Consider the following 55,427-nt stretch of genomic DNA (forward strand, 5'->3'; position numbering starts at 1 on the left):
GCTCGCTGAGCTCCCAGGGTTCGAATCCGTCCCCCACCACCAGCAGCGTCGTGCCTGCCGTGACCCGGGAGGCCGTGCCGGCGCCCAGGGCGGCGACCAGCTCCTTGGCCTCGGCGCGCGGGATCGAGAGATTCCCGGTGAAGGCCAGCTGCTGGGCGAAGAGCGGATGCGACGGGTCGGCCACGGACGACGGCGGAAGGTTCTTGCCCTCGTCCTGCCAGCGCATGAGATCCGGCATGTGCCGCGGCTCCGGCGCGGGAAGTCGGGCGTCGAAGAGGTGGGCCATGGTGCGCACCTGGCGGGTCGCCCGCGACTCCCTGGTCCGCGGAGCCTGCCAGGACTCCATGGTGCGCGGCGCGATCCCGCTCTCCTGGAACAGCCGCTGGGTGGGTCCCACGGCGCGTCGGGCGGCGATGTCGCAGACCACGGCGGCCGAGGCGCGAGCATCATCGAGGGCGTAGTGGTGCTGGGTGAGGTTGTAGCCGGCCTCAGCGGCAGCCTTGGGCAGCGCATGCGAGGGAAGCTGATAGTTCGCTCGCGAGAGCCGCACCGAGCACAGGCAGCTCAGCCCCGGGGAGTCGAGCCCGCTGACCTCCAGCGCGGATTCGAAGACCTCGATGTCGAAGCCGGCGTTGTGCGCCACGAGCACGTCGTCGCCGATGAAGCGGTGGATCTCCGCGAAGAGCTCCCCGAAGCGCGGCGCCTGCGCCACCGCCTCAGCGGTGATCCCATGGATGGCGACGTTGTGCGGATCGAACCGGTCGAAGCCCTCCGGGGGCCGCATCGCCGAGTAGTAGGTGTCGACCTCTTCGCCGTCGCGGACCTTGACCAGCCCGATGGCGCAGGGTGAGCCGCGGAACCCGTTGGCGGTCTCGAAGTCCACGACCGTGAAGTTCAGGCCCTTCACGTCGCCAGCGCCTCCACGACGTGCCCACGCAGGGCCGCGAACGCCTGGCCGCGGTGGGAGATCGCGTTCTTCTCCTGCATCGAGAGCTCCGCGGTGCTGCGGGTCTCCCCCACCGGCTGCAGGATCGGGTCGTAGCCGAAGCCGCCGAGCCCCTGCGGCTCGCGCAGCAGCGTGCCCTGGAGGCGTCCGGTGGTGGTGGCCTCGTGGATCGATCGGCCATCGGCGTCGGGGATCACCAGGGAGGCCACGCAGACGAAGGCCGCACCCCGGTGCGCCGGGGCGATGTCGGCGAGCTGTTCCAGCAGCAGCGACAGATTCGCCTCGTCGGAGGCTCGAGCGCCGGCCCAGCGGGCGGAGAAGATGCCCGGCGCCCCGCCCAGGACGTCCACGGCGAGCCCGGAGTCATCGGCCACGGCGGGCAGTCCGGTCTCAGCGGCCACCGCGCGTGCCTTGATCAGCGAGTTCTCCTCGAAGGTGAGGCCCGTCTCCGGGACCTCGGCGCACCCCGCCGTCGCCGCGTCGATCACCGCGGTCTCGAGATCGAGGTCGCGCAGCTCCGGGCTGGAGCCGAGCAGGGCCCGGAATTCGCGGAGCTTGCCCGGATTGCGGGTGGCCAGAACGATCTTCGGGGTCACTGGGCCAGCGCCTCCCGCTGCAGCTGAGCCAGCGTGTTGGTCCCGCCCAGCGCGAGATCGAGCAGGCGGTCCAGCTCCGCGCGGTTGAACGGGGATCCCTCGGCGGTGCCCTGGATCTCCACGAAGTCCCCGGCGCCGGTGACCACGACGTTCATATCGGTCCCGGCGGTCGAGTCCTCCGAGTAGGGCAGATCCAGCACAGCTTCGCCGTTCGGGAGCACCCCGACCGAGATCGCCGCGACGGAGTCCTTGAGCACTTCGGCGCGCTTGGCCACATGGCCCTGCCGGCGCGCCCATTCCACCGCGTCGGCCAGCGCCACGAAGGCGCCGGTGATCGCGGCGGTGCGGGTGCCGCCGTCGGCCTGGAGCACGTCGCAGTCCAGGGTGATCATGTTCTCGCCCAGGGCCTTGGTGTCCACGACCGCCCGCAGCGAGCGGCCGATGAGCCGGGAGATCTCGTGGGTGCGCCCGCCGATCTTCCCCTTCACGGATTCGCGTCCGGAGCGGGTGTTCGTGGCGCGGGGCAGCATCGCGTACTCGGCGGTGACCCAGCCTTCGCCCCGGCCCTTGAGCCAGCGCGGCACGTTGGATTCGAAGGAGGCCGTGCACAGCACCCGGGTGCCGCCGAACTCGATCAGCGCCGATCCTTCGGCGTGGGCGTTCCAGTTCCGAGTGATGGTGACCGGGCGCAGCTCATCGGCTGCGCGTCCGTCGGTCCGCAGGGTGGTGGTGGTCACTGCTCACTCTCTCCGTGGTGGTTGGTCGTGCTGGCGCCGATCTCATAGGTGACACCGGCGACGGCGACCGCGAGGTCGCCTGCGTACTGTTCTCGCGCCTTGGCGAGCAGGACCCGCTGGGAGGTCCAGACCGGGATGTGGGTCAGCAGCAGCCGTCCCACCCCCGCGGATCGCGCCATGACCCCGGCGCGGTGGCCGTTGAGGTGCACGCCCTCGATGTGGTCGTCGCGACCGTCCTCGAACGCGGCCTCGCAGAGGAAGACGTCGGCGTCCTGGGCGGCTTCGATGAGCCCGTCGCAGGCGTCGGTGTCCCCGGAATAGGTCAGCGTGTGCGGCTTGCCGTCGGCCGAGGCCTCGGCGGCGATGTCGATGCGCAGCGCGTAGGCCTCCTCGATCGGGTGGCGCACCGGCACCGGGGTGATCGTGAACGGTCCGATGGTCTCGGACTGCCGAGGCTGCCAGGTCTTGAAGTCGAAGTCCGGGTGCATCCCGGGGTTGGGGTCCATCCCGTAGGCGCTGGCGATCCGTTGGTCGGCGGTGGAGGGTCCGTAGACGGGCACGTGCTGGCCGGGCCAGCCGCCGGGCCGCCAGCGGATGGCCACGTGGAGTCCGCAGAGGTCCATGTAGTGGTCCGGGTGCAGGTGGGAGAGGCACACGGCGTCGATGTCCTCCAGCGCGAGATGCTGTTGCAGCTTGCCCAGGGCGCCATTGCCCAGATCCACGACGACGCGCCAGGTCCGGCCCTGGTATCGGGCGGTCAGCAGGTAGCACGACGCCGGGGACTCCGGGCCGGGGAAGGACCCGCTGCACCCGATGATGGTGAGTTTCATATGGTGCGTTGCTCCCCTTCAGTCATCCTGCGCTCCGGCCAGCATAGCGGGAGAGATGCGTCGGATCACGCCGGTGGGATAGGTCTCCCGCACATGATCCACCTGACGCACCGCGACCACCTCGGGGCCGAGGAAGCGCCGGGCGAGCTGCGCGAACGCCTCGGCGTCACCGGTGGAGAGGAAGGTATGACCCGCCGGTTCCAGGGTCCCGGGAAGGTCGACGGCGTGCGGGCGCTGGAGGTCCTGGCGGGTCAGCGCGCGGTAGAGATCCTTGGCGGTCTCCTCGGCAGAGGACACGAGCGTGACCTCCTCACCCATCACGAAGGAGATCACGCCGGTGAGCAGTGGGTAGTGCGTGCAGCCGAGCACGAGGGTGTCCACGCCGGCTGCCTTCAGCGGCGCCAGATACTCCTCGGCGGCGCCGAGCAGCTCCGCACCGGTGGTGACTCCGCGTTCGACGAACTCGACGAACCGGGGACAGGCGGCGGTGGTGATCTGCAGGGCGGGCGCGGCGGCGAAGGTGTCCTCGTAGGCGCCCGAGCTCACGGTCGCCGAGGTGCCGATGACCCCGATGCGACCGTTGCGGGTGGCCGAGACGGCGCGGCGCACCGCGGGCTGGATGACTTCGATCACCGGGATGCCGTGGCGATCGGTATAGCGTTCGCGGGCGTCGCGCAGCACGGCGGCGGAGGCGGAGTTGCACGCGATGACCAGGGCCTTGACGCCGGAGTCGACGAGTTCGTCCATCACCCCCAGGGCGTGGGCGCGGACCCGGGCGATGGGCAGCGGCCCATAGGGTCCGTGGGCCGTGTCACCGAGATAGGTGATCAGCTCTCCGGGCAGCTGGTCCAGGACGGCGCGGGCCACGGTGAGCCCGCCGACCCCGGAGTCGAAGATCCCGACCGGAGCGGCGGCGTTCATCGAGACGATGTCCCGGCACCGCCACTCGACTCGGGACCTGCATCGCGGGGACCTGAATCACCAGGCCCTGCATCGCCAGACGCCGTGTCGGCATCCGTGCCGTGCGAATCAGGGCCGTTCGAATCAGCGCCCTCGGCGGCGGTGCCGTGCTCCGGGAGGAACTCGGTCATCGCGCTGAACAGGGTCTCTTGGAGCCAGGTCATGAAGGTGTAGATCTCCGCCATGAAGGAGTCGGTGTCCTTCGCGCTCGCGCCGACGGCGAGCTTGTGCACCCGTTCGGCGTCCTCGGCGGTGTTCAGCTGGAGCCGGCTCGCCAGGGTCAGCCGCAGATCATTCAGCGCCCTGCCGAAGACCGGGGCGAGCTCCTCATCCATGGTGACCGGGGTGCTCTCGAGCAGCATCCGCGCGGTGCGCAGGTCCGCGATCTTCGCGCCGCGCAGCGAGTTCTCACTGAGCCGACGGAAATGGCCGGCCTCCTCCGGGTCGGTGGAGGCGTCGGGCAGCAGCCGACGCAGCACGTCATCTTCGGGCGGCTCCAGGGGCTCCTCTCCGCCGAGTCCGGCGAGCTCCGCGCGGAAGTGCGCGAACGCCGGATCCTCGGCCGCGTTCCTCGACCCGGCGTCGTTCGACGCTGCGTCGTCTTCACGGCTCTCGAGGAGCTCGATCACGTCGGCGCAGAGCGAGCTGAGCAGCCGACGCTCATGCTGCTCCAGATCGGCGCGGTATCCCCTGGTGGTGGCGCGGAAAGCTGTCGCCACGGGTTACTCGGCCTCTTCCAGGGTCGCCTGCAGGCCGTACTGGTGCATGGCCGTCACGTCCTGCTCGGCCTTCTCCCGCGGGCCGTGGGCGACCACGGCGCGGCCCTGCTCATGGACCTGCATCATCAGCTGCTCGGCCCGGGCCTTGGAATGACCGAAGTAGCTGCGGAAGACCCAGCTCACGTAGGTCATCAGATTGACCGGGTCATTCCAGACGACCACCTGATAGGGGCGGGCCGCGGAGAGGAGCTGGGAGAACTCGGAATCGAGGTCAGTCCCCTCACGGCTGAGCGTGGATCCTTCGGCTGAACTCATGCTCGGTATTCTACGCTGGGGCTGTGACTCCTCAATCTGCCTCTGCCCAGGCCCACGCTGCGCGCGCCACCTCCCCCGCCGCTGCCGCCTCCTCCGCCGAATCGGCCGCGCATGCGCCGTCGCCCTCCACCGCGCTGCTGACCGATCAATATGAGCTCACGATGGTCCAGGCGGCTCTGGCCTCCGGGGCCGCCGGGCGGCGCTGCGTCTTCGAGGTCTTCACCCGCCATCTTCCCGCCGGGCGGCGCTACGGCGTGGTGGCCGGCACCGGTCGCCTGCTTGAGGGCCTTGCCGCATTCCGCTTCGGCGCAGCCGAGATCGGCTGGCTGCGCTCTCGCGGCATCGTCGACGAGCCCACGCTGGAGTTTCTCGCCGACTACCGCTTCTCCGGTGACATCCACGGCTACGCGGAGGGAGAGATCTTCATGCCCGACTCTCCTGTGCTGCGGGTAGAGGCGAGCTTCGCCGAGGCCTGTCTGCTGGAGACCTATGTGCTCTCGGTGCTCAACCACGACTCCGCCATCGCCTCCGCGGCCTCGCGGATGACCGTGGCCGCCGGCGACCGGCCCTGCGTGGAGATGGGGTCTCGCCGCACCCAGGAGTTCAGCGCCGTGGCCTCGGCCCGGGCCGCCGCCGTCGCCGGCTTCACCGCCACCTCAAACCTGGAAGCGGGACGCCGCTGGGGACTGCCCACCCTGGGCACCGCGGCCCACGCCTTCACGCTGCTCCACGATTCGGAGGAAGAGGCGTTCCAAGCGCAGGTCAGAGCCTTCGGGCCGGGCACCACCCTGCTGGTGGACACCTACGACGTGGAGACGGCCGTGCGCCGAGCCGCCGCGATCGCCGGACCGGAGCTCGGCGCGGTCCGGCTCGACTCCGGGGACCTGGTGGAGCAGGCCGGCGAGGTGCGCGCGCTGCTGGATTCGCTGGGCAACACCGGCACCAGGATCATCGTCTCCTCGGACCTCGATGAGCACGCCATCGCTCGGCTGCAGTCGGCCCCGGTGGACTCCTACGGCGTGGGCACGAAGCTGGTCACCGGCAGCGGCTCCCCGACTGCGGCGATGGTCTACAAGCTGGTCCAGCGCACCGACGACGACGGCGCCACCGTCGCCGTGGCGAAGAACGCCCCGGGCAAGTCCAGCGTCGGCGGGGTGAAGCATCCGCTGCGCAGCCTGGATGGGTCCGGGCGGGCCATGGCGGAGCTGATCGGAGTCGGGGCCGCCCCGCAGACCAACGGCCAGCGCACCCGCGAGCTGATGGTGCCGCTGGTCCGGGGAGGCGTGGTCGCGGAGGAGCATGTCGGGGAGGTCGGCGTGGCCAATGCCCGCCGCCGTCATGCGGCCTCGCTCGCCGAGCTTCCTCCGGCGGCCAAGCGGCTGCAGGACGGCGACCCGGTGCTGCCCACGATCTTCAGCTGATCTCCCGCTCGGACTCAGCGAATCGGCCCGCCCGGTCCGCCGCCTCGTCTGCTCCGCGGTCCTCTTCCTGGCCCGCTCAGCCGTCCTCGGCCTGGTCGACTCGGTAGGCCGCGTGCACTGCCGCGTGGTCTTCGGCGTGGGTGTTCACGGCGGCGTCGTCGAGGATGCAGATCACCTCGGCGTCCTCCGGGCCGACCGCGCTGAGACCGTGCGGACGCAGCGTGTCGAACTCGGCGGCCTCCCCCGCCTGGAGCAGGATCTCCTCCTCGCCGAGCTGCAGCCGCAGGCGGCCGGAGAGCACATAGAGCCACTCGTATCCGTCGTGGCTGCCGAGTTCGGTGATCGGCGGGCGCGGCACATATCTGATCTTGTAGGTGTGCACCGGTGAGCTCTCCGGGGAGAGCGGCTGCACCAGCATGCCGTTGCGCTCCCAGGCGTCGCGCTGCACCCGCGGATCCGGGCTCGAGGACACGAGCAGCTCGTCCACGGTGATGCCCAGGCAGCGGGTGATCGGCAGCAGCAGCTCCAGGCTCGCCTGACGCTTCCCCGACTCCAGCCGGGACAGCGTGCTCGGCGAGATCCCGGCGCCGCGGGCGAGTCGATCCAGCGTCCATCCCCGGGCGGTGCGCGCGGATCGCAGGCGCAGCCCCAGCTGGGCGAGTTCTTCCATAGGAGACAGTCTGCCGACTTCTTGCCATTTCAGCAAGACGTCTTTCACGGCGGCATCCAGCGGCGCATGCTGGAGCCATGAACTCCACAGCAGAAGCAGAACCCTTCGACGCGATCATCATCGGCGGAGGCGCCGCCGGACTCAGCGCCGCCCAGTCGCTGGGCCGCGCGCTGCGCCGGACGCTGATCCTCGATGCCGGTGAACCCCGCAACCGCTTCGCCGCGCAGATGCACAACATCCTGGGCCACGACGGCGCCTCTCCCGCCGAGCTGCTGGCCGCCGGGCGGGCCGAGGCGCAGCGCTACGGCGTCGAGCACCTCACCGCGGGGGTGCACCGGGTCAGCGACTCCACCCGTGCCGACTCCACCGACAAGACCGGACCGCGCGAACTCGTCGTGACCCTGGACTCCGGGGTCCAGCTCTTCACCCGCACGGTCATCGCCGCCTCAGGTGTGACCGACGTGCTGCCGCCCATTCCGGGGCTGGCCGAGAACTGGGGCTCCAGCGTGCTGCACTGTCCGTACTGCCACGGCTGGGAGGTCCGCGGACGGCGTCTGGCGGTGCTCGCCACCAGTCCGATGCAGCTGCACCAGGCGCAGCTGCTGCGCCAGTGGAGCGACCGGCTGACCTACTTCCATGCCGGCGCCGGCGAGCTGACCGCGGAGACGGCCGCACGGCTGCGCGCACGCGGGGTGGTCCTCGAGCCGACCCCGGTCACGGAGGTGCTCGGCGACGGCACCCACGTGACCGGCGTCGTCCTTCAGGACTCGCGCACCGTCGAGGTCGACGCCATCTTCACCGGCGGCAGCCTCGCCCCGCGCGACGGGTACCTGCGCGATCTCCGGCTTGAGCGCGAGGACACCGTGGTGGGCAGCTTCTTGAAGGTCGACGCCGCGGGTCAGACCTCGCACGAGCGGATCTGGGCGGCGGGAAACATCGCGTCTCCGATGGCGACCGTGCCGGTCTCCACGGGGATGGGGAGCTTCGCCGGAGCGGCCGCCAACGGCGCGCTGGTCATGGAGGAGTTCGACCTCGCCGAGGCCGGTAAGAACCAGTAACGTGGTGGGTGTGCGGCTGCGATGCCCTCGCGCCGCACACCCATACCCGGAGCTTTCCGACCAGGAGGACGTAGTGGCCCAGGCGCTGATCATTGTGGATGTGCAGCAGGACTTCTGTGAGGGCGGGGCGCTGGCGGTCGCCGGCGGCGCGCAGGTCGCCAGCGAGATCAGTGAGTTCCTCGAGGACAGCTACGCCGAGTTCGACGCGATCCTCACCACGCAGGACTGGCACATCGACCCCGGTCCACACTTCTCCGCCACCCCGGATTTCAAGGTGAGCTGGCCGGAGCACTGCGTGGCCGGCACCCCCGGGGCCGAGCTGCACCCGAATCTCGACACCGAGCATGTGGATGCACGCTTCCTCAAGGGGCTGTACTCCGACGGCTACTCCGGCTTCGAAGGTCTCGAGGGTGACCCGGAGAAGGTCGGCAGCCTCGAGGGCGAGAACGGCACCAAGGTCGGGCCGGCCGCGGCGATCACCGAGGGCTCGGCGGACCTGCACACCTGGCTGCGCGCCCAGGACATCGACGCCGTGACCATCGTCGGCATCGCCACCGATCACTGCGTGCGGGCCACCGTGCTGGATGCGGTGGAGAACGACTTCCGGGTCCGGGTGATCCGCGAGCTCACGGTCGGGGTCAGCGAGGACTCCGTGGCGGAGGCCTACGAGGAGTTCGACGCCGCCGAGGTCGAGGTCCTCAGCCTCGAAGATCTCTGAGCCGCAGGGCTGAATGCCCCGGCCCGGCGCATCCAGCCCTGCGCACTGAGCTCTGCGCCTTGGGCTCAGACCGCGAGGCTCTCCGCGGCTCAGGCTACTTGCGCCCGACGAACCACATCTGGATCGTCTTCAGCCGCTCCTCGAGCTGGGTCTGCGTGGCCTGACCCACCGCCGGGCCACCGCAGACGTCGCGGAGCTTGGTGTGGATGCTGCCCTGGTGCATCCCGGTCTTCGCCGCATAGGCCGAGACCGACTTGTTCAGCGTGGCCCGCAGCGTCTTGAGCTGCCGGTGGTCGATCACCGGCTCCGCCGGCGCGGCCGAGGCCGGCTTGCGGCGCAGCTGGTCTGCCTGGTGCTGACGCAGCAGCGTGGAGACCTGCTCCGGCTCGAGCAGCCCGGGGATGCCGAGGAAGTCCAGCTCCTCCTCGGAGCCCATGGCGCCGCCGAGGCCGAACTCCGCGCCGTCGAAGAGGACCTTGTCGAAGGAGGCGTTGGAATGCAGCGCGGCGAACTCGCCGCGCTCGAGCTGATCCGAGCCGCGCTCCTCCTTGTTGGCCGCATCGAGCAGCTCGTCGTCGAGGCCCTCCTCGGCGTTCTCGATCGCCGAGCGCGGGACGTCCAGGGCGTGGTCGCGCTCCTGCTCCATCTCATTGGCCAGCGTGGTCAGCACCGGGACCGAGGGCAGGAAGACCGAGGCGACCTCGGCCTTCTTGCGCAGCCGCACGAAACGACCCACGGCCTGGGCGAAGAACAGCGGGGTCGAGGTGGAGGTGGCATAGACGCCCACGCAGAGCCGCGGCACGTCCACGCCCTCTGAGACCATCCGGACCGCGACCATCCACAGCCTCGAGGGGTCGTCAGAGAACTTCTCGATCTGGTTCGACGCGCCCTTGTCGTCGGAGAGCACGACGGTGGTCTTCTGTCCGGTGAGCTCGTCGAGCTGGGCGGCGTAGGCGCGCGCGGTCTCATGGTCGGTCGCGATGACCAGTCCGCCGGCGTCGTCGATCTTGTCGCGCACCTTGAGCAGCCGCTGGTGCGCTGCCCGCAGCACCGAGGGGATCCACTCCCCCTCCGGGTTCAGCGCGGTGCGCCAGGCGTGGTTGGTGATGTCCTTGGTGGCGGCGGCCCCGAGCTGGGCCTCCATCTCCTCGCCGGCGGAGGTCCGCCAGCGCATATTGCCGGAGTAGGCCATGAAGACCACTGGACGCACCACGCGGTCCTTCAGCGCCGGACCATAGTTGTAGGCGTAGTCGGCCTTGGACCGGCGCACCCCGGCGCCGTCCTCCACGTACTCCACGAAGGGGATCGGCGAGGTGTCGGAGCGGAACGGGGTCCCGGTCAGCGCAAGCCGACGCACGGCGGGGTCGAAGGCCTCACGCACACCGTCGCCCCAGGACAGCGCGTCACCGGCGTGGTGGATCTCGTCGAAGATCACCAGGGTGCGCGCGGCCTCGGTCTTGTTCCGGTGCAGCGCAGGCTTGTTCGCGACCTGCGCATAGGTCACCACAACTCCGATGTACTGGCGCCCGTGGCGGCCGTCGGAGTTCTTGAAGTTCGGGTCCAGGGCGAGACCCACCCGACCTGCCGCGTCGGCCCACTGGCGCTTCAGGTGCTCGGTCGGGGCGACCACGTAGATCCGGTTGACCTCCCCGGACTCCACCAGCAGCTTCGCCACACGCAGCGCGAAGGTGGTCTTGCCCGCGCCGGGGGTCGCCACGGCGAGGAAGTCCTTCGGCCGCTTCTGGATGTAGAGGTCCAGGGCCTCCTGCTGCCACTGGCGCAGCGTGCCTGCGGTGCCGTGGGCGGCGCGGTGCGGATAGACCGGGGGTAGGGATCGGCCGACATCGGTGCCGACGTCGAAAAGCGTCTCAGACTGCTCCACTGTGTTCTGGGCTCAGCGCAGGTTCAGCTGCGGCCGAAGCCGAAGAAGCCGCGCTTGCCGCCGGAGTCTCCGCCGGACTTGCCGTCGCCGTCGCCGCCCATCATCTCTTCATAGATCTCTTTGCACTCCGGGCAGACCGGGAACTTCTTGGGGTCCCGTGATGGGATCCAGACCTTGCCGCACAGAGCCACCACGGCGCCGCCCTCGAGGGCGGACTCCATGATGCGGTTCTTGTTCACGTAGTGGGCGAATCGCTCGTGATCTCCGGGCTCGGAGAGCTGCTCCTGGTGCTCGCGCTCGATGGTCGCCGCTCCGCCGGGCGCCGGCGCGGCGGCCGGATCAGCGGTGTGCAGATGTGCCGGCCCACCCTGGAGGGGGGTCTGCGTGCCGAAGCGGGCGTCAGCGGGCTGGAGTCCATTCTCGATGACCATCATGGGCCCTAGTCTAGCGAGCCTCGGCGAGGACATCATCCCCGTGTGGGCAACGTGTCTGGACCTGGGGAGTGCCCGGCCGAGGACTCGTCGGCTCGTTCTCAGTACTGGCTCACCGTCTGGAAGAGCTCCGGCTGGCTGCGTTCGAAGACCCGGGCCCCCAGCGTGACTCCGATCCAGACCAGACCGAGCCCCTTGAGCACCGCGGCGATCCCGAGCGCCCAGCCCAGCCAGGAGTCACCGCTGATCAGCCAGACGATGACCAAGATCACCTCCGGCAGCATCAGCGCCACGGTGGCGACCAGCATGCCGAGCTGGACGATCATCAGGCGTCCCGTGGAGCCGGATGGCTGGCTCAGCGGCCCGTCCCCCGGCTTGGGGACGGGGTAGGTGAAGCGTGCCGAGACCAGGCAGGAGAATCCTGCCGTGCTCAGCAGCAGACCCACGCTCGCGCCCACCAGGGCGGCAGTGGTGGCCGGTCCGGTGAACATCACCGCGGGGATCAGAGCGCTGAGCAGCGTGATGGGCAGCCCGAAGCTCAGCAGTCCGACCAGGCGACCGACCCGGTCAGCCGTGCCGGAGACGCCGCTGGTGATGTGCAGCGCGAAGGCTGAATGGTCATAGGAGATGTCCGCGGAGATCGCGAAGCCCAGCATCCAGCCGAAGACGGGCCCCAGGGCGAGCAGGACCCACGGCGCATCCAGCTGGGAGTACATGACCACCGCAAGGACCACGAACGCCGGCAGGAGCACCAGGGTGCCGCCGTAGCGGCTGTCCTTGAGCCAGTAGGTGCTGGCCCGCGCGGCCACCGCGCCCCAGGGCGTGGCCGGGAAGCGGGCGAACAGCCCCAGCCCCTGGTCGCTCTTGGAGCCCGAGGAGCTCTGCACGGTGGGCCGCTCGGTGATCTTCACCAGCGCGGCCCGGATGACGACGACGGCGAGGGCAGCCGTGGCTGCCAGGATCGCCAGCCGGATCATGAACATGCCCCAGTCACCGGCCGCGGCATCAGCCGGCAGCGCGGCCCCGGCGCCCAGCGGGGTGAGCGCGAGGATGTCGACCACCGTGGGCACGGCGTCGGCCAGGGAGGAGAAGGCACTCTCAAGACCGATCATGATCGGGTAGAGCAGAACCATCAGGCCCAGCGCCAGGATGGCCAGGAAGTCCCGGGACCGGCGACCGCTGAGCCAGGCGCTGATCGACGTGGTCACCGCCTGGGAGACCAGGCTGAACGTGATCAGCAGCAGGGGCAGCGTGGTCACCGCCGTCGCCGCGGCAGCAGCGTCCCAGCGCCAGTGCAGCACCTGTCCGATCAGCCAGATCACTGTGAGCACCGCCCCGATCGAGATCAGCCCGGTCAGCGCCAGGCCGAGGATGAGTCCGCGACGCGGGATGCCGTAGGTGATGAACTGGCGCGGGTTCATCGCCGTGTCCGCCCCGGAGACGAACACCGGGATGATCAGCCAGAGCAGGAAGATCGCCGAACCCATCAGGACGCTGGCGGTGCGGACGAACTCTGCGTCGATCACCGCGGCGCCTCCCTCCATGACCTGCAGGGAGAAGATCATCCCGACGATGCCCAGTCCGTAGAGACCGGCGAAGATCGTGCCCAGGATGTGCCAGACCGACTGGTTGAAGCCGTTGAAGGTGAGGTCCCGCTTGAGCCGGATCAGAGTTGCAACCATGCGAGCTCCTGATCTCCACCCTCGAGTCCTACCAGCTCGACGAAGCGAGTCTCGAGGTCAGACCCGCCCCGGACCTCCTCGAGCGTGCCGGAGGCCAGCAGCCGCCCTTCCGCGATGATCCCGACATGGGAGCACATCCGCTGGACCAGATCCATCACGTGGCTGGAGAGGATCACAGTGCCTCCGGAGCCGACATAGGACTCCAGCAGGCCGCGGATGGTGCGCGCCGAGACCGGGTCCACGGCCTCGAAGGGCTCGTCGAGCACCAGAAGCTCGGGAGCATGGACCATCGCCGAGGCCAGCGCGATCTTCTTGGTCATTCCCGCGGAATAGTCCTGGACCAGCTTCCCCTTCGCCTCCTCGAGGCCGAGCACCCGGAGCAGGTCAGCAGTGCGGGACTCGACGGTCTCCCGGTCCATCCCACGCAGCAGCCCGGCGTAGGTGACCAGCTGAGCGCCGGTGAGCTTGTTGAAGAGCAGGACGCCGTCGGCGAGCACGCCCATGGAGCGCTTGGCCTCGCTCGGCTGGGCCCAGACGTCGATGCCCACCACCTCGGCAGTGCCGGCGTCTGGTCGCATGAGACCGGTGGCCATCGACAGCGTGGTGGTCTTGCCGGCACCGTTGGGGCCGACGAACCCGTAGAAGGAGCCGCGCGGCACCTCCAGGTCGAGGTCCTGCACGGCGGGGGTCTGTCCGAATCGCTTGGTCAGGCCGCGAAGCCTCAGGGCCGGCGGCATCAGGGCGGTCGGATTCACGCTGACTGGATCCATGCCCCGAGACTATCGAGTCCAGCTCAGCGGCGCGTCACCCCTGAGAAGGACATGCGCCGAGACCCAGGAAGGATCGGCGGCGGATCCTCTGGGGGCTGGTCTCCTCGAGACGCCCTGGAGAGGCCGGGCCTCCTAGAAGAGCGCGCGAGCCAGCTGCTTGCGTGAGGCGGAGACCCGGGGATCGGTGTCCCCGGTGATCGAGTAGAGCTCGACCAGGTGGGCGCGGGCGGTCTCACGGTCATCGCCGAAATGCGTCTGGATGAAGCGGACCAGGCGGGAGAAGCCGTCTTCCACGTGGCCTCCGAGCACATCGAGGTCCGCGACGGCGATCTGCGCGCCGACGTCGTCGGGGTTCTCCGCCGCTGCCTGTCGGGCGGCGGCGAGATCGGCGCCGGTGGTCCGCTGGAGCAGACCCACCTGGGCCAGCCCGATCTTGGCATCCTCGTCGTCCGGCTTCTCCTTGATGGCCTGCTCATAGGCCTTCGCGGCGGCGGCGTAGTCGCTGTTCTCCAGCGCATCCAGCGCCTCCTGGTGCAGCGGCGGAAGCTCCGGCTCGGCGGCGGGCCCCTGGCCCTCCACGACTCGGGTGGACTGCGCGGGCAGCTTCTGCGTCATGCCGTTCTGCGTGGCCATCTGCACCATCTGCGTCACGAGCTGGGAGAGCTGGTCGGCGGGCACCGCCGCGTCGAACTCGCCGACCGGGCGTCCACCGATGAAGGCCGTGGCGACCGGGACCTGATCGGCACTCTGGGCCAGCTCGGGATGCGCGGAGGCGTCGATCTCGGCGAGCAGCAGGCGGCCCTGCTGCGCGTCGACGAGGTCCTCCAGGGTGGACTTCATGGTCGCCGAGGCGGCATCGGCGCCGTGGATGAGCACGATCACCGGGGCCTGCGCGGAGAGCTCCACGACCTGCTGCAGCTGCTGCGGCTGCACCGCGATGGCCCAGCTGTTGGGTGCTCCCGCTGCTGCTGGCGCACTGGGACGCTGGGCTGCCGGGGCTGAAGGAGCCTGGCCGGCCGGTGCGGATGCGCCGGGCGCAGCGGCGAAGCCGGAGAGGTCCACCGCTCCCCTGGCGTCGACCCGTCGGGACTGGGGTTCCTGGGCGGAATCTGTCACTGCAGCGCTCCTTGCACGTCGGCGTCCGTTGTGGCGGTTCTGCGGATCGATCTCCGGGGAGCGGAGATCAGTCGAGTATGTTGACCTCGTTCACAATATCGTGGACTCCGAGCACGACGACCTTCTCGTCGTCCTCCGCCGGAATGTGCAGGATCATCGATTCCCGGTTGACGATGTCCACGTCCTCGGTGGTCGACTCGGTGCCGGCCAGCTCAGCGGTCACTCCGGAGAGGTTGATCGAGGCGCCGTCCTCGGGGCGAAGCTGTGTGGTGGAGTCGAAGCTTCCCACCGCGATCACCGAGCCGTCGGGAAGGCGCATCGCCGTGCTGCCCTCTCCGATGATGGGACGGGTGTAGGAGATGCTGAGGTCCTGGGCGCTCTCGCTGAGCTCTTCCTGATACGCCTGGAGGTCCTCGATGTAGGCGTTGTCCTCAACGTTCATCCCGAAGTAGTACTCCCGGTTGTTCAGGAAGACCGCGACGCGCTCCATGGCGTGGTTGGCGGCGAAGCGTGCGTCCTCGTTGTCGGGGTCGACCGGCCCCACGCCGCCGTCCTCGGCGGCGATGGCCGGGAACTCAGTCCCCGGGACCATCAGGACGGCCTGGGTGAGCTCATAGTTCTCTCGCGGGGACTCCTGCTCGATGACCAGCACCTGCGGGATCTCGGCGTCGGTGTCCTGGGTGATGACGACAGCCTGGCGAGGGAACTCGCTGTCCGAGGTGACGGCCGCGCTGAGGATCTCGGTACCGATGGCATCCGGGGTGACATCCTCATCGATCTCGTGATTGCGGTAGGTGAGCTCACGGACCTGCTCGGCGTTTCCGGAGACCCGCGGGGAGAGCAGCTCTGCATCGAACTCGGCGTCCGCGGCCGCAGTGGTCTCGGCGATGTCCTCGATGATTCCCTGCAGCTGGGATTCCAGCAGCACCGAGTAGCCGGCGTCCTCATCCTGCTCAGCCTCGACCTCCTCAGCCTCCACGTCTTCGGTCTGCGCGGAGTCGTCCTCGGCAGGGTCCTCAGCGGGGTTCTCGGCGTCGGCCATGAGCACGGCCGGGCTCAGCGCCAGCGCGAGCGCCGCGGCGCTCGCCACCGAGCGGCTGCGCCAGGTGCGACCCTGCTCGGGACCGTCCTCCTCGGGGCGCACCGGGTCGATGATCCCGGTGGCGTCGGGGTCATGCGGATCCTGGGTGCTCTCGGTGCTGGAGATCGAACCGAGGGTCCCGGTCAGCTCTTCCTCGGCGGGATCGATGTGCTGCGGATCCTCACGGTCGTGCTGGGGATCCTGCTGGTCAGCGTGCTCGGGCTGCCCGTCGGTCTGGGTCATCTCGTCCTCGGCGGTGGTGTGGCTGGTTTCGGTCGCAGCGGCGGTTCCGGCGGCAGCGGCGGTTCCCGTCGTGGCGGCAGCTCCGGTCGCAGCAGCAGGAGCGGCAGCGGAGTCGGTGGCGGCAGTGGTCGAGCCGGACGCGGCGTCGACCGACCCGCGGCCGCGCGGCGTCGTCGCGGCGCTGGCGCCGCTGTCCTGAACGTCGCCCTCATGGGTCACGACGCCGCGGCGGCGTGCGACCAGCGCGCGGTAGAGCAGGAAGATGGCCACCAGGATCAGCAGCGAGCCGAGCACGATCAGGATAGTGCCGAGCAGGCTGTCCTCTTCCTCCGGCAGCTCCACGGTGACCGCGCTGGGGGCGGGCTCCTCGCCGTCGCGGAAGATCAGCAGGCTCCACTCGCCGCTGTCGTCGGGGGCGCTCCAGCGGTAGCGCAGATCGCCCTCGGTGGTCTCACTGACCGCCCAGAGGTCGGAGTCGCTGGGGTCGGGCACGGTGGCCTCGCCCTCGGTGAACTGCGTCTCGATCGTGGCCGGGGCGTCGTCTTCGCCCTCCTGCACCGCTCCGATGGTGACGTGCGCGGCGTCGCCCACCCAGGCTTCGATGTCCTGGGTCCGTGCCAGGGCGAGGGTGTATTCGCCCTCAGCGGAGATGATGAACTCGTCGCGCTCAGCGTCCGGATCGACGATCTCATCGCTGATCACGGTCAGCGGCGCGTCCTGCACCTCCTGGCTCTGGGCGGTCGGGATCTCGTCGGAGGCCCAGACGGTGAGCAGCCCGACTCCGATTCCTGCCATGAGCAGACCCAGGATGAAGGCGATGATGGAAGCGGGAAAACGCACGTGTGGGATGTCCTTGATCGGGGGAGGCGATGGTTCAGCCCTCTAGACTACCGAAGATAACAATAAGATCACAGTCTGGGTGTCCGCTGGAAGAATCTCCGGGTGCGAATGGTGTCCGGCCGACGGCGCGTGGCTAAGCTGACCTCGTGACAGAGTCCGAGCAGCATCCGCAGCAGCAGGGCCCGCACGTCGGGCCCGGCGTCGACGAGCAGCGCGCACCTGTCTCCGCCCGCCGGCGACGGTTCCGCTCCGGACCGACTCCCGGACGCCTGCGAGCCTTTCGCAGCGGCGTCCGCAGCGGGGTTCGCGGCATCAGGACGGCCCGGGCGCGCCGATCCGCGGCGGCGCTGCCGGAGTATGACGAGTACGGGCTGCCGCCGGTCTCCGCCGAGCGCATCGAGAAGGCCGCCTCCTACGCCAGCCGCCCCGTCTACACCGGATTCATGCTGGCCCTGGGCGTCGGACTCGCGCTGCTGGTGTTCTACGTGGCCCAGGCGAACACGCAGCTGCTGGTCTGGATCGCGGCAGCCCTGTTCATCGCCATCGGCCTCGACCCCGTGGTGCGCAGCCTCGAGCGGGCCGGGCTCCCCCGGCCGGCCGGGGTGGCCGCCACGATCACCGCCTTCCTCGGCATCGTGGCGACGTTCATCGCAGCCCTGGCCCCGATGGTCACCGAGCAGACCTCCACCTTCGTCCGCTCACTGCCGGTGCTGGTCAATGACATCTCCAGCTCCGAGTGGTTCCAGAGCATCGAGTCCGACTTCGAGATCCAGGAGATCATCGACACCGAGGTCAACCGGTTCATCTCGGATCCGACGAACATCACCAACGCCCTCGGCGGGCTCTTCGGCGTCGGCACAGCCATCCTGACCACCGGACTGGGCGCGCTGGTGGTCTTCGTGCTCGCCATCTACTTCCTGTCCTCGCTGCCGGTGATGACCGCATGGGCCTACCGGCTGGCCCCCCGCTCGAACCGGGACCGGGTCCAGCATCTCGGAGACCGGATCCTCGACGGGATCGGGCACTATGTGATCGGCCAGGCCTGTGTCGCGGTGCTCAACGGGCTCGTGGCCTTCATCGCGATCAGCATCGCCGGCGTGCCCTTCGGAGTGCTCTTCGCCGTCGTGGCCGGAGTGCTGGCGTTCATCCCGCTGGTCGGACCGGTGACCGGAGGCACGATCGTCACCCTGGTGGCGCTGACCGTGGACTGGCAGACCGCGGTGACCTTCGCCGCCATCTACTTCGTGTATCTGCAGGTCGAGGCGTATCTGGTCTCCCCGCGCATCATGGCGCGCGCGGTGCGGATCCCGGCCGCCGTCGTCGTCATCTCGGTGATCGCCGGCGGCACCCTGCTCGGAGTCCTCGGCGCCCTCATGGCGATCCCGACGGCCGCCGCAGTGATGCTGCTGACCCGAGAAGTGCTGATCCGCCGGCAGGACGCGCGCTAGCCGCCTCCGGCTGCCGAGCGCGACCCGCTCCGCGGACATCGGTGACCTCAGATCTCTCGGCCGGCGTGCAGTCAGCCCATCCGCCAGCAGTGGGTGTGCCAGTGCCGGCGCTCTGCGGCCGCGTGCTCGTCGCCGAAGATCGAGTCTGCGCGCCAGGCCACCACGTGCGCGGTCCCCGCGGGCACCGGGAGATGACATCCCGGGCAGGTGTAGATCTTCTGCGCCGCTGAGGCGGAGATATGCCGCACGTGGTACTCCCCGTCCCGGCGTCGCACCGTCCCGGTGGAGAACGCGCCCTGGCCGAAGACGCCGGTGGACAGCGGCCGGTGCTCGCGCTGCCACTTCGACGCGCGCCTTCCGGGTCCCTTCGCTGACTTGGCCATGGGTCCATTGTTCCAGGTCTCTGCTTCACGCGTCGCCGCCGGTGCGGCGCTCACCCCGGGAGCGGGTAGGATCAGGCACCGTGCGATTGGTAATTGCGACCTGTTCAGTGTCCTACTCCGGCCGGCTCAATGCCCACCTGGCCCAGGCCACGCGTCTGCTCATGGTGAAGGCCGACGGCGGCGTGCTCATCCACTCCGACGGCGGCTCCTATAAGCCGCTCAACTGGATGTCCCCGCCGGCGACGATGCGGGTCACCGCGCCCGACGCGCAGCAGCGCGAGGCCGGAATCACCGAGGTCTGGACCGTCTCGGCCACCAAGAGCGACGAAACGCTGCGAATCCTGATCAGCGAGGTCCACGAGGACGTCTCCCATGACCTCGGCGTGGACCCGGGCCTGGTCAAGGATGGCGTGGAGTCCGATCTCCAGCGGCTGCTCGCGGAGCAGATCGAACTGCTGGGCGCCGGGCACCGGCTGATCCGCCGAGAGCACCCGACCCCGATCGGCCCGGTGGACATCCTGGCCCGCGGCCCTCAGGGAAGTGTGGCCGTAGAGCTCAAGCGTCGCGGCGACATCGACGGCGTCGAACAGCTCACCCGCTACCTCGAGCTGCTCAACCGCGACCCGCTGCTCGCCCCGGTGCAGGGGGTCTTCGCCGCCCAGCAGATCAAGCCCCAGGCACGCACCCTCGCCGAAGATCGCGGCATCCGCTGCCTGGTGCTGGACTATGACGCGATGCGCGGCGTCGACGACGCCGACTCTCGCCTGTTCTAGCCGGCAGGCTCTGCCGCCCGGAACCTCGCCAGGCTCACGCCGCCCGGCAGCGGCTCAAGACCCACCGGGTGGAAGGCGCGTGGCCGCGCCTCTGAGCGGAACAGCGGGATGCCGGCGCCCAGCACCAATGGATTGATCTTCAGCTGGATCTCGTCGATCTCCCCGATGAGCTGACCGGCCAGCTCAGCGCCGCCGCAGAGCCAGATGTCCCGGCCGGATCCGGCCTTGAGCGCACGCACCTTCCCGCCGAGATCACCGTCGATCACCTCGAGACCCGGCGCCTCCGGCAGCGCCCGATGCGCCGCCACGATCTGTCGCAGATGCGGGTACGCCCCGCCGACCAGCCCGGCGTCCACCGCAGGCTGGTGCGTGCGCCGCCCCATCAGCACGGTGTCGAAGCGCCGAGGTGGGCCCGTCACGCCCAGAGCCTCCCGGGCGTGCACCGGACAGGTCTCGGGGTACCGATCGGGACAATCTACCGCACCGCAGAAGTCCCACAGCCGGTGTGGGTGTACAGACAGGCGGGCCCCCGGTCTCCGTGAGGAGTCCGGGGGCCCGCCTGGTGGTGGTGCAGTCGATCAATCGATGGAGGAGTTCAGCCCTGAAGCTCGGCCTCGTCCGCGACGATGGTCACCTGATCGGAGTCCACCGAGAAGAAGCCACCGCTGACCTTCGCCTTCACAGGAGCGCCCTCGACGGGGTTGATGACCAGCTCACCTTCGGCCAGCAGCGAGAGCACCGGAGTGTGGCCCGGCAGGATGCCGATGTCACCTTCCACCGTGCGCCCGCGCACCGACTTCGCGGCACCGGACCAGACGGCGTGGTCGCTGGCGACCACCTGGACGTCGAGTTCGGCCATGATCAGGACCTCTTCTTGATCTCGGCGTAGAGACGCTCGACGTCATCGAGGCCGCCGACGTTGTAGAACGCCTGCTCCGGGATGTGGTCGAGATCGCCGTTGGCGATGGCGTTGAAGCCTTCGATGGTGTCCTTGATCGCCACAGTGGAACCGTCGACGCCGGTGAACTGCTTGGCGGTGTAGGTGTTCTGTGACAGGAACTGCTCGATGCGACGGGCGCGGGAGACCACGATCTTGTCTTCCTCGCCGAGCTCATCGATGCCCAGGATCGCGATGATGTCCTGGAGCTCCTTGTTCTTCTGCAGGATCTGCTTGACTCGCGTCGCGGTGTCGTAGTGCTCCTGACCCACGTACTGCGGGTCAAGGATGCGCGAGGTCGAGCTCAGCGGATCCACGGCCGGGTACAGACCACGCGAGGCGATCGCACGGGAGAGCTCCGTGGTCGCATCCAGGTGGGCGAACACGTTCGCCGGCGCCGGGTCGGTGTAGTCATCGGCCGGGACGTAGACGGCCTGCATCGAGGTGATCGAGTGGCCGCGGGTCGAGGTGATGCGCTCCTGGAGCACACCCATCTCGTCCGCAAGGTTCGGCTGGTAGCCCACAGCAGAGGGCATGCGCCCCAGCAGCGTGGAGACCTCGGAGCCGGCCTGGGAGAAGCGGAAGATGTTGTCGATGAAGAGCAGCACATCCTGGTTCTGCACATCGCGGAAGTATTCCGCCATGGTCAGCGCGCTCAGTGCCACGCGGAGACGCGTGCCTGGCGGCTCGTCCATCTGGCCGAACACCAGGGCGGTGTCTTTGAGGACGTTGGCCTCTTCCATCTCGACCCAGAGGTCGTTGCCCTCACGGGTGCGCTCACCGACACCGGCGAACACCGAGGTGCCGCCGAAGTTGCGGGCCACACGGGTGATCATCTCCTGGATCAGCACCGTCTTGCCCACGCCGGCGCCGCCGAACAGGCCGATCTTGCCGCCCTGGATGTAGGGGGTCAGCAGGTCGATCACCTTGATGCCGGTCTCCAGCATCTCGGTGGAGCCTTCGAGCGCGGCGAAGTTCGGGGCCGGGCGGTGGATCGGCCAGCGATCCTGCACGTCGAGCTCCGAGATCGGCATGTCCAGGGTCTCGCCCAGGACGTTGAAGATGTGTCCCTTCACGGACTCACCCACCGGCACCGAGATCGCAGATCCGGTGTCGTGCACGGGAGTGCCGCGCACCAGGCCGTCAGTGGCCTGCAGGGAGATCGCACGGATGAGGTTGTCGCCCAGGTGGGCGGCGACCTCGAAGGTGATCTTGCGGGTCGCGCCGCCGAGGGTGACCTCGGAGTTGAGCGCGTTGTACATGGATGGGATGGAGTCGGCGGGGAACTCAATGTCCACGACCGGACCGATCACCCGGGCGATGCGACCTGTCGCACCCGGCTGACCGGCTCCTCCGGAGCTCTGCTCTGCAGTAGTGGCAGTCATCTCTCTCACTTCACTTGATCTTGGATGATGTCAAAACGTCTGTTGTTGGCCTGCGGGAGTACCCGTGGGCTAGCTCGCGGCCAGAGCGTCGGCACCCGCGATGAGCTCGCTGAGCTCCTGGGTGATCTCGGCCTGGCGAGCGTTGTTGCGCAACAGGGTGTACTTCTTGATGAGGTCGTCCGCGTTGTCGGCAGCAGACTTCATCGCCCGCTGGCGAGCTGCGAGCTCCGACGCCGAGGCTTCCAGCATCGCCGCGAAGATCTTGGACTCGATGTACCGCGGAAGCAGCGCATCGAGGACCTCTTCGGCGGCGGGCTCGAAGTCGTACAGCGCCGTGGGCTCGTGCTTGGCGTCCGCATCCTTCTCCACGAAGGCCAGCGGCAACAGACGTCGCACCACCGGCTCCTGCTTCACCATGGACTGGAACTCGGTGTAGACGAGATACAGCTCATCCACACCGCCCTCTTCGGTGGGCTGCAGGAAGCGATCGACCAGCGTGCGGCCGATCTCCTGAGCGCGGTCCACCTCGGGGGCGTCGGTGTTGCCCGTCCATACCTGGTCGTACTCCCGCTCGCGGAAGTCGTAGAACGCCTGTGCCTTGCGTCCATAGAGGTAGGGGCGGATCTCCTTGCCGTCCTCCCGAAGACGCTTGGTCAGGGCTTCGCCCCGCTTGAGCACGTTCGTGGAGTAGGCGCCGGCGAGTCCGCGGTCGCTGGTGAGGATCAGCACTGCCGCGCGGGTGGGGTTCTCCACCTTCGTGGTCAGCACGTGATCGATGTCGTTCTGCGAGGCCACGGCGGAGACCGCTCGTGTGATGGCATCTGCGTATGGCGAGGCTGCCCGCGCACGGCTGCGTGCTTTGCCGATGCGAGACGTCGCGATCAGCTCCATCGCCTTGAAGATCTTCTTCATCGACGAGGTCGATGCGATCTTCTGGCGGTAGACCCGAATCTGGGCTCCCATGCTTGTCCTTCCCTGATGTCGTCCAGCAAGTGATTCTGCTCAGCGGAGGGGTGACCCTCAGCTGCGTGCGGGAATCTCTTCCTGGCTGATCTCGTCGGCGGACATCGCGTCGGTCTGCTCGTTGCCCACGATGGACTCGGCACCCTCGGCGTGGAATTCCTTCTTGAACGCGACCATGGCTTCCTTGAGCGCGCTGACCGTGTCGTCCTCGAGCTTGCCGGAGGAGGCGATGTTGGTCAGCACGTTGGTCTTGCGACGCAGGTAGTCCAGCCAGTCCGTCTCGAAGCGCTTGATGTCAGCGGTCTCGACATCGTCCAGGTGACCCTGGGAGCCGGTCCAGATCGATGCGACCTGGTCCTCGATCGGGTACGGGGTGTACTGGGCCTGCTTGAGCAGCTCGGTCTGTCGCTCGCCGCGCACCAGCTGCTGGCGGGTGGCGGGGTCGAGGTCCGAGGCGAACATCGCGAAGGCCTGCATGTCGCGGTACTGCGCCAGGTCGAGCTTCAGCGTGCCGGAGACCTTCTTCATGGCCTTGAGCTGGGCGGCACCACCGACGCGGGACACCGAGATGCCCACGTCGACTGCCGGACGCTGGTTGGCGTTGAACAGGTCCGACTGCAGGAAGATCTGACCGTCGGTGATCGAGATGACGTTGGTCGGGATGTACGCCGAGACGTCGTTGGCCTTGGTCTCCACCAGCGGAAGTCCGGTCATCGAACCGGCGCCCAGCTCGTCGGAGAGCTTGGCACAACGCTCGAGCAGACGGGAGTGGAGGTAGAACACGTCGCCGGGGTAGGCTTCGCGGCCCGGTGGGCGACGCAGCAGCAGCGACACGGCGCGGTAGGCCTCAGCCTGCTTGGAGAGGTCATCGAACACGATCAGCACGTGCTTGCCGCCGTACATCCAGTGCTGGCCGATGGCCGAGCCGGCGAACGGCGCCAGGTACTTATAGCCTGCCGGGTCCGATGCCGGGGAGGCCACGATGGTGGTGTACTCCAGCGCGCCGCGCTCTTCCAGGGTCTGGCGAACGGCTGCGATGGTGGAGGCCTTCTGGCCCACAGCAACGTAGACGCAGCGGACCTGCTTGGTGACGTCGCCGGACTCCCAGTTCGCCTTCTGGTTCAGGATGGCGTCGATCGCGATCGCGGTCTTGCCGGTCTGGCGGTCACCGATGATCAGCTGGCGCTGGCCGCGGCCGATCGGGATCATGGCGTCGATGGCCTTGATGCCGGTCTGGAGCGGCTCGTGCACGGATTTGCGCTGCACCACCGAGGGAGCCTGAAGCTCCATCGGACGGCGACCCTCCGGGGTGATCGCACCCTTGTCGTCGATGGGCGTGCCCAGCGGGTCGACCACGCGACCCAGGAATTCGTCTCCGACGGGGACCGAGAGGACCTCGCCGGTGCGGGTGACCTCCTGGCCTTCCTGGATGCTGGAGAACTCGCCGAGGATCACGACGCCGATCTCTCGGGTGTCCAAGTTCTGGGCCAGGCCCAGGGTGCCGTCTTCGAAGCGAAGAAGTTCGTTTGCCATGGTCGAGGGAAGTCCCTCGACACGAGCGATGCCGTCAGCCGCGGAGATCACGCGTCCGACCTCGACGCGCTCTGCGCTGCCGGGATCGTAGGATGCGGCGAAATCGTTCAAGGCGTTGCGGACGTCGTCGGCGTTGATGGTCAAGTCGGCCATCTGCAGTCCCTGCTCTCCTCAGTCATGGCCGCAGTGTGCGGCCGGGTGGTTCAAAGATTCACGTATGTGTTGAGCCAGTCTGAAGAAGACTAGCTGGCCAGTCTCCGGTTCAGATCATTGAGCTTGGTGACCATCGTGGAGTCGACCACCTCATCACCGACCTGGACGCGGATGCCGCCGACCACAGCAGGGTCGACGACGACGTCGAGCTTCAGCTCTCGACCGAAGTACCGGTCAAGGCTTGCCCCGAGCCGCTGCACAGAGCTGGGGTCCAGCTCCTTGGCGACGGTGACCAGTGCGATCCAGCGCTGCTGGCGTGCCGCGATCTGCTCGATGAAGCGCTCGATCAGCTGCGCGGGCCGAAGCCCTCGCGGCGAGGTCACAGCGCGATCGATGAGCAGTCGCGCCTCGGCGCCGGCCTCCGGTGAGAGCTGCGCGGCGAGCTTCTGCTTCGCCTCAGGCGTCGCCTGGGCGTCGGTCAGCGCGCGCTGCACCTCGTGTGAGGAGGCCACGGTCCGCCGGAAGTCCAGCAGCGCCGACTCCAGCTTCTCGAGTCCGGCCAGGCCTTCGCGCTCGGCCTGTACGACCACCACGACGACGGCGAGGGTCTCCACGGCGTCGCCGAGGTCGCGCTCCTTGCTCCAGCGTCGGGAGACCAGGGCATCGAGGATTTCCATCGTCGTTGCCTTGACCTTGCCGCCGAAGAGGCTGCGCACCATCGCGACCCGGTCGCCCGCTTCGCGGGAGGGGTCGGTGAGGCTGCGTCGCAGTCCTGCCGAGGAATCGAGCACATCCAGCACGGCGAAGAGCTCACGAGCGACTTCGAGGTCGGCCTGGGCCAACGTCGGCGCGAGCTCCTTCTGCACGGATGCGAGGGATTCGGTGGTCACCGCTGCCATTACTGTGCTGCTCCTGTCTGGCCAGCCTGGGCTGCCTGATCAGCGTCGAGATCCGCGAGGAAGCGATCGACCACTCGCTGGGAGCGGCTGTCGTCCTCGAGCGCCTCGCCGACGATCCGGCTCGCAAGCTGCGTGGCCAGCGTGCCGACCTCAGCCTGGAGCGAGTATGCAGCTGATGCCCGTTCTGCGGCGATCTGCTGCTGGGCCTGCTCGGTGATGCGGGCCGCCTCAGCGGCGGCCTTCTCCTTGTGCTCGGCGACGATCTGCGCACCTTCGGCGCGAGCTTCCTCGCGCATCCGGCTCGCCTCGGCACGAGCATCGCCGAGGTTCTGCTCGTACTCAGCCTTCATCGCTGCGGCTTCGGCCTTGGCCTTCTCCGCCTCGTTGAGGCCGCCTTCGATGGCCTCGACGCGGGCCTGATAGGCCTTCTCGAAGGCCGGTGCGATCCATTTCTTGACCACGTAGAGCAGCACCACGAAGCCAAGAGCCACGACCAGGAATTCCCAGAAGTTGGGAAGCAATGGGTTGGCGTCGCCTTCTGCTGCCTGGATCAGAGATGCACTGATCATGTGTTCACCCTTTTTTCAGTAGTCTGACGATCTCAGAGGACCCGGAATACCCGTGTCCGTCCCAGAAGAATCGGACCAGCGTCAGAGCACGAAGGCGAAGACGATGGCGAGGATGAAGACCGCCTCTGCCAGCGCGAAGCCGAGGATGGCGATGGGCTGAAGCACGCGCTGCGCCTCAGGCTGGCGGGCCACACCGTTGAGGTAGGCCGAGAAGATCATGCCGATGGCCAGTGCAGCGCCGAAGCCTGCGAGACCCATACCGACCATGTTCAGAGTGCCGTCCATATGTGTTGCTCACTTTCTGTACGAGTCCGTCGTGCGTACCACGCGGACGGTTCAATGTCAGGCCTCCCGGCGTCTGCCGGTCCGCCGCTGCGCCTCGGTGGCCATCTCAGGTCATCCGAACCGCATAGAGGAAAATCAGTGGGCGTCAGCCTCGATGGAGCCCTGGATGTAGATGGCCGTCAGGAGCGCGAAGACGAAGGCCTGGAGGACCATCATCACCAGCTCCAGGAAGTAGAGCGGGATGGAGCCGACCAGGATCAGCGCGCCGAGGCCGTAGCCGTCGAGGCCGCCCTGCTGGGCGACGAGGAACTCGACGCCGGAGCCGGCGAGCATCACGATGATGTGCCCGGCGAGCATCACGGCCATGAGTCGCAGCGAGTGCGTCAGCGGGCGGATGATGAAGTTGGAGAGGAATTCCAGGACCACCAGCAGCGGCAGCAGCCACTTCGGCACACCCGAGGGCACCGTCATGAGCTTCATGAACTTGGGGCCGTGGGTCTTGAAGCCCAGCGTGATCCAGGTGATCCAGATGATCGCGGCCAGCGCGTAGGCGGGGCCGGCGTGGGAGAAGGTGGGGAGCTGAAGTCCCGGGATCGCGCCGAAGATGTTGTTGACCAGCACGAAGAAGAAGACCGCGAACAGCAGCGGGATCCACTTGCGGAAGTGCTTCTCGCCCAGGATGTCGCGCCCCAGGGTGTGCCGGACGAAGCCGTAGCCGGCCTCGGCGGCGAACTGGGCCCGGGACGGGACGAGGGACTGCTTCCGGATCGCCCACATGAAGAACCATGAGATGACGATGACCGAGAGGATGACCATCAGCATGTTCTTGCCGAAGCCAGTCCCCCACTCCGCCATCCAGGGAAAGATCTCCGGAAGATGCGTCTCAGAAATCGTGGGCGGCTGGAATCCACCTTCATTGGTGGCCATGGGCGCAAGCGAATGCAACGCTGGTCCTCTCTGCGGTGTCCGTCAGTGGGTTCAAACCCCGGGCATCGGAAGCCGGATCAACTCCGTCTCGCCTTGAATATGGGCCGCCAGTCTATAAAGAGACTCCCGAATGACGGTCCACGGGCAACTCCCCCGCGCAGTGTTGGAGAACACAGATCACGCGTGGGGAATCACCGAAAGCCTACCAGAACAACGACCTGCGACTCTGCCGGGCCACACCGGAGGGACACTCTGGACCCATGTGCCGAGCGGTTCCGCCGGTGTCAGCGCTCGAGTCTGTGCCGCAGGGCGCGCTGGGCCGCGGCCCGGTTCACCCGCAGCGCCCGACGACGCAGCCAGGGTCCCAGCGTCAGCACCAGCGCGGCGCCCAGGGTCAGCACCATGCCCAGGGTCACCAGCCACCAGGGCAGGAAGTTGAACGAGACCGCTCCGAAGGCGAACAGCGCGGACCAGAGGTAGAGCAGCAGCACCGCCTGCGGGTGGGAGTAGCCGCCGTCGACCAGCTTGTGGTGCAGGTGACCGCGGTCCGGGCTGAACGGCGAGGCCCCGCGCGCGGTGCGCCGGGCCACGGCCAGCGCCAGGTCAAGCAGTGGGAGCAGGGTCACGGCCAGCGGCAGCAGGATGGGCATGTACGCCGGGATGTTACGGAATCTGAAGCCCTCGGCGAGCTGGCCGACGTCGGCGGTCACCGCCAGCGCCCCGGCGGCCATGACCAGGCCCAGCAGCATGGCCCCGGTGTCGCCCATGATGATCTTCGAGGGGTAGAAGTTGTGCGGCAGGAAGCCCAGGCAGGAGCCGACCAGCACCGCCATCAGCAGCGTCACCAGATTCGAGGCGTCGAAGGCGTTGATCGAGAGGGTCAGCAGGTAGCTGTAGATGAAGAAGGCGGCGCCGCCGAGCGCCGCGACGCCGGCGGCGAGGCCGTCGAGCCCGTCGATGAAGTTGAAGGCGTTGATGGTCAGCACCACGACGAACACGGTGAGCATCGCCTGCACCAGCGGTCCGCCCACCCCGAGCCAGCCCACCGGCATCACCTCGAGCTGGATCCCGTGGAGCACCAGGATGGCCGCGGCGCCCACCTGGCCGCCGAGCTTGACCATCCAGGGGATGTCCCAGGCGTCGTCGGCCATGCCGACCAGCAGGATCACCACCATCGCGGCGAAGACCCCGCGCACCGGGGTGAGATCGGCGAAGATGCCACCCAGGTAGGGAATCGTGGAGGCCGCGGCCAGGCCCACGACCATGCCGAGGAACATCGCCACCCCGCCCCAGCGGGGCTTGATCTGGTGGTGCACATCGCGGTCCCGGATCGGGGTGTAGATGCGCAGCTTCAGCGCGATGGCACGCACCGTCGGAGTGAGCAGATAGGTCACCACCATCGAGACGGCGAGGACGGCCAGGAAATAGATCATGAGTGGGAGTCGGGGGCCTCTGTCTCGGGCTTCACGGACTTGGGTGCATCGGCCTCGGGCTCCACGCCGGCGACGACGGCCTGCAGCTCGGCCAGCGGCAGCGCGCCGGAGCGCACCACCCGGGGCGGCGTCACCGTGGCGTCGATGATGGTCGAGGCGGTGCTGGAGCTGCGGTCCCCGTCATCGAGGTAGACCGAGACGGACTCGGCGAGCATCTGCTGCGCCTCGGTGACGTTGGTCGCCGCCGGCATCCCGGTGCGGTTCGCCGAGGACACCGCCAGCGGACCGGTGGCGGTGAGCAGATCCAGCGCGAGCTCGTCGGCCGGCATGCGCAGCGCCACGGTGCCGTGGGTCTCACCCAGATCCCAGCGCAGCGAGGGCTGGGCCTCGAGGATCAGCGTCAACGGTCCCGGCCAGAAGGCTTGGGCCAGTGCCCGCGCGTCCGCAGAGACGTCGATGGCCAGGGCGTCCATGACCTCGGGGCGTCCGATCAGCACCGGCGGGGGCATGGCCCGGCTGCGACCCTTGGCCGCGAGCAGCACCGCCACGGCCTGCGGGGAGAACGCGTCGGCGCCGATGCCGTAGACGGTGTCGGTGGGGAGCACCACGGCTTCCCCGCGGGAGAGCGCGTCCTGCGCCTGGGAGATGCCCTCGGCGCGGGAGGCGGGGTTCGTGCAGTCGACTATCTGGCTCACGCGCGCCATTCTTCCACGCCCGCGACGGGTTCAGCGTCAGCGACGGCACTGGTGGCGCGGTCCCGACCGGTGAGGTCCTGGTGTGTGCTGACCTGCGACAGGGAGGTGTCGGCGCGGCAGTGCGCGGCCAGCGCCGCGGCCTGGACCTCGGCGTGCTCGAGGATGAACCAGCCGCCCGGCACCAGCAGCCGCTTCGCGGTCTCGATGACCGCATGGGGCATGGTGAGTCCGTCTGCTCCCCCGCCGTAGAGCGCAATCTCAGGATCATGCACCCGCACCTCTTCCTCACGCGGAACCATGCCGGCGGGGATATAGGGCGGGTTGGAGACGACGACGTCGAAGCTGGACTCCCAGCCCTCGGGCACCTCGCGCAGGTCCTGCTGGTGCAGGGTGACCCCGAGCGGGGCGAGGTTGAGCTCGGCCCAGGCCACGGCCTGGGCGGAGAGCTCCACCGCGTGGACCTCGGCGCGCGGATGCTCTGCGGCGATGGCCGCGGCCAGGGCGCCGGAGCCGGTCCCGAGATCCACCACGCGGGGTCGCCAGGAGGCCGGACGCTGCGCGGCCATCGACGCGAGCTGGTCCAGCGCCACCTGGACGACCTGCTCGGTCTCTGGGCGTGGGATGAAGACCCCGGGGCCTACGCGCAGCTCGAGGTGCCGGAAGGGCGCCAGGCCGGTGAGGTGCTGCAGCGGAATCCGGTCCGCGCGTTCGGCCACCAGGTCGGTGAAGCGTTCCGCGTCGGCGTCGGTGACGGCGCTGCCGCTCAGGGCCATGGCGGCGAGGCGTCCGCGCGAGACGCCTAGCACGTGCGCGGCGAGGATCTCGGCGTCGACCCGGGGGCTGGGGACGCCGGCGGCGCGCAGCCGGGCCGCGGCGTCCTGGATCAGCTGATCGGCTGGCATCTGGCTCAGCCCTGGGTGTCGTTCAGCGCCGCGAGCCGCTCCTGCTCGTCGAGCTCGACGCAGGACTGGATCACGGCTTCCAGGTCACCGTTGATCACGGTGTCGAGGTTGTAGGCCTTGTACCCGCTGCGGTGATCGACGATCCGGTTCTCCGGGTAGTTGTACGTGCGGATGCGTTCGGAGCGGTCCATGGTGCGGACCTGGGACTTGCGCACCTGGGCGTTGTCGGCGTCGATCTGTTCCTGCTGGTGGGCCAGGATCCGGGAGCGCAGCACGCGCATCGCGGCTTCCTTGTTCTGCAGCTGTGACTTCTCGTTCTGCATGGCCACCACGATTCCTGTGGGCAGGTGGGTGATCCGCACCGCGGAGTCGGTGGTGTTCACGCTCTGCCCCCCGGGCCCGGAGGAGCGGTAGACGTCGATCTTGAGATCGTTCTGGCTCAGCTCGAGCTCCTCGGGCTCGTCGACCTCGGGCAGCACCAGCACGCCGGCGGCCGAGGTGTGGATGCGGCCTTGGGACTCGGTCTCGGGCACCCGCTGGACGCGGTGCACCCCGCCTTCGAACTTCAGGTAGGCGTAGACGCCCTGGGCCGCGTCGTTGGTGGAGGACTTGATCGCCATCTGGACGTCCTTGTAGCCGCCGAGGTCCGAGGGGGTCGAGGAGATGACCTCGGTCTTCCAGCCCTTGGACTCTGCGTAGCGGGTGTACATGCGCAGCAGGTCTCCGGCGAAGAGCGCCGCCTCATCACCGCCGGCGCCGCCCTTGACCTCGATGATGACGTTGCGGACGTCGTTCTCGTCGCGCGGGATCAGCATCCGCAGCAGCTTCGCGGCGGCCTCCTCGCGCTGCGCGGTGAGCGCGGGAATCTCGGCGGCGAACTCGGAGTCCTCCTGCGCGAGCTCCTCGGTGGTGGCGAGGTCCTCGCTGAGCTGCTTCCAGGTCTTGTGCGCCTCGGCCACCCCGTTGAGCTGGGCGTAGCGGCGTCCGAGCCGGCGCGCCAGGGACTGGTCGGCGTGGACCGCGGGGTCGGCGAGCTGTTCCTGCAGTTCGGCGTGCTCCGCGAGCAGCGTCGACACCGAGTCGAACATCCGGGCGTTGATCTCTTCGCTCATGACTGGATTCTCTCTTGTTTCCGTGGCTGACGCGGGAACGCAGCACCCGCAGACCGGGCTGGTACAGGCGAAGCCCGGGGTGAGCGGTGCTCTCCCCGGGCTTCAGCTGGTGAGGTGGCTAGTTGCCTTTGTCTCCGAGCGCGGTCTTCGACGCCAGCATCAGGAATTCGACGTTGGACTGGGTCGCCTTGAGCTTGTTGATCAGCAGCTCCAGGCCCTGCTCCTGCTCGAGTCCGGAGAGCACGCGGCGCAGCTTCCACATGATCTTGACCTCGTCCGCCGAGAGGAGGTTCTCCTCGCGACGGGTGGAGGACTCGTTCACGTTCACGGCCGGGAAGATGCGCTTGTCCGCGAGGCGGCGGGACAGACGCAGCTCCATGTTGCCGGTGCCCTTGAACTCCTCGAAGATGACCTCGTCCATCTTGGACCCGGTCTCCACCAGCGCGGTGGCGAGGATGGTCAGCGAGCCGCCGTTCTCGATGTTGCGCGCCGCACCGAAGAACCGCTTCGGCGGGTAGAGCGCATTGGCGTCCACGCCGCCGGAGAGGATCCGGCCGGAGGCAGGCGCCGCGGTGTTGTAGGCACGTCCCAGTCGGGTCATGGAGTCCAGCAGCACGACGACGTCCTTGCCCAGCTCCACCAGACGCTTCGCGCGCTCGATGGCCAGCTCGGCAACGGTGGTGTGGTCGTCTGCCGGGCGGTCGAAGGTCGACGCGATGACTTCGCCGTCGACCGTGCGCTGCATGTCGGTGACTTCCTCGGGCCGCTCGTCGACCAGGACCATCATGAGGTGGACCTCAGGATTGTTGGCCTTGATGGACTTCGCCAGGGCCTGCAGGATGATGGTCTTGCCTGCCTTGGGCGGGGAGACGATCAGGCCGCGCTGGCCCTTGCCGATCGGCGCGATCAGGTCGATCACCCGGGGTGCGATGTCCTTCGGGTCACCCTCGAGGCGGAGCCGGTCCTGCGGGTACAGCGGGACCAGCTTGCTGAACTCCACGCGCTCGGCGTTGGCCTCGGGCGGGCGGCCGTTGACGGCGTCGAGCTTCACCAGCGCGTTGAACTTCGCACGCTTCTGCGGGTTCTCGCCCTCGCGGGGAGCGCGGATGTGGCCGTGGACGGCGTCGCCCTTGCGCAGGTTGTGCCGCTTGACCTGGGCGAGGGAGACGTAGACGTCGTTGGGTCCGGAGAGGTAGCCCGAGGTGCGCACGAAGGCGTAGTTGTCGAGCACGTCCAGGATGCCTGCCACCGGCACCAGGACGTCGTCCTCGGTGACCTCGGTGTCGTCGACCTCAGGATCGCGGCCGCGGCGGCGGTTGTTGCGGTCGCCCCGGTCGTTGCGGTCATTGCGGTCGTTGCGATCGCCCCGATCGTTGCGGTCATTGCGATCGTTGCGGTTGCGGCTGCGCCGGTTGCGGCGCTCCTCGTCACGACCACCCTCGTTGCGGGTGCCGTCGTTGCGCTCGTTGCGGCTGCCGTCGTTGCGGGCGCCGTCCCGGCCGCCCTCACTGCGGTCGTTGCGGCCGCCCTCACTGCGGTCGTTGCGGCTGCCGTCATTGCGATCGTTGCGGCTGCCGTCGTTGCGCTCGGTACGGTTGTTGTCGCGGTTTCCGCGGCCACCGTCACGGCCGTTGTTGTCGCGACCATTGTTGTCACGGCCGTTGTCGCCGCGGCTGCGCCGGTTGCGGCCTTCGCCGTCATTGCGCTGGCCGTTGTCCTGAGCCTGGTCCTGAGACTGCTCGTCGGAGCCGGACTGCGAGTTCGACTGCTGCGCGTCGGACTGCTGGGTGTTCGACTGCTGAGCCTCGGCCTGAGCGGCGTTCTGCTGCGTGGCGGCGTTCTCATCGCGGTTGCGGCTGCGACGGTTGCGGTTGCGTCCGCGGGGCTGCGAATCGCCGCCGTCGTCGTTGCCGTTGCTGCTGTCGTTGGCCTGCTGATCGTTGCGGCCGTTGTCGCGAGTGTCCTCGCGGCTGTTCTCGCCACGCGCGCCCTCGCTGCTCGGGGCGTTCTCGGCAGTCTCGGCGCTGGCGCCGTTCTGCTCTGCGGCTGCCTCGGTCGCCTTGGGCTCGGCCTTGGACCGGCGGCGGTTCGGGCGCTTGGCGGCGGGCTCCTGAGCGCCGGCTGCCTGGTTGTCATTGCCGCTCTTGGCGGTGTCGTTCTCGCGGCCGGCACCGGAGGACTGGTCCTGCGGCTTGTCGGCGACGGCGCCGCCGCGCTGGTGCGAGGAGATGGCCTCCACCAGGGCGGATTTACGCATCCGGGAGCTTCCGGTGATGCCCAGCTGGGAGGCAAGCGCCTGCAGCTGGGCGAGCTTCAGACCGGCAAGCCCGGAGCTCTTGGCCTCGGGTGCAGCGGACTCGGCCTTCTCGGCGCTCTGAGTCGCAGTGGTCTCAGCGGTGGTTTCTGTCACGAAGGTTCCTTCCCCCTCGTCAGGCAGGCCCGGCGGATGCGCCGTCCTGCGATGTCTTCAACGGAGCGTCAGAAGTCCGTTGGCTGATGTCAGTTTCTTTCGCGCATACAGCGTTGGAGAGTCTCCATGCACGGTCCGTCTCCCCGGCGGGGAGTGGGATCATCGCGGGACTCTGCTGAATCACTCGATCGAGGAGTCTGCAGCGTCCAGCGCGTTCAGGAAAGAAGCGCAACTCGCGCGAAAGAACATTACGGTGATCTCTTCAGGGCCAGCTCAGTGGCCTTGGGGAGGGAGCGTGCGGGGCACGCCATCAACGCTGATGTGCCTCCACTGTAACACCAGTGCCTGCGATCGGCAGGATTGCGGGCGTGAACACGTGGCCCCGCGCATCGGGTCCGCCGAGTGCCGAGATGTGCTGCGCCGCGGCGCTGGCCTGGGCGTCGGAGTCGGTGAGCACGAGCACCGAGGGGCCTGCACCGGAGATCACGGCGGCGAACCCGGCCGCACGCAGTCCATCCACCAGGGCCATCGACCCGGGGAATGCGGGTCGGCGCTGCTCCTGGTGCAGCGCGTCCTCGGTGGCTTCGAGCAGCAGCTCGGGCGCACTGGTCAGTGCATGGACCAGCAGCGCGGCGCGGGCGGAGTTCCGTGCGGCGACGGCGTGGTCCACCTGGGCCGGCAGCAGGTCTCGAGCCACCTGGGTGGACTGCTCGAAGTTCGGCACCGCCACCACCGTGCGCAGCTGCGGGTGCGGGATCAGCGGTGCGGTCCTGAACGCACCGGCCAGCGACTCCTGGGCGGATCCGTTCGTGGCCTCGGCCGCCGATGCTGCGGGGCCGGTCTCCTGCCAGGAGATCGCCACTCCCCCGCGCAGCGCGGGCACGTAGTTGTCCGGGTGGCCCTCGATCCGGGACCCGATCTGCAGCTGCTCGTCGGGGCTGAGCCCCTCGGGCAGCAGCGCGTGGGCGGTCATCACCGCGGAGGCCACGGCGGCGGCGGAGGACCCGAGTCCGCGGCTGTGCGGAATGTTGTTCACCGCGCGCACCTCCAGGTCCGGGAGGCTGAAGCCCTTCGCGTTGAGGATCTTCTCGACCAGGGTGACCACCAGGTGGGAAGCATCGCGGGGCAGCGTGGCCGACCCTTCGCCCTGAACCGTGATCTCGACCTGCGCGGTGGCCGCTCGCCGGGGAGCGGCGTGGACGGTGATCTCATCGAAGAGGCTCAGCGCCAGGCCCATGGTGTCGTAGCCGGGACCCAGATTCGCCGAGGTGGCCGGGACTCGGAGGTGGAAGGCCACCGGAGCCGAGAGGGGTTCGCGCAGCGCGAGATCGGCGCGTCCCGCGGCGGTCGGCGGCGTCGCGGCCGAAGGGGCCAGCGCCTGGTCCGGGGCGAGTCCCTGGCCGAGCTTGTGCATGCTGGGCTGACCGCTCATCAGGATCAGAGCCCCAGCTGCCGGGCCACGGTCTCGACGTCCTGCGGGACCATGGTCGGGGTGACGTCGGAGCCGTCGGCGTTCTTCAGCGCCCAGTCGGGGTCCTTCAGGCCGTGCCCGGTCACCGTGATGACGATGGTCTTGTCCGCCGGGACCTCGCCGGCGGAGTGCTTCTTGATCAGTCCGGCGACGCCGGCGGCCGAGGCGGGCTCCACGAACACACCCTCTCGGGAGGAGAGCCAGCGGTGCGCGTCGAGGATCTCCTCGTCGGTCACGGCCTCGATGACGCCTGCCGACTCGTCCCGGGCGGCTTCGGCCTTCTCCCAGGAGGCGGGGTTGCCGATCCGGATGGCCGTCGCGACGGTCTCGGGCTCGGTCACCGGGTGGCCCATGACGATGGGGGCTGCGCCGGCGGCCTGGAACCCCCACATGATCGGGGTGTGGCTGGCCATCGCGGGGAGCTCCTCGCCGCTGGCGCCCGCGTAGGGGTTGGTCCAGGGCTGGGAGTACTCCTTGTAGCCCTTCCAGTACGCGGTGATGTTGCCGGCGTTGCCGACCGGGAGCAGGTGATAGTCCGGGGCGTCGCCGAGGGCGTCCACAACCTCGAAGGCCCCGGTCTTCTGCCCCTCGATGCGGGCCGGGTTCACGGAGTTGACCAGGAACACCGGGTAGTTCTCGGAGAGCTTCCGGGCGATGTCGAGGCAGCCGTCGAAGTTTCCGTCGACCTGGATCAGCTCTGCTCCGTGGGCGACCGCCTGGGAGAGCTTGCCCATCGCGATCTTGCCGGCCGGGACCAGGACCGCGCAGGTCAGTCCGGCTTGGGTGGCGTAGGCGGCGGCCGAGGCGGAGGTGTTGCCGGTGGAGGCGCAGACCACAGCCTTGGCGCCCTCCGCCACTGCGGCGGTGATCGCCATGGTCATGCCGCGGTCCTTGAAGGACCCGGTGGGGTTCATCCCTTCCACCTTGAGGTAGACCGTGCCGGAGACCAGCTGGGAGAGCGCCGGGGCGTAGACCAGCGGGGTGCCGCCCTCTCCCAGGGTGATGACCTCGGTGGTCTCCTCCACGGGGAGTCGGTCTGCATATTCACGGATGACTCCGCGCCATTGGTGCGCCACGGGTGGGTGCTCCTTCATCGTCGTGCTGGTGGGATCTGCTCTGGTGGGGCTGGGCCCGGGACTGCTGTTCGGGCTGCTGCCCGAGGTTACTGCTCGACCTCGACGCGCAGCACCGAGTTCACGGACTTGACCACGTCGAGGGCCCGCAGCGTGGAGACCGTGTCGGAGAGGTCCTTCTCCTTGGCCAGGTGGGTGACGATCTGCACGACGGCGCCGCGTTCGCGTGCCGCCTCGGTGTCCACCTCGCCGTCGGTCGAGACGCTGCCGGGCTGGCGCATGGATTCGATGGAGACGTGGTGATCTGCCAGCACGCGGGCGACTTCGGCGATGACGCCCTCGCGGTCGGCGACCTCCATATCAATGTAGTACTGCGTGCGGGCGTCATCCACCGGCAGCGCGCGCACGGTCTGGGAGTCGCCGTTGGTGTCGGTGGTGCCTGGGTGGTCCGGGCCGCTGTGCAGCCGGCGCGCCACGGAGACCACATCGCCCATGATGGCCGAGGAGGTGGGGAGCCCGCCGGCGCCCTGGCCGTAGAACATCAGCTCTCCGGCGTTCTCGGCGACTACGAAGACCGCGTTGAAGGCGCCGCGGACGCTTGCCAGCGGGTGGGTGCGGGGCAGCAGGGTGGGGTGCACGCGCAGGATCGCGCCGTCGTCGTTCTTCTCGACGATCGCCAGCAGCTTGATCACGTAGCCGGAGGCGGAGGCTGCCTCGATGTCGGCGGAGGTGACGGAGGTGATGCCCTCGCAGTAGACGTCGTGGATGTCGAAGGGCGAGTGGAAGGCCAGCGCGCCGAGGATCGCGGCCTTGGCGGCGGCGTCATGACCTTCGACGTCGGCGGTCGGGTCCGACTCGGCGTAGCCGAGCCGCTGGGCCTCGGCCAGGGCGTCGTAGAACGCGGCCCCGGTGGAGTCCATCTGGTCCAGGATGTAGTTGGTGGTGCCGTTGACGATGCCCATCACCTTGGTGATGCGGTCCCCGGAGAGGGACTCCTGGATCGGGCGCAGGATCGGGATGGCGCCTCCCACCGCGGCTTCGAAGCGCAGCAGCGCCCCGGACTCGGTGGCGGCCTCGCTGAGCTTGCCGCCCTGTACCGCGAGCAGCGCCTTGTTGCCGGTCACCACGGCGGTGCCGGCGCGCAGCGCGCGCTCCACCAGGCTGCCGGCGGGCTCGAGCCCGCCCATGAGCTCGATGATCAGGTCGGCCTCGTCCACCAGCGCTTCGGCGTCGGTGGTGAGCAGCTCGCCGGGGATCTTCCAGTCGCGCGGGGCGTCGACGTCGCGGACGGCGACGCCGATCAGCTTGATCGGGGCGCCGACCCGCGAGGAGATGAGCGCGCGCTCCTCGACCAGGGTGCGTGCGACCTGGGAGCCGACATTGCCTGCGCCGAGCAGACCGATCTTCAGCGGCTCTGCGGTGGTCCTTGCTGCGGACATCATGACCTCAATCCCTTGTGCCTGTTCAGTACCCGGTGCTGCGTGCGCGCTGTGTGTCAGCGTGCGGCGAAGCCGGTGTCGCGCCCGAGCATGTCCTGCTCGGTCTCTCGGCGGATGAGCACCTGGGAGGCGCCGTCTGCGACGGCGACCACTGCGGGTCGAGTCAGGTAGTTGTAGTTGCTCGAGAGCGAGTGGCAGTACGCGCCGGTGGCGGGAACGGCAAGGAGATCATCCCGGGCCGTCGCCGTCGGCAAGTATACGTTTCGCACAACGATGTCGCCGGACTCGCAGTGTTTGCCCACGATGCGAGACAGCGCGTGATCACCGGTCACCCGGCGCGAGGCGAGCACCGCTGAGTAGTCGGCGTCGTAGAGCACCCCGCGGGCGTTGTCGCTCATCCCGCCGTCGACGGCCACATAGCGCCGCGAGGTGGTGCTGCCGTCGGGGGCGTCGACCTGGACGTCCTTCTGCACGCCGACCCGGTAGAGCGTGACCCCGGCGGGTCCGACGATGGCCCGGCCGGGCTCGATGGAGATCCGCGGCACCTGCAGTCCGTGCTCCGCGCAGGCCTGCTTCACGGTGGCGGCCAGCGCGGCGGCGATCGATTCGGGGTCGCGCGGGGTGTCGGCCTCGGTGTAGGCGATGCCGTGGCCGCCGCCGAGGTCGAGCTCGGGCAGCTCCACGCCGTGGTCTGCCCGCAGGCGCGCCAGGAACGTGATGAGCTTCTGCGCGGCCAGCTCGAAGCCGGCGGGCTCGAAGATCTGCGAGCCGATGTGGGCGTGGAGTCCGCGCAGCTCGACGCCGGGCAGCTCAAGTGCGCGCGAGGCCGCGGTCCAGGCGGGAGACCCGAGGTAGGGGTTGGCGGCGGTGTCCTCGCTGGCGGGGTCTGCTGCCGGGGCGCCGGCGGCGACTGCACCGTCAGAGTCTGCTGCGGGGGCGCCGGCGGCGCTGAGGGCCGGGGTCAGCGAGAGGCCGAACTTCTGGTCCTCATGCGCAGTGGCGATGTACTCGTGGGTCGAGGCGTGCACGCCGGGGGTCAGCCGCAGCATCACCGGGGCGCGGGTGCCTGCGGCGACGGCGAGGGTGGAGATCCGCTCCAGCTCGTCGAGCGAGTCGGCGATGATGCGCCCGATCCCGGCGTCGAGGGCGCGCTGGATCTCGGCGTCGGACTTGTTGTTCCCGTGCAGCCCGATCTGCTTCGGCGGGACCCCGCCGGCCAGGGCCAGGGCAAGCTCGCCGCCTGAGGCGGTGTCCACGCAGAGACCCTCCTCCACGGCCCAGCCCGCCACATGGGTGCTCAGGAAGGCCTTGCCGGCGTAGAAGACGTCGACCTCGGTCTCGGGGGCGAAGGCGGCGCTGAAGGCCTCACGGAAGCTGCGGGCGCGGGCCCTGAAATCGGCCTCGGAGAGCACATAGAGCGGGGTGCCGTGCTGGGCGGCCAGCGTCTCGACGTCGACCCCGCCGATGACCAGCCGGCCCTGGGCGTCGCGGTGCGCGTCGGCCGGCAGCAGCGCGGCTTCGAGGTCGTCGGTGTCCCGTCGGGGGGTGAGCCAGGCCGGAGCCAGCGGGTGAGCGCTGGGCACCGAGGAGCTGGGCCCTGATGTGCTGGGAGTGGTCGGGCTTGGGGTGGTGGGGCTGTTCGCGGTGATGGCGGTTCACATCCTTTCGGGTGCGGTGACGCCGAGCAGCGCCAATCCGTTGCGCAGCACCTGGGCCGTGGCGTCGTTGAGCCAGAGCCGGGTGCGGTTGAGATCGGTGACCGGATCCTGCACGCCGTCGGGGCTGACGCTGGGCGCGACTCGGCATACGGCGTACCAGCCGTGATACGCGCTTGCCAGGGACTCCAGGTAGCGCGCCACCCGGTGGGGTTCGCGCAGCTCGGCGGCGGAGGCCACCACGGAGGTGAAGCGTCCCAGGTGAGAGAGCAGCTCCTCCTCGGTCTCGTGGGTGAGCAGCCCGGCGTCGAAGCTCTCGCGGTCGACTCCTGCGGCCTCGGCGTTGCGCGCGGCGTTGCGGGAGCGGGCATGGGCGTACTGCACGTAGAAGACCGGGTTGTCGTTGGTCCGGGATTGCAGCAGCTCCGGGTCCACATCGATCGGCGAGTTCGCGGGGAACCTGGCCAGCGTGTAGCGCAGCGCGTCGGCGCCGAGCCATTCGATGAGGTCGGTGAGCTCGATGATGTTGCCGGCTCGCTTGGAGAGCTTCGCGCCGCGGATCGACATCAGCTGGCCGATGAGCACCTCGATGTTGCGCTCCGGATCGTCACCGGCACAGGCGGCGATGGCCTTGAGCCGGGAGACGTAGCCGTGGTGGTCCGCGCCGAGCAGGTAGATCTTCTCGGTGAAGCCGCGCTCGCGCTTGGAGAGGTAGTAGGCGGCGTCGGCGGCGAAGTAGGTGGGCTCGCCGTCGGCCTTGAAGAGCACCCGGTCCTTGTCATCGCCGAAGTCGGTGGTGCGCAGCCAGACGGCGCCGTCGCGGTCCTCGATGTGGCCCTGCTGGCGCAGCGTCTCGACGGCGGCGGCGACCTTGCCCTCGGCGTGGAGGGACTGCTCGGAGTAGAAGACGTCGAAGTGCACGCCGAACGCGGTCAGGGTGTCCTTGATCTGTCCCAGCTGCGCCTGGTAGCCCAGTTCGCGCACGATCGGCAGCGCTTCGTCGCGGGGCATGTCCTTCACGTCGGGGCGGGCGGCGAGGATCTCTTCGGCGAGGTCGATTACGTACTCGCCGGGGTAGCCGCCCTGCGGGACGTCCTCGCCGTGGATGCGGGAGAGCACCGAGTGGCCGAAGACGTTCATCTGGTTGCCGGCATCGTTGACGTAGTACTCGTTGGCGACGGTGGCACCAGAGGCGCGCAGCAGCCGGCCGATGGCGTCGCCGAGCGCGGCCCACCGGGTGTGGCCGATGTGCAGCGGCCCGGTGGGGTTCGCGGAGACGAACTCGACGTTGACCGTCCGGCCAGCCAGTGCATCGTTGTGGCCGAAGGTGTCCCCGGCTTCGACGATGGTGCGGGCGAGCTCGCCGGCGGCGGCGGAGTCCACCGTGATGTTGATGAACCCGGGGCCGGCGATCTCGATGCGCTCGACGCCGGGTACCTGCTCGAGTCGGGCACCGAGGATCTCGGCGAAGGCACGCGGGGGCATGCCGGCCTTCTTGGCCAGCTGCAGGGCGACGGTGGTGGCCCAGTCGCCATGCTCGCGATTCTTGGGGCGCTCGATCACGACGTTCTCGGGGAGATCGACGCTCAGCTCACCGGCTTCGACAGCCTCGGCGAGCACGCTCTTGACAACGGTGGAGAGTTCTTCGGGAGTCACCGGGACAGTCTACGGGGTCCGCCCGCCGAGCCCGGTGTCGCCAGCGGGTGGTCCCGGCGCGCGGGCGGCCCTCCCCCACTCGTGTCCCCCGCGCGGCCACCTACCCACGCTCCCCGCGTCCATGGATTGGGCAGTTTGCGGTGGAATGACTCCGTGCGCGGGGCCGTATAACGCCGCAAAGTGCCCACTCGGTGCGGGCCACCCCGAGGAGGGCGAGCCGTGGGCGCCGCGGGGCGCGTTCCGGCTGGTGGTCTCGCCGAATCTGCTCAGCCGAGCAGTCCGAGCACGCCGGTGGCGCTCAGGTAGATGCCGAGTCCGGCGAGGGTCAGCCCGCTGCCCATTTCGATCCGACCGGTGACCACCGGATTGGAGAGCCAGGTGTTCGCGGCGTCGACGAGCAGCACGACCCCGATCAGGTAGAGCCACATGCTCGCGGCCACGGTGCCGCCGAGCACCCCGATCGCGAAGGCCGGAGACGCTCCGACGGGGGTGAACTGCGGGAAGAGCGCGAGGAAGAACAGACCGACCTTCGGGTTGGTCATGCAGCTGCCGAGCCCGATCAGGAACGTGCCGCGGAAGCTGGTGATGTCACGACGCGCCCGCCTGCCCGGGGAGCCCTGAGGCTCACGATCTGATCCGCGAGCGCCCTTGCCCTTGCCTGGCGTCGGAGCAGACGACTGATCTGCCGCCGAACCGACTCCCGGACCTGTGGCGACCGCAGGGGGCTGCGGATCGTAGGGGCCGCCGACCAGGGCGGGGACGCCGGCGCGAGCAAGTCGGTAGGCCTTCAGCGTGGTCCGGGCGCTGCGCATCGCGCGGACCCCGAGGAAGATCACGTAGAGGCCGCCGATCAGGCTCAGCAGCTCATACGCCACCGGGGAGGCCTGGAACAGCGCCGCCAGGCCGGTGGCGGCGAGCGCCGCCCAGATCAGCGCCGCGACCGAGGAACCTGTCGCCGCGCCGAGGCCCGCTCGGCGGGAGAGCAGCGCGTTGCGCAGGGACAGCATGGTGTCCTGGCCCGGGGTGATGGCCAGGACGGCGGAGACGGCGAGCAGGCCGAGGTAGCTGGAAAGTGTCACAGACCCATCCTGAGACACCGCACCGATCAGGACAAGCAGATAAAAGTAGAGGACTGTTCGTCATCGACGAATCGGGCGATACTGGTGCCATGTTGAATCCACACCGGCTGCGCGTGCTGCAATCCGTGATCGCCACCGGATCGATCCAAGGTGCCGCACGCAGCCTGCACTACTCCCCCGCCACGGTGAGCCAGCACATGAGCGTCCTGGCGCAGGAGACCGGACTGAAGCTCTTCGACCGCAGTGGTCGAGGGCTGAGCCCGACGACGGCGGCGCTGTCCCTGGCACGGGGAAGCACCCCCGTGCTGCAAAGCCTCGATGAGCTCGACCGCCTGGTGGAGGGACTGCGCCACGGGCGGTCCAGTCACCTGACGCTGGCCAGCTTCACCTCCGCCGCGAAGGAGTGGCTGCCTCAGGTGGTGGCCACCCTGCGGGCCAAGGATCCCGAGCTGACCGTGCAGATCAGCCTCAACGAACCCTATGCGGAGAAGACCGGACGCCCGGTGGACATCGATATCCGCAATGAATCGCCGTTGGAGCCGGAGGAGCACTTCTCGGGCTACCTGCGACACCTGCTTCGGCACGAGGACTTCGCCGTCGTCCTGCCGGTGGATCACCCGCTCGCCCAGTCGGAGTCCGTGGAGGTCCACGAGCTCAGCGATCAGATGTGGGTGGACCACGACATCAAGGACAGCCCCAACGGGCGGATGATCCGCACCGCCTGCCAGGCTGCCGGGTTCGTGCCACAGTTCGCCGCCCGGCTCGATGATCACAATGCGGCACTCTCGCTGGTGGCGGCCGGCCTGGGGATCACCGTGCTCCCCCACCTCGCACTGCAGGATCTGCCGCGCGGCACCGTGGTCCGCGCGCTGCGCAATCCCACGGTCCAGCGCCGGATCGTGGCGCATGTCCGGCAGGACCGCGCAGGAGAGGAGCTGGTCTCCGCGGCGCTGAAGATGCTGCACGAAGAATCGGAGAAATCTCTCGGCACAGAACCCTTGACCTGACCGCGGCGCAGTCCTAATGTACAACCAAATGGTTATACGTCCTGAGACTTCACCGCCCCCCAGTGACGACCAGGTGGACCGGATCTTCCGGGCACTGGCAGACGCCACTCGCAGGGACATCGTCCGACGCACCCTCGGCGAAGAGGCAACCGTCTCCGCCCTGGCTGCCCTGTATGAGATGTCCTTCGCTGCCGTGCAGAAGCACGTCAGCGTCCTGGAAAGCGCAGATCTGGTGACCAAGCGCCAGCAGGGGCGCGAACGCCTGGTCCGCGGCAACCCCGACACCATCCGCGAAGCCCAGGCCCTGCTCGATGAGTACGCGCTCATCTGGCAGGGCCGCATCTCCCGCCTCGATGCTCTCCTGGCGGACACCACCACACCAGACACCAGTGGGCAGCACTGACAACAGGAAGGCTCGCCATGCCCATCACCTCAGTCACCAAGGACACTGATGCATTGACCATGACCGTGGTCTCGGAGTTCTCCGTCCCGGTCCAGCGACTCTGGGACGCATACGCCGACCCTCGCCAGCTCGAGAAGTTCTGGGGTCCCGTCGAGTGGCCGGCCACCTTCACGCGGCACGACTTCTACCCAGGGGGCCGTTCGCACTATTGGATGACCGGACCAGACGGCACCCGTGCCGCAGGCTACTGGGAATACCTCTCCATGGAGCCCGGGCGGTCCTTCGAGGTCACCGATGCCTTTGCCGATGAGGCCGGGACGCCGAACCCCGAGATGCCGATGATGCGCATGAGCCTGGTCTTCGACGAGACCGCACAGGGGTCGAGACTGACGACCACGACCTGGTTCAACTCCCAGGAGGACTACCAGCAGCTCCTCGAGATGGGCCTGGAGGAAGGCATGACCTCGGCCATGGGCCAGATGGACGCGGTGTTGGAGGACCTCTCCTCGTTCGCCGCCGGCACCGGGGTGCAGACCCAGGTGCTCACCGACACCAAGGTGCGGATCAGCCGGATCATCCGCGGCACCCCCGACCAGGTCCGCGAGGCGCATCGGGACCCCGACCTGCTGCGCCGCTGGCTGCTGGGACCCGACGGATGGCGGATGTCGGACTGCCAGGTCGCGACCAAGGTCGGAGACCGCTATCGCTTCGCGTGGGAGAAGGAGGAGGACGGTTCGGAGGGGTTCGCCCTCTACGGGGAGCTCATCGAGCTGGACGAGCCCTACCGGGAGGTGACCACCGAATCGATGGAGGGCGTGCCGGGTGCGCCCAATATCAACGAACAGACCCTGACCCCCATCGCCGGCGGCACGCTGCTCACCCTGATCATCACCTATCCCAGCGCAGAGGTCCGGGACATGGTGCTCGAGACCGGCATGACCGACGGGATGGAGACCAGCTACGCCCGCCTGGAGCAGGTGCTGACCGCCTCGTCCCGGAACTGATCCCGCAGTTCCCGTCCATGTGGTTCATGTCCCAGCGTCTCCCCGAGGAAGGAAACCACTCCATGTCACTGGCGTTCACCATCAGCCTGCCGATCGCCGACCGGTTCCGCTCCCACAGCTTCTACCGGGAGGGCCTCGGCCTCGAGCCGGTGGGTGAACTGGCCCAGGACGGTCTCCCCGAACCGCTGCAGTTTCGGCTGTTCGGGGAGGCCTACCTCTGTCTGATCCCTGCCGAGGGCCTCGGCTGGGTGCTTGGCGAACGTCCGCTCTCCCCGGCTGGGCACAGCGAATGCCTGCTGGGCAGGGCCGTCGCGAATGCCGACCAGCTCACCGCTGTGACCGAAGCGATGCGCAAGGCCGGGGGCACGGTGCTCACACCGCCCACCCACCAGCCCTGGGGCTTCGAGTCCATCGTGGCGGACCCGGACGGTCACGCGTGGCAGCTCTACCTCGGCTGAGCAGCGCCCGATCGGCGGCACCAGGTTGTCCGCGCCGTCTCCACCCCTCAAGGAGCGACCCATGAGCAGGATCACCGTGCTCGGTGGAACCGGCTATGCAGGGCAGCACATCGCCGCCGAAGCGACGGCGCGTGGGCACCACGTGATCGCCGTGGCCCGCCAGGCACCGAAAGAGCCCCTGGACGGCGTGAGCTATGTGACTGGAGATGTGACTCGTCCGGAGTTTCTCGAAGATCTATTGGCGAAGACCGATGTGGTCATCCTTGCGCTGTCCGCCCGCGGTGACATGCGGGGCAGGGTCGTGGAGGTGGCCGCGGAGCTGATCCCCTCGGCAGCCCGGCACAACGTCCGCCTGGGGGTGCTCGGCGGCGCCGGCTCCCTGAAGGTCTCCGAGGACGGACCGCGACTGATCGACACCGACGCCTTCCCGGCGGAGTGGAAGCCGGAGTCGATCGAGATGATCCAGGTCCTGGAGGACCTGGAGGCGGCGGAGGACACGCTTCAGTGGTTCTACATCAGTCCCGCCGCCAGTTTCGGCGTCAACCACCCGGGTGAGCGAACGGGTGGCTACCGCACCACCGGGGATGTGCTGATGTACGACGACGCCGGCCGATCCGAGCTCTCCGGAGCGGACCTGGCCATCGCGGTCCTCGATGAGGTGGAGCAGCACCGGCACCGGAATCAGCGCTTCGCCGTGGGGTACTGAGGTCATGACAGAGCGCTTCGGCGGGCACGTTGGCTCGACAGGTCCATGCAGCACTTGGACCCCACGCTCCTAGCGGGATGCATCCTCAACTTCCGGACTGGTCCGTGCCCTCAGGGTTCTCGTCGTCCGTCTTCTTGCTGTCCCTGCGGAAGCCAGTCGCAATGGCCAGACCGACCGCAAGGCCGAGTCCCGCACCCAGGGCCACATTGTCGAGGAAGACCATGCCGGCGATCGCGCCGAAGGGCATACCGAAGGCGATGCCGTAGGCGACGTGATTCGAACTCGAGTCCTCAGCCGTGGATACAGCCTAGAGGCGGCGCGCCGCAGAACTCTGGACGCGTGTCCCATCCTGATCACGGGTGACGCCCGAGGGCTCCCGGTCCTCGTCAGGCTGCGCGACGCCGCCGTCACCGTCAGCGTCACCCTCGACGTCCCCACCCTCGCCTTCAGCGTCACCCTCGACGTCGCGGTCCTCGTCAGTGTCGACGCCGTCCGTCTCCTTGCTGCGCGGCTGGCGCACCAGCAGGTAGGTCGCGCCGAAAAGCAGCAGTCCCGCGACGATCGCGGCGGCGATCGCCCACTCCTCACCTACCAGGTCATCCAGGAATGAGCGCGCCGGAGACTCTGGATCGATGAGCGCCACGACCACGAAGGCCGTGACCACCACGGTCGCGAGGATGGTGCCGAGGTGTCGCCACCACTGGGAGGATCCGATCTTCTGCAGTGAGTGACCCGCCTTGGCGACCTGTTTGGCCCGCAGCACTCGCAGCGCGCCGACGCTGCGCAGCAGCCGGAGCAGCTGCATGGGGCCGATGCTGAAGACCACACCCACGATGACCAGCACGCTCAGGCCGACCAGCCATTAGTTGCGGAGCAGCCAGTCGATCTTCTTGGGCGACACCAGGAACAGCACGATGGTCTCGAAGATCAGGACCACGCTGGTGATCCAGAGCCCCACGTGACCGATCATCTCGAAGGGTTCATCCAACAGGGTGAGGAAGACCGCGGGGACCGAGATCACAGCAGCGATCAGCACGGGCCAGGCCAGCCGGTCCTCCCAACGCTCTTCCAGCTCGCGCGCCCTCTCCTGGGATGCTCGGCCGCTCGCGGTCTCGGTGAGCTCACCGGCGGCGGCCGAGGTACGCCGACGCTTGGATTGAGGTCCGCGGTCGTCTTCATCGGTGGAAGGGGATGCGGAAGCCATCATCCCAGCGTAGACGGGAGTCAGTCCCGAGCGGGCAGCAACGGGCCACCAAGCTGCGTGATCGCGTTGTTGTACTTCGCGCTCAACCGCTCCTGAGTGACCAGATCCAGCGCCGCGAGACGCCTGGGAGAAGTGTTGTCCATGATGTCGGCGTGCTTGACGACCAGGGACAGATCACTCAGGAGCACCCGCGCATAGTAATCCTCAGACGGCTCACCCTCGCGGCGGGTCAGGTGGTCGACGGCGTCACTGATGGCGGCTCCGAAGACGGCGCGCAGGTCGTCCTGGGTGACCTCGGTGTCTTCCACAACGTCATGCAGCAGCGCCACGGTGCTGTAGCGGCGGTCGTAGCCGTTGGCCCGCACGATCGCCGCCACGCGGCGAGGATGGTCGATGTAGGGCTTTCCGGACTTGTCCACCTGATCCCGGTGGGCGAGCTGGGCGATGAGGTCTGCCGCGGCTTCTGACTCGGGAAGCGGCTCGGGATGCTCGTTGCGGCCCATGAGTGTCCAATCTGGTGAGTGGCCGTGGTCGAGGCGACGGTGGACCTGCGGTGCATGCAGCCGATCTACGCCAGCCTCTTCCCTGATGAAACTGAGACTGTCATGGGGCTCTGACATGTCATTACTCAGGCTCGCCAAGCGCGCGCAGGGTATGGCACACGAAAAGGGCCCGACGTGCCGACGATGATCCATGAGCGCGCGCATGCAGATCATCCAGACAGTGTCCTCAGGAACCATGACACAGGCCCAAGCAGCGAGGGCCTCCGGGGTGTCCCGCTCTTGGGTTTCCAAACTATTGAGACAGTGGGCCAGAGAAGGCGACGAACTCCCCAGCCGAATCAAGGAAGCACTTCTGGAGGCGGGATTTACGAACCCGAGGACCGGCGAGCACTCAGTAAGGGCACTACCCCGGGAACTCGAACTGAACAACTCGCGGGCATCTCGCTACCTAGACCAAGGAAGCAAGATGCACATAGAAGCAAGACAGCAAGTGGCCGATGCGCTCGGATTCAAACTGTCAGAGCTGGACTCGCTAGTAGCAGGGCAGGAAGTAGACACCTACAACCCTCCCGAAGCAGCGAACCGACTCACCTTCAGAGAACGCGTTTTAGTCAACGATCTAATCAATCTGCTCGCAGAGCGGCACCAGGACGAAAGGACGGTGACCGGCAATGACAATCCGGCCCCCATGAATCGACCGGACGACAAGGTGGCGCAGTTGCGCCCGGAGGATCGTCCGGTGACACGTAAGTCGACTCCTCGTTGGGAGTTGGATCAGGAAGCAGCCAACGAGGGCGCAGAGGGAATCGAGATGGACGAGATCCCCGACGATAGTCCCTAGTCATGTCCGTGCCGGCCAGTAGGGTCGGCGGGTATGGACCTCGAAGACATCGCACACGCACTCGGTGCGACGGTGATCCGCGAGACCCCATCAGGTAGACGGTGGGGGTCCTACTGCCACCACACGCGCACCATCCGGTTGCACCCTGACCTTGTGGCACTCCAGCGGGACTACGTTCTCGCTCACGAGCTTGGCCACCACTACTACGGACACACAGGCTGTGATCCGCGCTGGGAGTGGGAGGCCGATGTGTACGCCGCTACCATGCTGATCAAGCGTGATGAATGGTCACGGGCAACACGCATTCACGAACGCGTGGAAGCGGTCGCAGTTGAACTCTCCGTACTCCCAAAGGTGGTGCGGATCTACTACACACACCCAAAGGAGGCGCGGAATGTTAGGCAGCAGGAAGGGTATGCGGGATATTACTCGCGGTGTGAATGATAGCCGTTCAGGGTTCCGCCAGATCAAGATCGCGTTTGCTGCACCAGAGCGCAGGGTGGAGCTGCTGACACAGGAGAGAGATGCGCGTCTTTCAGAGGCGAGCAAGGCGCACTCAAAGGCTATCGGGTGGGGCGCTAAGAAGTTCATCCAGGTGGCAGAGAGGGCTGAGCATGAGGCAGGTAAGGCGCAGGCCCAGCTGGAGGATGTGTGGCGCTCAAACCCGGAGCTGCGTCCCGCCGGTGAGCAGGGGGCCGTGGGTGTCGGTGCGGCGGGGCGGATGGCGGAGCTGTCGGAACTGCATTCACGGGGCCTGATTAGCGAGGAAGAGTTTGAGCATAAGCGTCGAGCGATCCTGGAGGGGCTATGAGGGCTTTACAGGTGACGGGGTTGGCGTTGGCGGTGTTCCTTGGATTGGCGGCGTGTGGTAGCAGCGCGGAGCCGGACCAGGAGCAGGCGCAGGAGGCCACTGGAGCCCCACAGGCGGACGAGGAGCAAGAACAGGACGATCCCTTCGAGGATATTCCGGACGATGCGCCCATCCACGACATGAGCGAAGAGGATCTTGCTCGGGAGATGCTGGGGTGTGATGAGGGGCTGTCTGTTGAGGAGTGCGAGCAGCAGTACCAAGAGGAGGTCGAAGCCGCGAGCATCGAGGACTCCATAGCAATGTGTCAGGAGTACATCGATGAGGCTAGGGATGGCGGTTGGGCGGTTGGTAGCTGCTCCAACTACACCATGACCAACTCTGACTTTTATGAGCTGTTCGAGTCGCGCACTGGGGAAGCTGTGCCTGCCGACTTGAGAGATCCGGACCCGACTTGCGAGGAGCTGAACGAGGTCTACCGTGAGTCCGTAGCGGGCTTCCTGGAGGATACGGGCTCAACTACCGCAGAGTGGGCGGTCGAGGGCGCGGAGGAACAGCTGTCGCTCTATGGCTGTGAGGTTAGCGCGCCTCAGGATGCGGATGGCGGCTCGTCGGGTGTCAGCTTTGATTCCTGCGAGGAGGCGGACTTCCACTGGGGCGGTCTTATGAATGACGACCTGGGCGGACTCGACATCGACGACCAGGAGTTGGCTGAGACTGAGGCGTGGATGCAGGATAACGGGTGCTGGTAGGTCCGACTGCTGTTGAGTTGTACAAGATGTACGTTTCACGACGAAAAGCGCCCCCAACCTCACCCGAGGTTGGGGGCGCTGTCTTGAGATGTGATGCCCCCTGGCGTGCTGGGGATGCGTGGGGAAGATTCTGAGAATGTGTCTCATAATGTGTCTAGTAACGGCCATAATGTGACTCATGTCATGGCGGCTGGTGGGCACAAAAATAGGGTCGCATCCCTTCATCTGTGAGGAATGCGACCCTATCCGTACTCTGTGCCCCCGGCGGGAATCGAACCCACGACTTTTGGTACCGGAAACCAACGCTCTATCCCCTGAGCTACGGAGGCCCGCCAGCTGTGCAATTCGAGGAAACGAGTTCCTCGAGCAACTGACCGATTTAGATTACCAGCACCGCCCCGGTTCCACCTAGCCGGTCACCGAGGTGGTGTAGCTCCACAGCTCCGCGGACATGCCCACGGGCTTCTTCGGCGCCTCCTCAGAGGGGGCTCCGCCGCCGGCATGGGACCTTTGGAAGTCCTGCGAGGTGCGCCAGTTCTCGAACGCCTGCTCGCTGGCCCAGCGGGTGATGACCAGCCAGGTGGTGCGTTCATCGGTGGGCTGCAGCAGCTCGAACCCTTCGAATCCCTCGGTGCCCTCCATGGAGTCGCGGCGCGCGGCGAACCGCTTGCCGAGTTCGTCTCCGGAGTCGGCAGGAACAGTGATGGCGTTGATCTTGATGATGCTCATGTCATCATCATCCCAAAATCAGCGGCGTCTGCACCAGGACGCAGTCTGCAGTCGTCATGCACGTCGTCGCACGCGTGATCGTCATCGCCCCGCCGCGTAGCCCTGGGCGCCGCGAGCGTTGGCCGCCGCGCTGAGCCGTCCGGTCTCCGGGTCTCGCATGACGCAGGAGAGCCGCCCCAGCGCCCAGTCCCCCGCCGTCGTCACCTGGTGTCCGCGCCGACGCAGACCTTCGATGAGCTCAGTGCCGAGCCGGTCCTCCACGACGGCGCCACCGGGCTCCCAGGCGCGCGGCCAGAAGGAGCCGGGCATCGACGTCGTATGCAGGGTGGGGGCGTCGATGGCCTGCTGGGCGGTGTGTCCGCCGATGAGCATGCGCAGCAGCATCGGCAGTTGCCACTGGTCCTGCTGGTCCCCGCCTGGGGTGCCCAGCGCGATCAGCGGTGCGCCGTGTTTAAGCACCAGCGTCGGGGTCAGCGTGGTGCGCGGGCGCCTGCCCGGTTCCAGCCGCGAGTGTGAGCGCTCATCGAGCCAGGTCATCTGCAGCCGGGTGCCCAGGCAGAAGCCGAGCCCCTCGACCACCGGTGAGGACTGCAGCCAGCCGCCCGAAGGCGTGGCGGAGACGATGTTGCCCCAGCGGTCCACCACGTCGAGGTGGCAGGTGTCCCCCTTGGTCTCTCCGGCCTTGGACACGGTCGGCTCTCCCGCGCCGGCTCCGGTGACGGCGTCGGACACCTCGACCAGGGTGGGCAGCACCTGCTCCATGCCCGGGACCTGCCCCGGTTGGAACTCGGTGGAGGCGCGCTCGCTGATCTGACCGCGGCGCTGGGCGGCGTAGTCCGCGGAGAGCAGGTGCTCGAGGTTCACCGGGACGTCGCCGTAGTAGGTGTCGCGGTCCGCCAGGGCCAGCTTCTGCGCCTCCAGGATCAGGTGGGCACCGATCTCGGTGCCCGGATCCAGCTGCTCATCCGGGTACCCCTCGAGGATCTTCAGCGCCTGCAGCAGGGCGGGCCCCTGGCCCCACGGGCCGGACTTCGCGATCGTGTGTCCGCGGAACTCGATCGAGATCGGGTCTTCGTATCCGGCGCTGTGCGAGGCGAAGTCCTCGGCGGTGATCACTCCGGCGTAGTCCCCGCCGTCGGAGTGGCGGTGCGGGGTCTGCACGAACTCGGCCGCCGACTGGGCGACGCGTCCGGTCTTCCATTCGGTCCGGGCGGCTTCGATCTGCGCGACCCGGCCGGTCTCGTCCGCCCCGGCTGTGATGAGTTCGCGCAAGACCTGCGCGTATTCGGGGTTGCGCACGATCTGCCCCGGCTCGGGGATCTTGCCGTCGGGCATCCACAGCGCCGCCGACGTCGGCCAGTGCTCTTGGAACAGCGCGGCGACGGCGCGGATCGCCCTCACGGCGCCGGGCAGGATCGCGTGGCCGTCCTCGGCATAGCCGATGGCGAAATCGAGCACCGCCGCCAGACCCCAGGTCCCGTGGTCGCGCAGCAGCACGAGCCAGGCGTCGACGGCGGCCGGGATGGCCGCAGCCAGGGCCCCGGCGCCCGGAACGCTCTCGAGCCCGAGCGCCCGGTAGTGCTGGATCAGCGCCCCGGCGGGCGCGGGCCCCTGACCCATGAGCACCTGCGGCTTATCGGGTGCCCCGGCCGTGGCGAAGATCCCGACCATGTCGCCGCCGGGACCGTTGAGGTGGGGCTCCACCACATGCAGCACGAAGGCCCCGGCCACCGCCGCGTCGAAGACGTTGCCTCCGCGTTCGAGCACCGCCTGTGAGGAGGCTGTGGCGAGCCAGTGCGTGGAGGCGGTCATTCCGAAGCTGCCCTCGAGCGTGGGCCTGGTGGTGAAGGTCTCGGCATGGGTGAACGTCATGGGCACTCCTGAGGCGTCGGCGCGACGATCGAGCAGGACACCCACCCGCCGCATTAGTTGCTTTTGCAAACCAGCCTACGGGATGGCGGGAGTCAGAAGAGCGCCGGCTGCATCGGCGCCGCGGCCGCGGTGGTCAGCGCCACCTGATTCGACCCCGCCTGATTCGACACCGGCGAGTCCGGGTCGTTGCGTTCGCGCCACATCAGGTCGGCAGGCTTGTCGAAGCCATGACGACGCCGGGCTGCGCGTGCGGAGTCGGCGAGCCAGTGCCGGTATTCCTTCGACGCGTAGGAGCCGCCGCCGTAGATCCGGCGGTACTTCGCCACCAGCGCGGGATACTCACGGGCCAGCCACGCCATGAACCACTCCCGGGCTCCGGGGCGCAGGTGCAGCGCGCCGGTGGTGACGTAGCTGGCACCGGCCTCGGCCAGCGCGGCGTGCAGGGTGTCGATGCGCGCGTCGCCGTCGGTGAGCCACGGCAGGATCGGCATGGCTAACACGGAACAGTCCAGTCCGGCATCGGTGATCGAGCGGATCAGGTTCAGCCGGGCCCGCGGATCCGGCGTTCCGGGCTCCACCTTCTGCTGTAGCTCCGGGTCCATGACCGCCAAGGACACCGCAACCGAGACCGGCACCTGTTTGGCAGCCTCCTGGAGCAGTGGGAGGTCGCGCTTGAGCAGCGGCCCCTTGGTCAGGATGGAGAACGGAGTTCCCGAATCTGCGAGCGCCCGGATGATGCCGGGCATCAGCTGATAGCGACCCTCGGCGCGCTGGTAAGGGTCGGTGTTGGTTCCCAGCGCAACGTGCTCGCGCTTCCAGGACGGCCGGTTGAGTTCCGCGCGAAGCACCTCGGCCACGTTGGTCTTCACGATGATCTGCGTGTCGAAGTCCCGGCCCGCATCGAGGTCGAGATACTCGTGGGTCTTCCGCGCGAAGCAATTGTGGCTCACCACTCCGTTGGCGATGAAGTCACCGGTGCTGGTGGTGATGTCGATCAGAGACTCGGTGCGCCCCAGCGCTTCGACGCTCGCAATCCCCAAGTCGCTCGAAGTCTTCACCGCGCTCCCTAGAATTGCGAGTTTTCGGCCGATACTAGGACCGACCATATGGAAGAAACGTCTGTGAGCTGTTCTTCCACCGCGCACACGAAGCGCAGCGATACCGCGAGCGTTGGCAGGTTCGATGACTCCATCGAACCCCAAAGAGTGCAGAGCGGAAAGGCCGCGCGAAAGCATCTCTTGGTCTGAATTCGAGAAGCGCAGCGCACCCTGAGAGTAGGAACCTTCTGCATCGAAGAAGCCCGCAAGGTAACCCCGTCGCCAGTCTGAGCCAGGATCCTCGGGCCAATCGATGATCTGCTTGATACCGCGGTAGTTCGTCCGCGTGGATGTGTAGATCGCCTGCATCGGTCGTTGCTGCCCCGCAGTAATGAAGGGTTTGAGGGCCGTCTTGATCCCTACTCGCGCGAGGAAATTTCTGCTGCGAATCAGGGCGGGAGCATCAATAAGCGCTAGACGAAATATCGTCACACGGTACGGCTTCCCGTTGGATGCCCGCACGTATGTTTTGTCGATCAGCATGCCGTCGCCACGAATCATCCCCGTGAGGTACCCACGTCGATACTCCGCCGAGTCCTCCGGTTCTACATACTGCTCGGGAGGCATGCCCAGACCGAATCCCATGAGCCCGTTGTTCTGCGTCAGACTCGGGCGCTGGGACCCGTCCTCTGGACGGGCCACGTATTTCCACCCGCGCTCGGTCAGGAACCGATGGTCTCCGCTGGCCACGATCTCGGTGCCGTCGCGGAGGGTGACTCGAAAAGCGGGCTTCTCGGTTCCCCATCTGGCCAAGACCTCTGCCCGAACGAACCGGCGATACCTGCCGTTGAGCTCGGTGCCGACGACGGCGTCACCTACCTTGACGTCACGGAGGAGCTTCTGCCGACCGTCGGCCATCAGGATCAGCGTTTCCGGACTCAGGCAGTAAACACACTGGTGCAGGCATCCGCGGGTCGGGTTCACGGTCCAGGAGAACGGCATATTGGACTGACCCGGCACCTTGTTGAGCGCGGTCTTCGCCGCCACCTCATGGAAGGTCACGCCTTCGAACTCCGGGGTGCGCACCGAGCGCATGAGCCCCTTGAGCGGGATGAGAGCCGCGCTCTCACCCTCCTGCACTGCCTGTCCCTGCCACCTCATGGAGCCATTCGAACATACTTTCGAATGGGTGTCGAGGTCAGCCCACCAGCAGCAGCACCGACCCGAGTCCGGTGCCCACCGCCAGCACCGTGCCGCCGGCGCCGAGCAGCAGCGCCGGCCCGCCCTCACGCAGCAGCCGGCGCAGATCCACCGAGGCCCCGACCCCGACCATCGCGGTCGTCAGCAGCATGGTCGTCACGTCCGCAGCGAAATCAAGCGTCGACGCCGGCAGGTCGGTTACCGAGCGCAGGGTCATCATCGCCAGGAATCCGAGCACGAAGAGCGGGATCAGCGGCGGCCTGGAGCCTTCCCGCTGCCCAGCAGATCCGGCGCGGCGCCGTCGCCGACCCAGGCTGATCCCCGCCACCATCGGTGCCAGCAGCACCACCCGCGCGAGCTTCACCAGCGTCGCGGTGGCCAGCGCCACCGCACCCACCACTCCCCCGGCAGCCACCACCTGCCCCACCTCATGGACGCTGGCGCCGATCCAGACACCCATCTGCTCCTCGCCGAGGCCCAGCAGCACCCCCAGCGGCGGAAGCACCAGCAGCGCGAGAGTGCCATAGAGGGTGACCACGGCGACCGCGGCCGCCGCCGAGGACTGCACCGGGGCGCCGTCGTCGTCCCTGCCGTCGCCTCGGTCGATCGCTGCGGCGGCTGCGGCGACCGCGGAGGCCCCGCAGATCGCGGTGCCGGTCGCAAGCAGCGTGGTCATCCCCCGCGGCGCGCCCAGCATTCGCCCCAGGG

The 55,427-nt window shown here is 68.1% G+C and carries 57 protein-coding genes, 1 tRNA gene and 1 pseudogene (2 of these 59 only partly in view); 15 read left to right on the forward strand and 44 right to left on the reverse strand.

All coding sequences use genetic code 11. The annotated features are described in order from the left end of the window. The 7 genes in view from BCL67_RS01215 to clpS are tightly spaced (at most 18 nt apart) and all read right to left on the reverse strand, a layout consistent with a single transcriptional unit that may run on beyond the window. A protein-coding gene (locus BCL67_RS01215; protein WP_106121644.1) for an exonuclease domain-containing protein crosses the window boundary here: on the reverse strand, positions 1–907 show its 5' portion. Its footprint begins 185 nt before the window's first position; the window shows 907 of its 1,092 coding nt (coding positions 1–907); the start codon lies at positions 905–907; its stop codon lies beyond the left edge, outside the window. After that, complete coding sequence (gene rdgB / locus BCL67_RS01220; RefSeq protein ID WP_106121645.1) at positions 904–1,542, reverse strand: RdgB/HAM1 family non-canonical purine NTP pyrophosphatase; 639 nt, start codon at positions 1,540–1,542, stop codon at positions 904–906. The genes BCL67_RS01215 and rdgB overlap by 4 nt, the downstream gene beginning before the upstream one ends. Further along, a complete protein-coding gene (gene rph / locus BCL67_RS01225; protein ID WP_106121646.1) occupies positions 1,539–2,279 on the reverse strand; it encodes a ribonuclease PH in 741 nt (246 codons plus the stop codon). Before rph ends, rdgB begins: the two co-directional genes overlap by 4 nt. Beyond that, positions 2,276–3,109 carry an MBL fold metallo-hydrolase gene (locus tag BCL67_RS01230; protein ID WP_106121647.1) on the reverse strand — a complete coding sequence of 278 codons (834 nt, stop codon included), beginning with the start codon at positions 3,107–3,109 and terminating at the stop codon, positions 2,276–2,278. The genes rph and BCL67_RS01230 overlap by 4 nt, the downstream gene beginning before the upstream one ends. Before the next feature lie 18 nt (positions 3,110–3,127). Further along, complete coding sequence (murI, locus tag BCL67_RS01235) at positions 3,128–4,030, reverse strand: glutamate racemase (protein WP_106121648.1); 903 nt, start codon at positions 4,028–4,030, stop codon at positions 3,128–3,130. Then, positions 4,027–4,788 (reverse strand): DUF2017 domain-containing protein, encoded by a 762-nt coding sequence (locus tag BCL67_RS01240; RefSeq protein ID WP_106121649.1) that lies wholly within the window; start codon positions 4,786–4,788, stop codon positions 4,027–4,029. Before BCL67_RS01240 ends, murI begins: the two co-directional genes overlap by 4 nt. Before the next feature lie 3 nt (positions 4,789–4,791). Then, a complete protein-coding gene (gene clpS, locus BCL67_RS01245) occupies positions 4,792–5,103 on the reverse strand; it encodes an ATP-dependent Clp protease adapter ClpS (protein WP_106121650.1) in 312 nt (103 codons plus the stop codon). 161 nt (positions 5,104–5,264) lie between these two features. On the opposite strand from clpS, the gene BCL67_RS01250 reads away from it, so the two are divergent. Next, a complete protein-coding gene (locus BCL67_RS01250; protein ID WP_374955616.1) occupies positions 5,265–6,524 on the forward strand; it encodes a nicotinate phosphoribosyltransferase in 1,260 nt (419 codons plus the stop codon). A 76-nt stretch (positions 6,525–6,600) separates the two neighbouring features. Here the strand turns inward: BCL67_RS01250 and BCL67_RS01255 are convergent, their stop codons facing one another. Next, positions 6,601–7,194, reverse strand: coding sequence for a helix-turn-helix domain-containing protein (locus BCL67_RS01255; RefSeq protein ID WP_106121652.1), 594 nt, complete (start codon positions 7,192–7,194; stop codon positions 6,601–6,603). Positions 7,195–7,271: 77 nt separating this feature from the next. On the opposite strand from BCL67_RS01255, the gene BCL67_RS01260 reads away from it, so the two are divergent. Together BCL67_RS01260 and BCL67_RS01265 are read left to right on the forward strand one after the other, a co-directional pair. Continuing rightward, entirely contained in the window at positions 7,272–8,252 is a 981-nt protein-coding gene (locus tag BCL67_RS01260) for an NAD(P)/FAD-dependent oxidoreductase (protein WP_106121653.1), read from the forward strand. Between the two features lie 73 nt (positions 8,253–8,325). Further along, positions 8,326–8,970 carry an isochorismatase family protein gene (locus BCL67_RS01265; protein WP_106121654.1) on the forward strand — a complete coding sequence of 215 codons (645 nt, stop codon included), beginning with the start codon at positions 8,326–8,328 and terminating at the stop codon, positions 8,968–8,970. A 94-nt stretch (positions 8,971–9,064) separates the two neighbouring features. On the opposite strand, the gene BCL67_RS01270 is transcribed toward BCL67_RS01265, so the two are convergent. From BCL67_RS01270 to BCL67_RS01295, 6 genes are all read right to left on the reverse strand, one after another. Next, a complete protein-coding gene (locus BCL67_RS01270; protein ID WP_106121655.1) occupies positions 9,065–10,852 on the reverse strand; it encodes a DEAD/DEAH box helicase in 1,788 nt (595 codons plus the stop codon). 23 nt (positions 10,853–10,875) lie between these two features. After that, positions 10,876–11,286, reverse strand: a complete 411-nt coding sequence (locus tag BCL67_RS01275; RefSeq protein ID WP_258174659.1) for a DUF3039 domain-containing protein — start codon at positions 11,284–11,286, stop codon at positions 10,876–10,878. 98 nt (positions 11,287–11,384) lie between these two features. After that, positions 11,385–12,965 carry a hypothetical protein gene (locus tag BCL67_RS01280; RefSeq protein WP_106121656.1) on the reverse strand — a complete coding sequence of 527 codons (1,581 nt, stop codon included), beginning with the start codon at positions 12,963–12,965 and terminating at the stop codon, positions 11,385–11,387. Beyond that, positions 12,950–13,735, reverse strand: coding sequence for an ABC transporter ATP-binding protein (locus tag BCL67_RS01285; protein ID WP_106121657.1), 786 nt, complete (start codon positions 13,733–13,735; stop codon positions 12,950–12,952). Before BCL67_RS01285 ends, BCL67_RS01280 begins: the two co-directional genes overlap by 16 nt. Before the next feature lie 132 nt (positions 13,736–13,867). Beyond that, positions 13,868–14,851 carry a co-chaperone YbbN gene (locus tag BCL67_RS01290; RefSeq protein ID WP_106121658.1) on the reverse strand — a complete coding sequence of 328 codons (984 nt, stop codon included), beginning with the start codon at positions 14,849–14,851 and terminating at the stop codon, positions 13,868–13,870. 67 nt (positions 14,852–14,918) lie between these two features. Continuing rightward, entirely contained in the window at positions 14,919–17,015 is a 2,097-nt protein-coding gene (locus BCL67_RS01295) for a hypothetical protein (RefSeq protein WP_106121659.1), read from the reverse strand. A gap of 146 nt (positions 17,016–17,161) precedes the next feature. Here BCL67_RS01295 and BCL67_RS01300 point away from each other — a divergent pair, with 146 nt between their 5' ends. Then, entirely contained in the window at positions 17,162–18,463 is a 1,302-nt protein-coding gene (locus BCL67_RS01300) for an AI-2E family transporter (RefSeq protein ID WP_258174660.1), read from the forward strand. Positions 18,464–18,534: 71 nt separating this feature from the next. Here BCL67_RS01300 and BCL67_RS01305 read toward each other — a convergent pair whose 3' ends face one another. Continuing rightward, a complete protein-coding gene (locus BCL67_RS01305; RefSeq protein ID WP_106121660.1) occupies positions 18,535–18,846 on the reverse strand; it encodes a hypothetical protein in 312 nt (103 codons plus the stop codon). Between the two features lie 80 nt (positions 18,847–18,926). On the opposite strand from BCL67_RS01305, the gene nucS reads away from it, so the two are divergent. Continuing rightward, positions 18,927–19,619 (forward strand): endonuclease NucS, encoded by a 693-nt coding sequence (gene nucS, locus BCL67_RS01310; protein WP_106121661.1) that lies wholly within the window; start codon positions 18,927–18,929, stop codon positions 19,617–19,619. Here the strand turns inward: nucS and BCL67_RS01315 are convergent. From BCL67_RS01315 to BCL67_RS01410, 20 genes are all read right to left on the reverse strand, one after another. After that, positions 19,616–20,038 (reverse strand): dihydrofolate reductase family protein, encoded by a 423-nt coding sequence (locus tag BCL67_RS01315; protein ID WP_258174662.1) that lies wholly within the window; start codon positions 20,036–20,038, stop codon positions 19,616–19,618. The two genes, nucS and BCL67_RS01315, sit on opposite strands and share 4 nt — an antisense overlap. A gap of 176 nt (positions 20,039–20,214) precedes the next feature. Next, positions 20,215–20,478: a F0F1 ATP synthase subunit epsilon gene (locus BCL67_RS01320; RefSeq protein ID WP_106121662.1), complete on the reverse strand. Its 264-nt coding sequence runs from the start codon at positions 20,476–20,478 to the stop codon at positions 20,215–20,217. Between the two features lie 2 nt (positions 20,479–20,480). After that, complete coding sequence (gene atpD, locus BCL67_RS01325) at positions 20,481–21,941, reverse strand: F0F1 ATP synthase subunit beta (protein WP_106121663.1); 1,461 nt, start codon at positions 21,939–21,941, stop codon at positions 20,481–20,483. 69 nt (positions 21,942–22,010) lie between these two features. Beyond that, entirely contained in the window at positions 22,011–22,904 is an 894-nt protein-coding gene (locus BCL67_RS01330) for a F0F1 ATP synthase subunit gamma (RefSeq protein ID WP_106121664.1), read from the reverse strand. 57 nt (positions 22,905–22,961) lie between these two features. Further along, entirely contained in the window at positions 22,962–24,590 is a 1,629-nt protein-coding gene (gene atpA, locus BCL67_RS01335; RefSeq protein ID WP_106121665.1) for a F0F1 ATP synthase subunit alpha, read from the reverse strand. Positions 24,591–24,679: 89 nt separating this feature from the next. Beyond that, on the reverse strand, positions 24,680–25,489 hold the full coding sequence (locus tag BCL67_RS01340; protein ID WP_106121666.1) for a F0F1 ATP synthase subunit delta: 810 nt from the start codon (positions 25,487–25,489) through the stop codon (positions 24,680–24,682). Then, entirely contained in the window at positions 25,489–26,058 is a 570-nt protein-coding gene (locus BCL67_RS01345; RefSeq protein WP_106121667.1) for a F0F1 ATP synthase subunit B, read from the reverse strand. Before BCL67_RS01345 ends, BCL67_RS01340 begins: the two co-directional genes overlap by 1 nt. A gap of 81 nt (positions 26,059–26,139) precedes the next feature. Beyond that, entirely contained in the window at positions 26,140–26,343 is a 204-nt protein-coding gene (locus BCL67_RS01350) for an ATP synthase F0 subunit C (protein WP_036476452.1), read from the reverse strand. A gap of 135 nt (positions 26,344–26,478) precedes the next feature. Next, positions 26,479–27,270 (reverse strand): F0F1 ATP synthase subunit A, encoded by a 792-nt coding sequence (gene atpB, locus BCL67_RS01355; RefSeq protein WP_106121668.1) that lies wholly within the window; start codon positions 27,268–27,270, stop codon positions 26,479–26,481. A gap of 284 nt (positions 27,271–27,554) precedes the next feature. Further along, positions 27,555–28,703 (reverse strand): MraY family glycosyltransferase, encoded by a 1,149-nt coding sequence (locus BCL67_RS01360; protein ID WP_106121669.1) that lies wholly within the window; start codon positions 28,701–28,703, stop codon positions 27,555–27,557. Beyond that, a complete protein-coding gene (locus BCL67_RS01365; protein WP_106121670.1) occupies positions 28,700–29,407 on the reverse strand; it encodes an L-threonylcarbamoyladenylate synthase in 708 nt (235 codons plus the stop codon). The genes BCL67_RS01360 and BCL67_RS01365 overlap by 4 nt, the downstream gene beginning before the upstream one ends. Beyond that, the gene (prmC, locus tag BCL67_RS01370) at positions 29,395–30,300 is read right to left on the reverse strand and encodes a peptide chain release factor N(5)-glutamine methyltransferase (RefSeq protein ID WP_106121671.1); all 906 of its coding nucleotides are present in this window, start codon (positions 30,298–30,300) and stop codon (positions 29,395–29,397) included. Before prmC ends, BCL67_RS01365 begins: the two co-directional genes overlap by 13 nt. A gap of 5 nt (positions 30,301–30,305) precedes the next feature. Continuing rightward, the gene (gene prfA, locus BCL67_RS01375; protein ID WP_106121722.1) at positions 30,306–31,388 is read right to left on the reverse strand and encodes a peptide chain release factor 1; all 1,083 of its coding nucleotides are present in this window, start codon (positions 31,386–31,388) and stop codon (positions 30,306–30,308) included. Positions 31,389–31,530: 142 nt separating this feature from the next. Then, entirely contained in the window at positions 31,531–33,822 is a 2,292-nt protein-coding gene (gene rho, locus BCL67_RS01380) for a transcription termination factor Rho (RefSeq protein WP_106121672.1), read from the reverse strand. Positions 33,823–34,132: 310 nt separating this feature from the next. Beyond that, positions 34,133–35,254, reverse strand: coding sequence for a homoserine kinase (thrB, locus tag BCL67_RS01385; RefSeq protein WP_106121673.1), 1,122 nt, complete (start codon positions 35,252–35,254; stop codon positions 34,133–34,135). Positions 35,255–35,259: 5 nt separating this feature from the next. After that, positions 35,260–36,369 (reverse strand): threonine synthase, encoded by a 1,110-nt coding sequence (thrC, locus tag BCL67_RS01390; RefSeq protein WP_106121674.1) that lies wholly within the window; start codon positions 36,367–36,369, stop codon positions 35,260–35,262. An 86-nt stretch (positions 36,370–36,455) separates the two neighbouring features. Next, a complete protein-coding gene (locus tag BCL67_RS01395) occupies positions 36,456–37,805 on the reverse strand; it encodes a homoserine dehydrogenase (RefSeq protein WP_106121675.1) in 1,350 nt (449 codons plus the stop codon). 56 nt (positions 37,806–37,861) lie between these two features. Then, on the reverse strand, positions 37,862–39,388 hold the full coding sequence (locus BCL67_RS01400; RefSeq protein WP_106121676.1) for a diaminopimelate decarboxylase family protein: 1,527 nt from the start codon (positions 39,386–39,388) through the stop codon (positions 37,862–37,864). A 72-nt stretch (positions 39,389–39,460) separates the two neighbouring features. Continuing rightward, positions 39,461–41,116: an arginine--tRNA ligase gene (gene argS / locus BCL67_RS01405; protein ID WP_106121677.1), complete on the reverse strand. Its 1,656-nt coding sequence runs from the start codon at positions 41,114–41,116 to the stop codon at positions 39,461–39,463. Positions 41,117–41,382: 266 nt separating this feature from the next. Beyond that, positions 41,383–42,195, reverse strand: coding sequence for a LysE family translocator (locus BCL67_RS01410; RefSeq protein WP_106121678.1), 813 nt, complete (start codon positions 42,193–42,195; stop codon positions 41,383–41,385). 89 nt (positions 42,196–42,284) lie between these two features. On the opposite strand from BCL67_RS01410, the gene BCL67_RS01415 reads away from it, so the two are divergent. The 5 genes from BCL67_RS01415 to BCL67_RS01435 all read left to right on the forward strand — a co-directional run bounded on the left by BCL67_RS01415 (position 42,285) and on the right by BCL67_RS01435 (position 45,773). Beyond that, positions 42,285–43,202, forward strand: a complete 918-nt coding sequence (locus tag BCL67_RS01415) for a LysR family transcriptional regulator (protein WP_106121679.1) — start codon at positions 42,285–42,287, stop codon at positions 43,200–43,202. A 28-nt stretch (positions 43,203–43,230) separates the two neighbouring features. Next, positions 43,231–43,605 (forward strand): ArsR/SmtB family transcription factor, encoded by a 375-nt coding sequence (locus BCL67_RS01420; protein ID WP_106121680.1) that lies wholly within the window; start codon positions 43,231–43,233, stop codon positions 43,603–43,605. A 17-nt stretch (positions 43,606–43,622) separates the two neighbouring features. Then, on the forward strand, positions 43,623–44,609 hold the full coding sequence (locus BCL67_RS01425) for an SRPBCC family protein (protein ID WP_106121681.1): 987 nt from the start codon (positions 43,623–43,625) through the stop codon (positions 44,607–44,609). A gap of 26 nt (positions 44,610–44,635) precedes the next feature. Continuing rightward, a complete protein-coding gene (locus BCL67_RS01430; RefSeq protein WP_219886334.1) occupies positions 44,636–45,067 on the forward strand; it encodes a VOC family protein in 432 nt (143 codons plus the stop codon). 61 nt (positions 45,068–45,128) lie between these two features. Beyond that, positions 45,129–45,773 (forward strand): NAD(P)-dependent oxidoreductase, encoded by a 645-nt coding sequence (locus tag BCL67_RS01435; protein WP_106121683.1) that lies wholly within the window; start codon positions 45,129–45,131, stop codon positions 45,771–45,773. Between the two features lie 85 nt (positions 45,774–45,858). On the opposite strand, the gene BCL67_RS15330 is transcribed toward BCL67_RS01435, so the two are convergent. From BCL67_RS15330 to BCL67_RS01450, 4 genes are read right to left on the reverse strand one after another with little or no spacing between them, the layout of a single operon-like run. After that, a complete protein-coding gene (locus tag BCL67_RS15330; protein ID WP_181255839.1) occupies positions 45,859–46,020 on the reverse strand; it encodes a hypothetical protein in 162 nt (53 codons plus the stop codon). A gap of 60 nt (positions 46,021–46,080) precedes the next feature. Further along, positions 46,081–46,578: a hypothetical protein gene (locus BCL67_RS15335; protein ID WP_181255840.1), complete on the reverse strand. Its 498-nt coding sequence runs from the start codon at positions 46,576–46,578 to the stop codon at positions 46,081–46,083. A 57-nt stretch (positions 46,579–46,635) separates the two neighbouring features. Continuing rightward, the gene (locus BCL67_RS01445) at positions 46,636–46,977 is read right to left on the reverse strand and encodes a hypothetical protein (protein ID WP_146131052.1); all 342 of its coding nucleotides are present in this window, start codon (positions 46,975–46,977) and stop codon (positions 46,636–46,638) included. A 20-nt stretch (positions 46,978–46,997) separates the two neighbouring features. After that, the gene (locus BCL67_RS01450; protein WP_106121685.1) at positions 46,998–47,480 is read right to left on the reverse strand and encodes an HD domain-containing protein; all 483 of its coding nucleotides are present in this window, start codon (positions 47,478–47,480) and stop codon (positions 46,998–47,000) included. Positions 47,481–47,682: 202 nt separating this feature from the next. Here BCL67_RS01450 and BCL67_RS15950 point away from each other — a divergent pair. The 5 genes and pseudogenes from BCL67_RS15950 to BCL67_RS01470 form a co-directional block, all read left to right on the forward strand. Further along, positions 47,683–47,793 (forward strand): annotated as a pseudogene (locus tag BCL67_RS15950) (helix-turn-helix domain-containing protein); the annotation flags it as partial. Positions 47,794–47,946: 153 nt separating this feature from the next. After that, complete coding sequence (locus BCL67_RS15700; protein WP_106121686.1) at positions 47,947–48,321, forward strand: hypothetical protein; 375 nt, start codon at positions 47,947–47,949, stop codon at positions 48,319–48,321. Between the two features lie 33 nt (positions 48,322–48,354). Further along, on the forward strand, positions 48,355–48,765 hold the full coding sequence (locus BCL67_RS01460; protein WP_106121687.1) for an ImmA/IrrE family metallo-endopeptidase: 411 nt from the start codon (positions 48,355–48,357) through the stop codon (positions 48,763–48,765). Next, complete coding sequence (locus BCL67_RS01465; protein WP_181255842.1) at positions 48,758–49,132, forward strand: SHOCT domain-containing protein; 375 nt, start codon at positions 48,758–48,760, stop codon at positions 49,130–49,132. The genes BCL67_RS01460 and BCL67_RS01465 overlap by 8 nt, the downstream gene beginning before the upstream one ends. Beyond that, positions 49,129–49,881, forward strand: a complete 753-nt coding sequence (locus BCL67_RS01470) for a hypothetical protein (protein WP_106121689.1) — start codon at positions 49,129–49,131, stop codon at positions 49,879–49,881. The genes BCL67_RS01465 and BCL67_RS01470 overlap by 4 nt, the downstream gene beginning before the upstream one ends. A gap of 256 nt (positions 49,882–50,137) precedes the next feature. On the opposite strand, the gene BCL67_RS01475 is transcribed toward BCL67_RS01470, so the two are convergent. From BCL67_RS01475 to BCL67_RS01500, 5 genes are all read right to left on the reverse strand, one after another. Continuing rightward, positions 50,138–50,210 (reverse strand) — tRNA-Arg (locus BCL67_RS01475). A gap of 79 nt (positions 50,211–50,289) precedes the next feature. Next, complete coding sequence (locus BCL67_RS01480; protein WP_106121690.1) at positions 50,290–50,610, reverse strand: antibiotic biosynthesis monooxygenase family protein; 321 nt, start codon at positions 50,608–50,610, stop codon at positions 50,290–50,292. Positions 50,611–50,691: 81 nt separating this feature from the next. Then, on the reverse strand, positions 50,692–52,482 hold the full coding sequence (locus BCL67_RS01485; protein ID WP_106121691.1) for a gamma-glutamyltransferase family protein: 1,791 nt from the start codon (positions 52,480–52,482) through the stop codon (positions 50,692–50,694). A 92-nt stretch (positions 52,483–52,574) separates the two neighbouring features. After that, positions 52,575–54,680: an intein-containing Rv2578c family radical SAM protein gene (locus BCL67_RS15150; RefSeq protein ID WP_146131056.1), complete on the reverse strand. Its 2,106-nt coding sequence runs from the start codon at positions 54,678–54,680 to the stop codon at positions 52,575–52,577. 37 nt (positions 54,681–54,717) lie between these two features. Beyond that, positions 54,718–55,427 carry the 3' portion of a YeiH family protein gene (locus BCL67_RS01500; protein ID WP_219886336.1) on the reverse strand. Its footprint extends 373 nt past the window's final position, so 710 of the gene's 1,083 nt are visible here — the last part of the coding sequence; the start codon falls outside the window, past its right edge — the gene reads right to left on this strand; its stop codon occupies positions 54,718–54,720.

Source organism: Nesterenkonia sandarakina, from assembly GCF_003003175.1.
In the GTDB taxonomy this organism is placed as follows: Bacteria; Actinomycetota; Actinomycetes; order Actinomycetales; family Micrococcaceae; genus Nesterenkonia; species Nesterenkonia sandarakina_A.

Coding starts and splice junctions, on each gene's coding strand:
- BCL67_RS01305 (WP_106121660.1), bottom strand. CDS start 18,846: ATGGCCAAGTCAGCGAAGGGACCCGGAAGGCGCGCGTCGAAGTGGCAG.
- BCL67_RS01360 (WP_106121669.1), bottom strand. CDS start 28,703: ATGATCTATTTCCTGGCCGTCCTCGCCGTCTCGATGGTGGTGACCTAT.
- BCL67_RS15150 (WP_146131056.1), bottom strand. CDS start 54,680: ATGAGGTGGCAGGGACAGGCAGTGCAGGAGGGTGAGAGCGCGGCTCTC.
- prmC (WP_106121671.1), bottom strand. CDS start 30,300: ATGCCAGCCGATCAGCTGATCCAGGACGCCGCGGCCCGGCTGCGCGCC.
- BCL67_RS01350 (WP_036476452.1), bottom strand. CDS start 26,343: ATGGACGGCACTCTGAACATGGTCGGTATGGGTCTCGCAGGCTTCGGC.
- BCL67_RS01480 (WP_106121690.1), bottom strand. CDS start 50,610: ATGAGCATCATCAAGATCAACGCCATCACTGTTCCTGCCGACTCCGGA.
- BCL67_RS01285 (WP_106121657.1), bottom strand. CDS start 13,735: ATGGATCCAGTCAGCGTGAATCCGACCGCCCTGATGCCGCCGGCCCTG.
- prfA (WP_106121722.1), bottom strand. CDS start 31,388: ATGTTCGACTCGGTGTCGACGCTGCTCGCGGAGCACGCCGAACTGCAG.
- BCL67_RS15700 (WP_106121686.1), top strand. CDS start 47,947: ATGCACATAGAAGCAAGACAGCAAGTGGCCGATGCGCTCGGATTCAAA.
- BCL67_RS01430 (WP_219886334.1), top strand. CDS start 44,636: ATGTCCCAGCGTCTCCCCGAGGAAGGAAACCACTCCATGTCACTGGCG.
- atpB (WP_106121668.1), bottom strand. CDS start 27,270: ATGGCCACCAATGAAGGTGGATTCCAGCCGCCCACGATTTCTGAGACG.
- BCL67_RS01395 (WP_106121675.1), bottom strand. CDS start 37,805: ATGTCCGCAGCAAGGACCACCGCAGAGCCGCTGAAGATCGGTCTGCTC.
- murI (WP_106121648.1), bottom strand. CDS start 4,030: ATGAACGCCGCCGCTCCGGTCGGGATCTTCGACTCCGGGGTCGGCGGG.
- BCL67_RS01255 (WP_106121652.1), bottom strand. CDS start 7,194: ATGGAAGAACTCGCCCAGCTGGGGCTGCGCCTGCGATCCGCGCGCACC.
- BCL67_RS01320 (WP_106121662.1), bottom strand. CDS start 20,478: ATGGCCGAACTCGACGTCCAGGTGGTCGCCAGCGACCACGCCGTCTGG.
- BCL67_RS01280 (WP_106121656.1), bottom strand. CDS start 12,965: ATGGTTGCAACTCTGATCCGGCTCAAGCGGGACCTCACCTTCAACGGC.
- BCL67_RS01260 (WP_106121653.1), top strand. CDS start 7,272: ATGAACTCCACAGCAGAAGCAGAACCCTTCGACGCGATCATCATCGGC.
- BCL67_RS15330 (WP_181255839.1), bottom strand. CDS start 46,020: ATGCCCTTCGGCGCGATCGCCGGCATGGTCTTCCTCGACAATGTGGCC.
- atpA (WP_106121665.1), bottom strand. CDS start 24,590: ATGGCCGACTTGACCATCAACGCCGACGACGTCCGCAACGCCTTGAAC.
- BCL67_RS01445 (WP_146131052.1), bottom strand. CDS start 46,977: ATGGCTTCCGCATCCCCTTCCACCGATGAAGACGACCGCGGACCTCAA.
- BCL67_RS01415 (WP_106121679.1), top strand. CDS start 42,285: ATGTTGAATCCACACCGGCTGCGCGTGCTGCAATCCGTGATCGCCACC.
- BCL67_RS01330 (WP_106121664.1), bottom strand. CDS start 22,904: ATGGGAGCCCAGATTCGGGTCTACCGCCAGAAGATCGCATCGACCTCG.
- BCL67_RS01345 (WP_106121667.1), bottom strand. CDS start 26,058: ATGATCAGTGCATCTCTGATCCAGGCAGCAGAAGGCGACGCCAACCCA.
- BCL67_RS01435 (WP_106121683.1), top strand. CDS start 45,129: ATGAGCAGGATCACCGTGCTCGGTGGAACCGGCTATGCAGGGCAGCAC.
- BCL67_RS01365 (WP_106121670.1), bottom strand. CDS start 29,407: ATGGCGCGCGTGAGCCAGATAGTCGACTGCACGAACCCCGCCTCCCGC.
- BCL67_RS15335 (WP_181255840.1), bottom strand. CDS start 46,578: ATGCAGCTGCTCCGGCTGCTGCGCAGCGTCGGCGCGCTGCGAGTGCTG.
- BCL67_RS01340 (WP_106121666.1), bottom strand. CDS start 25,489: ATGGCAGCGGTGACCACCGAATCCCTCGCATCCGTGCAGAAGGAGCTC.
- clpS (WP_106121650.1), bottom strand. CDS start 5,103: ATGAGTTCAGCCGAAGGATCCACGCTCAGCCGTGAGGGGACTGACCTC.
- BCL67_RS01230 (WP_106121647.1), bottom strand. CDS start 3,109: ATGAAACTCACCATCATCGGGTGCAGCGGGTCCTTCCCCGGCCCGGAG.
- BCL67_RS01250 (WP_374955616.1), top strand. CDS start 5,265: ATGGTCCAGGCGGCTCTGGCCTCCGGGGCCGCCGGGCGGCGCTGCGTC.
- BCL67_RS01450 (WP_106121685.1), bottom strand. CDS start 47,480: ATGGGCCGCAACGAGCATCCCGAGCCGCTTCCCGAGTCAGAAGCCGCG.
- BCL67_RS01420 (WP_106121680.1), top strand. CDS start 43,231: ATGGTTATACGTCCTGAGACTTCACCGCCCCCCAGTGACGACCAGGTG.
- atpD (WP_106121663.1), bottom strand. CDS start 21,941: ATGACTGCCACTACTGCAGAGCAGAGCTCCGGAGGAGCCGGTCAGCCG.
- BCL67_RS01485 (WP_106121691.1), bottom strand. CDS start 52,482: ATGACGTTCACCCATGCCGAGACCTTCACCACCAGGCCCACGCTCGAG.
- BCL67_RS01460 (WP_106121687.1), top strand. CDS start 48,355: ATGGACCTCGAAGACATCGCACACGCACTCGGTGCGACGGTGATCCGC.
- BCL67_RS01470 (WP_106121689.1), top strand. CDS start 49,129: ATGAGGGCTTTACAGGTGACGGGGTTGGCGTTGGCGGTGTTCCTTGGA.
- thrB (WP_106121673.1), bottom strand. CDS start 35,254: ATGAGCGGTCAGCCCAGCATGCACAAGCTCGGCCAGGGACTCGCCCCG.
- BCL67_RS01275 (WP_258174659.1), bottom strand. CDS start 11,286: ATGATGGTCATCGAGAATGGACTCCAGCCCGCTGACGCCCGCTTCGGC.
- BCL67_RS01425 (WP_106121681.1), top strand. CDS start 43,623: ATGCCCATCACCTCAGTCACCAAGGACACTGATGCATTGACCATGACC.